This is a genomic window from Actinotignum inguinis, from assembly GCF_051265835.1.
In the GTDB taxonomy this organism is placed as follows: domain Bacteria; phylum Actinomycetota; class Actinomycetes; order Actinomycetales; family Actinomycetaceae; genus Actinotignum; species Actinotignum timonense.
In genome coordinates this window covers 1-57,671 of sequence record NZ_JBOZDP010000001.1, presented here as the reverse complement: position 1 = coordinate 57,671, position 57,671 = coordinate 1, and the positions used below count along the sequence as shown (strand labels likewise).

The following is a 57,671-nucleotide window of genomic DNA, read 5'->3' as shown; positions in this document are numbered from 1 at the left end:
GGGCAAGCTTATCGGCAACCGTCGCGATTTTCCAGGTGGAGGAGGCCAGCTGCCGGGCCTCATCCGGATCCAGTAGCGGTGAGGTGCCATCGAGTGCCTTGCGTACGTCCGCAAGCGGAACGCTCCCCAGGGTATCGACCAGCTCCGGGTATTTCTCGCATTGCGCGGCCATAGCCGCGAGCCCGTCGAAAGCATGGATGAGTTCGGGGAGCGGTGCGTGATACGGGCCCACCAGCTGCCAGGCGGACATGGCGGCCAGATCGGTACTGCGTGCACGCACCGCGATATTGGGCAGCGCTTCATCGATAGTGGCGATAGTTGCCCGCGCATTCGGATCGGTGACGAAGCGTTGCGGAACTACCGCGACCGCTCCCTCGCCAAGATCGAGGGAAGCAGTGACGGCCGACCAGAGCGAATGCCCGGCCGCATTCATTCCGTGCACAAGCGCCGGGTAGGCCGCGAGGGGTTCCAGGCGGGAACGCAGCAGTGCCCGGGCATTATCCCAGCGGTGCATATCGTAATGAACACTCGCGTCAATCGCGCCGCGCAATTGATCCCGAATCGCCTGGGGGCGTTGCTCCCCGCCGTGTAGATCGAGAATAAAAGGTGCCAGGCCAATGCGTTCCATGCGTGTTTTGACGACGTCGAGCGCGGCCTGCTTCTCCGCTACGAACAGTACTCGTTTCCCCTGTTCCAGAAGGTGGGCCAGGATATTCGTGATGGTTTGGGATTTTCCGGTTCCCGGAGGTCCTTCCACCACGAAGCTGTATCCCTGACCGGCCGCGGATACCACTCGCATCTGCGCGCCATCGGCGGGAATAGGAAGATTAAGTTCCGCCTCATTCGGGGTAATCTGCTCAATCGGCGGGAGGTCACTCGGCTCCACAAAGCTTTCCCCGGGGCGTAGCGTCAGGTGTTCGAATACCGGAGATTCCATGAAAATATCCCAGTGATCGCGCAGATCACGCCACATTCCGAACGTGGAGAACTTGGCGATACCCAGGTAGACATCCCGAGTCACCGTAAAGGGAAGATTCTCGCGCACCAGCGCGGCGGAAATCTCACGAAGCGCGTAGTCAATATCGAGACCGGAAGCATCAAGTTTCGGTTCGGAAAGCGCGGTGATATGCACGCCGTGTTCCTGGTGGAGCCATTCCACCAGAGAGTGGTTGGGGGTGGCCTCAGCGCTGTTATCGGCTTGGATTGTGAAACGGGAACGGCCCGAACCGCCCCCTAGCCGTACCGGGAGGAGGAAAAGCGGTGCGCTGGCATCTTTCCCGTTTTTGCTGGTGTAGCGCATCGTTCCGAGCATGAGATAAAGATTGGCTGATCCGGTTTCCTCCGCCAGCGTTTTCGTGGTGCGAGCCAAGTTTTTGAAGAACTCGGCGTAGCGGTACTCCGTTACATGCCCGAAGAGGATGCCGCGCTCGCTCAGTTCATCGCTCACCTCAGCATCGGATAAATCACTCACGTCCGTGGTTCCGCGCAGGAAACGATTATCGGAAAGATCATCCTGGGCGCGCATCGTAATGCGATCGCCGCGGGAAATACGATCATCAATATCCGCCAGCATTCCGGCTCGAACTTCGAATTCCAGGACTTCCTTGGCCGGTTTGATATTGAGGAGGCGGTTGCGCAAGGTGAGGTCGAGGAGCTCACGCTTCCAGCGCTGCACCCGGGCCGGGGCCGCATCGCTGGTATCCAAAGTGAGATAGTCCGCGGAATCCTCCCCGGCCAACTGCTGCGCCAGTTTCCCGGCCGCTCGAATAGCCGCCGCGGGGGAGTGCGCATGAGGCGCGGACCCGGCCGCCTCGGCTGTGGCTGAGGCCGAGGCATCCGGTAGGGCGGCAGCCGGAGGGGCTTGAGTGGGAAGCGGGCGCAATCCATCTCTATGCGATTCCGCCAATCCAATAAGGGCAAGAACAGTACCGTCTGTCAGCTTCGCCTTGGTGCGATTGAGGTTATCTGGGAAGCTGAGCGCGGCGTCGTAAAAAGCAGCATCCAAAGCAAGAACTGCACCGGAACGTAAATAATTATTGATGGAGGCCGGTTCGGTAATAACCGGTTCGCGCAGGCCGTCCTCCGTGCTTGCAATGCCGACGAGGGCGTGCCCCGGCACCAAAATAATCACCGGGAGCAGCCCGCAGGACTGCGCCAGGGCCGCGTAGGTAAGGACCAGGTCGATGCAGGTGCCGGCTTTTGCGGCGAGAACTTCCTCCGTGGTGCGGATGCGCTGGCCGGTATTTTCGAAAGAAGCAGGTGGGGTGACGTAACGGATATCCTCCGCGGCTAAAACCGCGTAGGCAGCCGACATGATTTGAAGCACCCGTTCGATACCGGCCTGGTAGCCCTGCACCGAGGCATCGCCGGTGGCTTCCTTGAGCAAATCGGAAACCTTGCGCACCAGCGCGGGAATCTGCGGGGCGTTGGGCTGCGCAAAAGCCGCCAGCGACTCAAAATATGCCGGAGCGTGGAACCACTCATTCGGAGCGAGGATACGTATATCGGCTCGGGCATACCCGGCCGCGGAACTCCCCTCGGTGCGCAGATGTGCTTCCAGGGTTCCGGGTTGGGATTCGGTTGCCTGTAATAGGGGATTATTCGGGTCGAGGCGGGTGTGCGCGAGGAAACGCGGTGCTACCGGGGCGGCTTTTCCGGGCCGGAGTTCAGGAAGGGGAACCGTGAGGTCGAAAAGTGAAGCCGCGCCAATGCGAGCGCTCAGGTCCAGATGCGCCTGTTCACTCGCCTCGCTATCCGACGTATTGGTAGCGAGGATATTTTTGATAACTGGAACCTGGTTATGGGCAAGTGCCCAGCCGGTTTTCCCTGCATAGGAGATCTCAACGCGGAGGATTCCGGATTCCACAACAAGAACGTCGATTCCCTCAGATCCCACTCCGCTCATTCCCGCTAGTGCCCTTCCGTAGGTGTGTGCCCTGCCGTGTCCTCATTGGCAATCGGCGATATTTTCGACAATCCACCCGATATGTTACTCCGTATCCTTCCCGGGCAGGCGGGTATTTTAGTCCGCGGAACGATGCGCGCGCGTCCAATATGTGAACATTTCGTCTCAGAATCTGGAATTTACATTAGTCTCCAGAGTGCGCGGTTTCCCGGCGCGGCACGCGCCGGGCGGCGTCGTACTAGAAACGACCACCGCGCGTACGTTTCTCGAGGAAACGGAACCACCCACGGTAGAAGAGAAGGAGGCCCGCGTGGCTGAAGGATATGTGCACTGGAATGGCGAACTGAATACGGAAGCCACCCAGCTGCTTCGCGCGGGCGGCGCCATGTGCGTGGTCCCCACCAAGGTCGGCTATATTATCGCCACCACCGATTCGGCCGGGCTGGAACGCAAATTTGCCGTGAAGAACCGCAAACGCAATAAGCCCGCCGTGGTGCTGTGCGGCTCCATGGAAGAACTGGAAACCCTGGCGCAACTCACCCCGGAAATTCGCGATTTTTACCAGAAGAACTGGGACGAAGACATCCTCATGGGCTGCATCCTGCCCTGGCGTGCCGAGGCTGCCGAACACTACATTCCGGAAGAAGGCGAAGCGCGCAACCTGGTGCGCGACGGGCGCGGAACTTCCTGCTTCGTGATCCGCTACGGCAAGGCCGCCGAGCAGATCGCCGCGGACCTGTGGGAGAAGGATAGGAAGCTGGTCTTCGCTTCCTCGGCGAACCCCTCCGGGCGCGGAAACCGCGGCAAGGTGGAAGGAATCGGCACCGATATTGCCACCGAAGCGGACCTGGTGATCGAAGCCGATGATTACGTGACGTCCATCCAGCCCGATGCGTCCGAAGCCACCCGCTGGGAGCAGGGCGTGATGGTGTCCTTCGTGGATGAATCCGGGAAACTGGTGCCCGAACAGAACGGGCAGCGCATGGTCACCCCCGCGCCGGTGCTCATCCGCAAGGGCGTGTACCTGGATCGGATTCTCCAGCTGCTTTCCGAATCCTTCCTCAGCTGGGATTTCCGGCAGGGGGCGTACTACTAAGTCGCTAAAAAGTTTTGCTTGCGAGTAGTGAGCTGCGCGGCGGTCGATCTGGTGGTCGGCCGCCGCGTTGTAGTGCCGGGGCTATGTAGTTGGTTGCTAGTTGGCCGCCGCGCGAATCCCGAGCCACTGGTTCCACCCGTGGTGGAGCACCAGCCAGGCCATAAGCCCGTAACCGGCCTGGCGCGGCGCATACCCCCCGCTCAGGTCCATATCGGTATTCCACTGTTCGTGATCAACCAGCGGGCTAAAGGTATCCACGAAGGGAAAACGCCGCCGCTCGGTCACATCCCGGTAGGCATTGGATAAATTGAGCTGCACATCGCGGGGTAGATCCGGGCGCGGGGGCGGGCCCACCACGAAGGGGCGCATGCGCATCCGGTCCGCGGAATCCAGTAGATTCGCCAGGTGCAGGCGCGCCCGCGCCATGGTGCCGCCGCGTTCCAGATCGTGACTTCCCAGGCCGATAACCAGGCGCGACTCAATATCCGGGCCGGTACGCAGGGCAACTTCCCGCTCCCAGCGCTCCGCCATCTCCGAAATTGTTTCCCCGGGAACAGCCAAAGTGAGGGGGAGGAGCGGAGGGTCGGTGAGGGTGCGGGCCATCACGCGGCCCGTCCACCCGAGTGCCCGCGCATCGCCGTACCCGGCCACCAGCTCATCGCCAATAAAGATGACACGTAAAGAATCCACGGCTGCCTCCCTTGCTACTAGGTAAATCCTAGCGTGCTCAGCGCGCGCCACCCCCGCGAATCGCTAGACTGCAAGAAGCACCTACCCTGGAGTTTATGTGACCAACGCTCTTCTTTTACTTCTTGGCATTCTCCTCACGCTGGGAACCGCGCTTTTCGTGGCCGCGGAATTCTCCCTGGTGGCCCTGGACCCGGCCGCGGTGGAATCGCGCGCCGCTGAGGACCCGGCCGCTGCCAGCGTGGCCGGCCGCCTCCACCACCTCTCCCTCTTCCTATCCGCCTGCCAGGTGGGCATTACCATCACCACGATCCTGCTCGGATACGTGGCCCAACAACCCCTCACGGAAATATTGACGGGCTGGCTGGGTGCGGCCGGGGTGGCGCATGCCGCCGCGGTTGCTATTGCCGCCGCCGCGGCCTTCCTCCTCGTCAACCTCTTCTCCATGCTCTTCGGGGAACTGGTCCCCAAGAATATGGCACTGGCCGAACCCCTGCGCACCGCCGCCCGGGTGGGCGGTCCGCTGCACGCCTTCAGCGTGGTGTTCAAACCCGTGATCGTCTCCTTCAACGCCACCGCGAACTGGCTGCTGCGCCGCATGGGCGTAGAACCGGCCGATGAAATCTCCGGGGCGCGCTCGGGCCCGGAACTGGGTGCCCTGGTGCGCCAATCCGCGGCGGCCGGCACCCTGGAGCCCTCCACCGCGCGCCTGCTCACCGCCTCCATCGGCGCGGGCGGACTCACGGCCATCGATATTATGACCGACCGCGGCCGGGTGGAATACCTGGAAGAAACCGCCTCCGCCGCGGACGTGATCACCGCGGCCCGCACCACCGGCTTCTCGCGTTTCCCCGTGGTGGGTGAGGGTGGCCTCGACGATATCCGCGGATTCGCGCACCTGCGCCCCGCCGTGGCCATTCCCGCCGAGCGGCGCGCGGACGTGCCCGTCACCTCCTCCTCGGTGATGCGCGAAGCATTCGCGGTACCCGAAACGATGGAATTGCCCGAGCTCCTCGTGGTGCTGCGAGACATCGGTGGCCAAACGGCCGTCGTCGTCGATGAATACGGCGGAACCTCCGGAATCGTGACGCTCGAGGACGCCGTGGAAGAAATCGTCGGCAATATCGCGGACGAACACGACCGCCGCGGCACCGGCGCGCGCCGCACCGCCCCGGGAACCTGGGTGGTGCCCGGCTTGCTGCGCCCGGACGAAGCCTTCCGCATTTGCGGGGTGCGCCTGCCCGAAGACGGCCCCTATGAAACCCTCGGCGGGCTGATTATGGCCGAACTTGGCCGCATTCCCGTGGTGGGGGATACGGTGGAGGTCGACGACGCCCAGCTGACAGTGCGTGCTATGGACGAGCGGCGCGTGGAAACGGTAGAGGTGAAAATCCATGAGTAATACCCTCGCCCTCATCCTCACCGTGCTGTTGCTCGCCGGAAACGCCTATTTCGTGGCCTGCGAATTCGCGCTCACCGCCTCGCGGCCCTCCCGCCTGGAACCCCTGGCGGAAAGCAACCCGCGCGCCGCGAAAACCCTGGCGGCTTCCCGCAACCTCAACGAAATGCTGGCTGCCTGCCAGCTCGGCGTAACCCTGTGCTCGGTGGCCCTCGGGGCGCTCGCGGAACCGGCGCTCGCGGCGCTGCTGCTGGTGCCGCTGGCCGCGGTGGGTGCCGGGGCAGTCCTCGCCCACACCATCGCTTTTGTGCTGGCTTTGCTCCTGGTGACCGCCCTGCACGTGATCCTGGGGGAAATGGTGCCGAAGAACCTGGCGGTCACCCACCCGGAACGCCTCGGCATGCTTTTCGTGCCTTCGCTGCTGGTTTTTGACCGGGTCTTCCGCCCGATCACCGGATCGCTTAACTGGCTCGCGGTGCATATCGTTTCCTGGATGGGGATGAAACCGAAAGACGAGGTTATCTCCGCGTTTACCGCTTCCGAAGTCGCGGCGATTGTGCATGCCTCCCAGGCGGCTGGGGTGCTCCAAGATACCCAGGGGCTTATCACCGGGGCGCTGGAATTTTCCGAACACCAGGTGGGGGACACCATGCTGCCCCTCGATAAGGTGGTGACCTGCCCGCGCACCGCCACGCCCGCGCAGGTGGAGCGGCTGGTGGCCGACCACGGGTATTCGCGGTTCCCACTCGTGAGCGACGGGAATATCGTCGGGTACATTCACGTGAAGGATATTCTCGACGCCGCCCAGCGCGAACTGCCCATTTCCGCCCGCTTGGTGCGGCCGGTCCGCAGCCTTGATGCCGGAACCAGCGTGGAGGACGCGCTGCGAACTATGCAAACCTCGGGGACGCATATGGCCATCGTGGAAGATAACGGAAAGGTAACGGGTGTGATCTTCCTCGAAGACGTTATTGAAGACCTCGTCGGGGACGTGCGCGATTCCATGCAGCGCCGTTCCTAAAACCGCGAGATAGCGCGGATTGCGCGAGGTGTGATTGCTGCGGGGAGGGAGCGGGACGATTCGGGGTGGGGCCGGTAGGGCGCGATGCGATACGGCTCATGTGGTGAAAACTCTTTGCCTTTCCGGCGCTGACCGTTATCATTTTGTAATAGTGACGGGCCGGTGGATGCGCCGGCCATCTGGCAGGGAAAATGAGGAGAGCAGTGAGCGCGGTACACCACACCTCTCGCGGCGGGCGCAGAGCCGCCCGGGCGCATGAGGCTCCGCAGGAGCGCGTTGGGAAACGCGCCGCGCGCGCCGCTGCTGTGAGCGTGGAGGGCTCGCGCCCGGTGGCATCTCGGCCTGCGGGTTCCCGGGCGGCGGCTTCGCATGCTGTGTCCGATTCGCACTCCGTGCCTGTTTCGCACTCGGTGCCTGTTTCGCATTCTGCACGCGCGGCGCACGTTGCGCGCGCTTCGCATGCGCGTCCCGCTGCTCCCACCGCTCAGGTAACGTCTGCAACTCCGGCGGCTCCTGTAACTCAGGCGACTCCTGCGCCTCCCGCCGGGCGTGCCCGCCGCGCTGCCGCGCCGGCATTCCCTTCACCTTCCCGCACGGTGGCTGCTGTTGAAAGTGCTAGCCAGGTGCGTACCTCCGGCAAACGAGCCGAAGTTGCGCAACCCGAGCGGCGCGGGCGCCGCGCCGCCGCCGTCGCCCCGGCCGCAACCGTAGAAACGGCCGCAACTGCGGCATCGCTAGACTCGGTTGCAGCGGCAGAAACGCCCGCAACGGTTGCTGCGCCCGCCACGGCCGCACCGCTCGCAACGGTGAGTGAACTTCCCACGCGCGGCAAACGGGCCCGCGCAGTGGCGCCCGCGAGTACCGAAGCGGTTACCGCTGCGCTTCCCACCCCGGAACTGAAACCGCAGGTGAACGTGGGGCGCGGGGCCGCTTTCGGCGTCGTTCTTCCTTCTTCTTTGACCATCGCAGCCTGCGAAGTCGCGCCCACCGGTGGAATCGGCACCGCGGGAATCACCACCGATACCGAGGGCACCGAAGTCCTCTCCGAATCGGATATTGACGCGGCGGTGCGCGCGGGTGAAGCCTGTGGGCGCGCGCAGAACCGGGAGCGCTCGGACCGCATTCTGGCCGGGGCGGCCGCGCACTGGGCGGTAGCGCGTTCCGTTTCTCCCTACCGCAATATTCTTATTGGCGCGGTGGCTTGCTTGGGCATGGTGCTTCCCGTTATGTCCACCTTGCAGGGCAATGCGGCGCAGGCCGCGAACCCGGCTTTCGTGGCGCCCATGGCTGAAGAATTCACCACCCCGGCCCAGCTCACCGGGGAAGTCGGTGCGATTCAGCGCGCCCAGGCCCGCACCGCGGCGGAGAATCCGCGCCGCGCCTGCCCCACCTCTGCAGGGGCTTCCGGCACCCGCGCCGCTTTTGATATCCCCACGGATCGCCTCATCGTCAAGCCGCTGCCCGAGGGAAGCTACCGCCTCACCTCGCCTTTCGGCACCCGCGTGGACCCGATCTCCGGGGAAGTTTCCTCCCACGCCGGGCAGGATTTCGGCGCCCCGGCCGGCACCCCGATCCACGCCATCGCCGACGGCGTGGTCAAGCACGCCGGTGAAGGCATCCAGGGCCGCTCAAATAATCTCATTATTATCGAGCACACTATTAACGGGGAAAAGTTCAGCTCCTGGTACATCCACATGTACGACGACGGGGTTTTCGTCAAGGCAGGTGACAAAGTCAAGGCCGGTGATGTGATCGGAGCGGTGGGCTCGAATGGCTACTCCACCGGCCCGCATCTCCATCTGGAGATCCACGCCGCCAACGACGAACTCCTCGACCCGCTCGCCTTCCTGGAAGAACGCCAAGCCCAGCCCCTCGAGGCGGATTGCAAGTAATGGGGCGACTCTACGATATTGATGGGCCCGCGCTCATCATCGCCCACCGCGGCGGCGGTAACGAATACCCGGAAAACTCCCTGCGCGCTTTTGAGGCTCTCTACCGCGCGGGATTTCGGCATATCGAATCGGACGTGCATGCCACTGCCGATGGCGTGGCGGTCATCCTCCACGATCCGCTCCTGGATCGCACCACGGACGGCGTTGGCCCGATCAGCGCACACACCTGGGCGGAAGTAGCTCAGGTTCGTAACGAGGCCGGAGAACGCCCGCCGCGCCTGGATGAAGTCCTCGATGCCTTCCCGGACGCTGTTTTTAACCTGGACGCGAAATCCGATGCGGCCGTAGAACCGCTGGTGGCTGCGGTGCGACGTACCGGAGCCGCGGGGCGGGTGTGCCTGGCCAGTTTCTCCCAGGCACGCGTGGAGCGTATGCGCAGTCGGCTGCCGGGAGCCACATTTTCGCTGGGCCGCTCAGCGGTGGCCTGGCTCATGGCGCTCTCCCACCTGCCCGGTGTGCAGGGAGTACGCATCGCCAAATTCCCCGGTTCGCAGCGCGGCTTCCAGGCCGTTCAGGTGCCGGTAGATATCGCGCTGCCGCGCCCGCGCTCGCTACCCGGCCTTCGCTCGTTACCCGGCCTTCGCTCGCTGCCCCGCCCGTGGCCGCTTTCGCGCTCAAGCCGCTCGCTCCAGAGCGGGGATGCGGCTGGCGGCGGCACGCTCGGCCACCCGGTTCCCGTTCTCACCGCGCGGTTTGTGCAGCTCGCCCACGCGCAAGGGCTGGCGGTGCACGCCTGGACGATTAATTCCGCCGCGGAAGCGGAAGGACTGCTCGACCTGGGCGTTGATGGCATTATTACCGACGAACCCAGCGCGATGCGCAGCTATTTCGATAACTCGCAGTACTCGGTGCGGATCTAAACACCGGTAGCGGGAGGGGAGCGCGGCCGGGAGCGGCGTCGTCGTACCACATTCTGGACCACGCCGGCGCGCCACGCTCTCAGCGCAACTTCCGCGCAAATCGTGATGAAACAAACAAAAAATGCTAGGCTTAAAGTCCCTTGCAGCGCATAGATGCGCCGCACCGCCACACAGAAGGAGTTGTGATGAAGGCCTGGCAATTTACGAATACCAATGAACCGCTTGTTCTCAACGAGGTTCCGGATCCCACGGCCGGCCCGGGCGAGGTTGTTCTGGAGATGAAGGCGGCTGGTATTTGCCATTCGGATGTTGGTCTACTCACGGATGAGGGCTGGCTGTCCATGCTCGCCAAGCGCCCCATCACCATTGGGCACGAAAATTCGGGCGTGGTGGCCGAAGTGGGCGAAGGCGTCACGGAGTACAAGGTCGGGGATCGTGTGGGCGTGTGCCCCACCACCGCGGCCGGTGCGCCCGGTTACAGTTTCGACGGCGGTTTCGCGCCGAAGATGGCGGTTCCGGCCGAAGCGCTCGTTCCGCTTCCGGACGGCGTTGATTTTATTTTGGGCGCGGCGGCAACCGATGCCGGGATGACCTCCCACGCGGCGGTCGTGACCCAGGGCGGCCTGCAGAAGGGCCAAACCGTGGGGATTATTGGCCTGGGCGGTCTCGGGCAGATCGGTGCGCGAGTGGCGGTGCTCGCCGGCGCGGATGTATACGTGGCTGAAATTAATGAAAAGGTGTGGCCGCTTGCCGAAAAGATTGGCGCCAAGGGCGTGAAGAAGGATATTAAGGACTTCTCCGATATTACTTTCGACCTCATCGTGGACTTCGCCGGTTTCGGCACCACCACCGCGGACGCCGTGGATATTATTCGCCGCGATGGCACCGTGGTGGTTGTGGGCATGGGCAAACTGGAATCGCTTATTTCCACGAAGAGCCTCATCCTCAACCAGTGCCGCCTCGTCGGCTCCAACGGCGGCACCAAGGAAGATATTGCCGGGATTTACGAGTTTATGGCCACCGGGAAACTCACCCCGCAGGTCACCACCATCCCCTTCGAGGAGATTCCCGAAGGCATCGAGAAGCTCAAGAATCACGAGGTCGTGGGGCGCCTGGTGGTTGAGTACTAAGCGCCGGTAGCGTTCCCGCGGCGCGCGTTTTAGTACGACGGCGCAGCTGGGGCCACCAGTGCAGCGATGGGCCCGCATATCTTTCGATACGCGGGCCCATCTTTGTGCGATTTGTGCCCCGAACAGGATTCGAACCTGCGGCCTTTCGCTCCGGAGGCGAACGCTCTATCCCCTGAGCTATCGGGGCGCACTGCGCTACTTTACCACGTTGGCGGGTGGCGGTGTAATTCTGTCGTAGATAGCACGTACACTTAGATGCGTGACTCCGGAAGAACTCAGTGCATGTATCGCGGCGGAAATCAGCGCCGCACGTAATGAAGGTCAGCTCCACCTCGATGGTGATATTCCCACGGTGAAAATCGAGCGCCCGCGTTCGCGCGAGCACGGGGATTGGGCCACGAATGTGGCTATGCAACTCGCCAAGCGCGCGGGGATGCCCCCGCGTGACCTGGCCACCCTGCTGGCCGGGCGCCTCGAAGGTGTGTCCGGTATCGCTCAGGTGGAGGTTGCCGGCCCCGGTTTTATTAATATTCGCCTCTCCGCGGGCGCGGCCGGGGAACTGGCTCGCAGCATCGTGGAACAGGGGGAGCGCTACGGTTCCTCCCAGGCGGGTGCCGGAACCACCGTCAATTTGGAATATGTTTCCGCGAATCCCACCGGCCCCATCCATATCGGGGGAGCGCGCTGGGCCGCGGTGGGGGATACCCTCGCCCGGATTCTCAGCTTCACCGGCGCGAACGTGGTGCGCGAATACTATTTCAATGATCACGGCAACCAGATCAACCATTTCTCGGAAAGCCTGCTGGCCGCCGCGCTGGGCCGCGAAACTCCGGAAGATGGCTACGGCGGAACATATATTTCCGATATTGCCGATCAGGTTATCGCCCAGGAGCTAGCCGCCGGGCGCCCCGATCCGCGCACCCTCCCGGAAACCGAAGCGCAGGAAGTATTCCGCGCCGGCGGTGTTGAGCTCATGTTCGCGGAGATCAAGAGTTCCTTGGCTGATTTCCGGGCCGAATTTGATGTGTTCTTCCACGAACAATCCCTCCACGATTCCGGAGCGGTTGCCGCCGCTATTGAAAAGCTGCGCGAACGCGGTGTTATTTACGAAGAAGATAACGCGGTATGGCTGCGCTCCACCGATTTCGGTGATGATAAAGACCGCGTCATCGTGAAATCGGACGGGGAAACCGCCTACTTCGCCGGTGACATCGCCTACTACCTCGATAAGCGCCACCGCGGTGCCGATCACGCCGTCTATATGCTCGGCGCGGATCACCACGGCTATATCGGGCGCATGTACGCCATGGCTCGCGCTTTCGGGGATACCGCCGGCAAGGGCGGCAATATGGAAATCCTCATCGGCCAGCTGGTCAATCTCAAGCGCGATGGTGTTCCGGTGCGCATGTCCAAGCGCGCGGGCACCGTGGTCACCCTGGAGGATCTGGTGGAAGCCGTGGGCGTGGATGCGGCACGCTACTCGCTGGTGCGCGCCTCGGTGGATACCACCCTGGAGCTGGACCTCAATGTGCTGGCTTCGCACACCAATGACAACCCGGTTTACTACGTGCAATACGCGCACGCCCGCACTGCGAATGTGGCCCGCAATGCCGCTGAACACGGGGTGCAGCGCGCGGATGCCTTCACCCCGGAACTCCTGGAGCAAGCCGATTCCGATCTGATCGGGCAGCTCGCCCGCTTCCCCGAAGTGATCTCCCTGGCCGCGGCCAATCGCGAACCGCACCGGGTGGCCCGCTACCTGGAAGAACTGGCCGGCGCCTACCACACCTGGTACGGCAAGGCCCGGGTCACCCCGCGCGCGGATGAAGAAGTCAGCGATCTGCACCGCACCCGCCTCTGGGTGAACGACGCCACCCGCCAGGTCCTCGCCAATGGCTTGCACCTGCTCGGGGTGAGCGCCCCGGAGAAAATGTGAGCGACTCGGTGAACACCCCGGTAAGTAATCTCGAGCAGCTGCCCGCGCCCCTTCCCGAGGGTTCGCCTACCGGGGTGTGGTCCACCACGGTACGCCGCCTTCCCGGTGACCTGGAGGTGGGCGGCTGTTCAGTGCGCGCCCTGGCGGAACGCTTCGGCACCCCGCTCTACATCCTGGATGAAGCCGATGCCCGCTCCCGGGCCGCCGCCTGGGTGAGCGCGATGCGGGAGGCTTTTGCCGAGTTGGCGGGAGCGGATGTCTACTACGCCTGCAAGGCTTTTGCCAGCGTGGGCGTGGCCCGGTGGATGCTGGAGGAAGGCCTCCACCTGGATACCTGTTCCGAAGGGGAGCTGCGCATCGCCCTGGCGGCCGGAGCGCGCGGGCACCAGCTCGGCTTGCACGGCAATAATAAATCCGCGGCGGAAATTGAGCTGGCCCTGGAACATGCGGTTGCCCACCTGGTGGTTGATTCCTTAACGGAAGTGGAGCTGGTGGCCGCCGCGGCCGCGCGGCGCGGGCAGGTTGCCGCGGTTGTGGTACGGGTGACGTCCGGTATTCACGCGGGCGGCCACGATTTCATTGCCACGGCCCACGAGGATCAAAAATTCGGTCTTTCGCTCGCCAGCGGCGCGGCCTGGGAGGCGGTTGAGCGCATCGAGGCCAATCCGTGGCTACGCCTGGTGGGATTACATTCGCATATCGGCTCCCAAATTGTGGCGACGGAAGCTTTCGTGGCCGCGGCACGCGCCATCCTGGATCTGCGGGCCCGGGTGGCCCGCGAGCTGGGAACCGTGATCCCCGAAATTGACCTGGGCGGTGGCTACGGGGTGCGTTACACCGGCGCGGACCCGATTCCGCCTACCCCGCGTGACTTCGCCGCGGTGCTCGCCGCGGAAGTGGCCCGGCACAGCGCCCACAGCGGCATCCCCGCCCCGCGCATCTCCGTGGAACCGGGCCGCTCCATTATTGCCCCGGCCGGCATGACGCTCTACACCGTGGGAACCGTCAAGAACGTCCACGTGGATGCCACCCGCACCCGCACCTACGTTTCGGTGGACGGAGGCATGTCCGATAACATCCGCCCCGCCCTCTACGGCGCCGATTACACCGCGGCCCTCGTGGACCGCGTGCCGGCCAGCACCTGCACGGGCACCATTGTTGAGGCCGACGACGCCGCCGCGGCAAGCGCGGCGGATCCCGCTGCCGGTGCGGCGGCCACCCAGGGGAATCCCGGAGGCACGCGCGTCTGCCGAGTTGTCGGTAAGCATTGCGAATCGGGCGATATTGTGGTGCGCGCCGTCGCCCTCCCGGAGGATATTCACGCCGGTGACCTGCTTGTCACGCCGGCCACCGGCGCCTACGGGCGAGTCATGGCCTCGCATTACAATATGCTGCCCAGCCCGGGAGTTATTGCGGTGCGCGGCGGCCGGGCCCGCTGGCTTATTCGCGGGGAAACCGTGGCGGACCTCCTCGCGCTAGACGCGGATTACCCGGCTGCCGAGTAATCGCCCGGCCACCGCAGCCAAAAACTAGGGCTGCCCGCGCGCCGGCGCACTAACAGCTAAGCGCCGGCGCGTGCGGCACCTAATCCTCCGGCAGCACGGCCTCGCTCACCCGAGCGGGTTTTTCCCAGGTATCCGGGGCGCTGCTCCACGCCGAGATCGCGTCCACCACCGGGCGCAGCTCGGCCAGCGCGATCTGCCCGGCCGCGGTGGCCTGCCCGGCCTGACCCCAGGTGCCAGCGGAGCCGAAAATAGCGGAAGTAATGCGGCTCATGGTGCCCAGCGCGCCCATGGCGATGGTGATGAGCGGAACGTGCAGCTCCTGGCTGGCCCGATAGGTCGCGTTGAGCACCGTCACCACATCACCCGGATGTGCGGGCGTCACCGCAATTTTCGCGATAGACGCCCCGTGCACCTGCAAGAGCCGCAGGCGATTCACGATTTCATCTTCGGGCGGGGTAGAACGGAAATCATGGTAGGAGCCGATCACCGGAATCTGAGCCCGGGCCGCTTCCTGAATAATGCGTTCGGTCCAGGCTCCGGTGCGGAACAGCTCCGCATCCACCGCATCCACCAGCCCGGATTGGATGAGCCGGATCACCAGCGGCCCGTAATCATCGGGCATAATCGCTTTCTGGCCGCCCTCCGCCGCGGAACGGAACGTGCCCAGAATCGGTAGGTTCGTGGACTTACGCAAAAGGGTTCCCACCGCGGTGAGGGTGGCAAGATCCTCGAGGAAATCCACTCGCCATTCCAGAACGTCAATGTCCTGTTCGGGAAGCTTCGCTACCTGCGTCCGCAGCTCGTCACCATTGGCGGGCGTAATGGACACGAGGATTTTCGTCGGCCCGGAGCCGAAGGTGACGTCCTTGATTTTCACAGTGGGCATCGCGCACCTCGCTTTCTCTTCGTGCATCGGTCGATGCATTTTCCATGGGGATATTGTACCCATCCGCGTGGCGGGCGCCACACCCAGTTTTCGCCGCATACCAAGCCCATACGCTCGTGGCGGGCGGGCCGGTGGCGCGCCCCGGCCCTACCTTCGCTAGGCTAGGACACGCGAGGACAGAGAGGCCGGCGCAACGCCCGGACCGAGCCGGCATCCGCGCGGCGCGTTCGTCAAGATAAGGAGTAGGCGTGAAGGAAGTCAAGGTTGCCCTGCTGGGGGCGGGGACGGTGGGAAGCGCCGTCGTCCGCCTGCTGCAAGCCAATGCGGAAGAATTTAACCTGCGAGCCGGGGCGCGCCTGCGTGTTATCGGCATCGCGGTGCGCAACCTGGAGGCCCCGCGCGATCCCGCGATTGACCGCGCGCTGCTCACCACCGACGCCCACGCCATTATCGCCCAGGCGGATATTGTTATTGAACTTATGGGCGGCATTGAACCGGCGCGCGAATATATTTTGGCCGCTTTTGCCGCCGGCGCCTCGGTGGTCACCGGAAATAAGGCGCTGCTGGCCGAACGCGGTCCAGAATTGTACGACGCCGCGGCGCGTGCCGGCGTGGACCTCTATTACGAGGCCGCGGTGGGCGGGGCCGTCCCGGTGGTGTACGGGCTACGGGAATCCCTCGCCGGGGACCGCGTCACCCATATCCTCGGGATCGTCAATGGCACCACCAATTACATTCTCGACGAAATGACCACCAACGGGGAAAGTTTCGATGCCGCGGTAAAGAAGGCGCAGGAGCTCGGCTATGCCGAAGCCGATCCGAGTGCCGATGTGGACGGGTACGACGCCGCAGCAAAATGCGCTATCCTGGCTTCCCTCGCTTTCCACACCCGCGTCCAACTTTCGGATGTCCACACCCACGGAATCCGCGAGATCACCCCGGAGATGATCGCTTCGGCCGGGCGGGGCGGCTACGTGGTCAAGCTGGTGGCCTCCGCCAAGCGGCGCGCGGACGGCATCGAATTGTACGTGGGCCCCACCCTCATTCCCGCCCAGCATCCGCTCGCCACCGTGCACGGGGCCTATAACGCCATCGTGGTAGAGGGTGAAGCCGCGGATCGCCTCATGTTCTACGGGCCGGGGGCCGGCGGGGATCCCACCGCCACCGCGGTTCTTTCCGACCTGGTGGCCGCAGCCCACCACCGCGTGCACGGCGGGCTGGCCCCGCGCGAACTGGCCTACGGGGAGCTGCCAATTCTGCCGCCCACCCAGGCGCGCTCGCGCTTCCAGCTGAGCATGGACGTGGCCGATCACGTTGGTGTTCTCAGCGAGGTCACCGGCACCTTCGCCCGTCACAATGTCTCCATTAGCGGAGTCAGCCAAGAATCGCCCACCGCGGACCACCTGTGCCGCCTCACGGTCACCACCCACGAAGCCCTCCAGGCCGATGTGGAAGCAACTATTGCGGATCTTTCCGCGGCCGAAGGCCTGGCAACGGTGCGCACCGCGAGCTTCGTGCGGGTGGAGGTGGCCTAATGCGTATCGCCACCTCCGAAGCGCGGGTGCGGGTCCCGGCCACTTCCGGCAACCTCGGCCCCGGTTTTGATTGCATGGGCATGGCTCACAATCTTTGGGACGAAGTCAGCGTGCGCCTGACCACCGGGGCCACCCGGGTCCATATTGAGGGGGAGGGCGCGGATGTCCTCCCCACCGGGGATGATCACCTCATCGTGCGGGCCCTGCGCCGCGGTTTCGAGGCCGCGGCGCTGCCCGGAGTCGGTTTCGAGCTGCGCTGCACCAACGCGATTCCGCAGGGTCGCGGCCTGGGTTCCTCCGCGGCGGCCGTGGTGGCCGGCTTACTTTTAGTGCGCGGCCTCGTAGATCGCCCCGATATGTTCGACGACGGCGTTCTCCTCTCCCTCGCCACCGAATTTGAAGGACATCCCGATAATGCCGCACCGGCAATTTTCGGGGGCGCCGTCGTAACGTGGATGGAAGGAACGCAAGCCCGAGCGGCGCGTATCCCCACCTCTGTGGACACCACTCTTCTTATTCCCGGCGAACAGCTCCTCACCGAAAAGGCGCGGGCCGCGCTCCCGGATACCGTTCCCCATGCCGACGCCGCTTTTAATGCGTCGCGGGCCGCTATGCTCGCCCTCGCCCTCGAGCACTACCCGGATTTGCTCTGGCAGGCCACCGAAGATCGCCTCCACCAGGACTATCGCGCCGGGGCCATGCCGGCCTCCGCGGACGCGGTGCGGGCGCTGCGCGCGGCGGGATTCCCGGCCGTTATTTCCGGTGCCGGCCCATCCGTGCTAGTATTTTCACGCCTTGACGCTGACACAGTTTCTATGATGCAACGGCGTGGATTTACGGTGAATACCGCTGGAATGTCCACACGGGGCGCTTATCTGGTGTAGACTAAGGTCTAACCGACGTTCTTATACCGGTTATTTCCCACGTACTTGAAATTGTCATAAGTGCGTTAACAACCCCTGAATTCCGAGGAAGGAACCTCGTGACGGAAACCCCAACATCAGGCGCAATCTCAACGATGCGGGTGCCGCAGCTGCGCGCGCTCGCCGAAGAACTCGGCCTGGACATTGACCCGAAAGCTAAGAAGGCGGACCTGCTCGCGGCCATTCGCGAAGTTCGCCCCGCGCGGCGCGGGCGGCCCCGCAAGGAAGATAGCCTCGCCAATATTACGAAGGCACCCGAAAAGTCCGCTGCTGCCACCACGGCAAAGACCGCAGCGAAGAAGGAAAGCGCGAAAGCCGCAGAAGCGGCCCCGACCGCCGCGGAAGCTCCGGCTGAGGCACCGGCTCCGGCCCGGAAAACGCGCACGGCCCGCTCTGCAGCGGCCTCGGCACCCAGCGCGGAAAGCGCTCCGGTAGCAGCCCCCGCCACCTCGGCCACCTCCACCGCGTCCCGGGAAGAACGGGAAGATCGCGAGGAACGCAAGGTGCGGCGCCGGGTGCGCCGGGATCACCGCGAACCGGTCCATATCGATCTGCCCGAACCGAAGCAGGAAGCCGGCCAGGCCGCGCGCCGCTCCGATTCCCTCAGCGATGAAAATACCCTCGCGGCTCTGGATGCCATCGGTGATGCCGCGGAACGCCGCGCCGGTGACCATCATGACACCGCCTCGGAGCGCCGCCGCCGCAAGCGCAACCGCCGCGGTGAGGAACACGAAGAAGCCCGCCGCTCCCGGCGCACCTCGGATCGTACCGAGCGCACGGATCGGGGCGAAGGCGCGGAGCGCGCCGATCACGAGGCGGAAACCGCCGCCCCGGCCGTGAAGGTTGAGCGTGAAGAACGCCAGGATATCCCGGCCGGCAAGCGCCAGGCGGAAGATACCCTCGTTCCCGTTGCCGGCATTGTGGATACCCAGGGTAACCAGATGGTGCTGCGCACCGGCGGCTACCTGCCCGGCCCCAATGACGCCCAGATTTCCACCGCGCTGGTCCGCCAGTACGGCCTGCGCCGCGGGGATGCCGTGGTGGGTGCGATCCGCCAGCACGATGAGGATAATTCCTCGCATAATAATCGCAATAACAAGCGCAATCCGCGCCGTCGTTACAATAACCAGAACAATAACCGTTCCGGTAACCAGCTCGTCCAGGTGGATACTATTAACTCCCTGCCCGCAGCTGAAGCGGCGCGCCGCCCGGACTTCAATAAGCTCACCCCGGTCTACCCGGATGAGATTTTGCGTTTGGAAACCGAGCGTAAGGGCCTGTCCACCCGTGCCATTGACCTGGTTGCTCCCATCGGGAAGGGCCAGCGCGGCCTCATCGTTTCCCCGCCCAAGGCCGGGAAAACTATGATTATGCAGCAGATCGCCAAGGCGATTGCCGCGAATGATCCCGAGGTTCATATCATGGTGGTCCTCGTGGATGAACGCCCCGAAGAAGTCACGGATATGCGCCGTATCGTCAAGGGTGAAGTGATTGCTTCCACCTTTGACCGCCCGGCCTCGGATCACACCATCGTTTCCGAACTGGCTATTGAGCGCGCCAAGCGCCTGGTGGAGCTCGGCCAGGATGTGGTGGTGCTTCTCGATTCCCTCACCCGCCTCTCGCGTGCCTACAACCTCGCGGCTCCGGCCTCGGGGCGCATCCTCTCCGGTGGTGTGGATGCCGCGGCGCTCTACCCGCCCAAGAAGTTCTTCGGTGCGGCCCGCAATATCGAAAACGGCGGCTCGCTCACGATTATCGCCTCCGCGCTGGTGGAAACCGGCTCGAAGATGGACGAAGTTATTTTCGAGGAATTCAAGGGCACCGGCAATATGGAGCTGCGCCTCTCGCGCCAGCTCGCGGACCGGCGTATCTTCCCGGCTATCGATATCAACGCCTCGGGTACCCGCCGCGAAGAACTGCTCTACAAGCCCGAAGAGCTCAAGGTTATCTGGCAGCTGCGCCGGGCCCTGGGCACCCTCGGGGTGGACGAAGCGGCGGACTTCGTGCTCAAGCGCATGCGCAATACCGAAAATAACGCGGAATTCCTCGTGTCGATTATGCGTTCCATGCAAGGATCGCGCGGCGAATAACACGGGGAATAACGCAGCTGATAACTCGCGAATAACTCGGTACCTAAGGCCGCCACGCGGCCGCTGGGGGAGCCGGCCGGGCTCCGGGAACCGGGCGCGTAGCATCCGCAGTGATGTGATACGCGCACGGTGCCTTGTCTCGGCCGGGCCGCCCGTGCCATAATTTTCTGTCGGCTCCCGGTTCACCGTGATACGGAGAACCGCGCTCGGACCCGGGGGCAGCTACGAACCAAGGAGAGATAATGAAGCAGGGAATCCATCCCGATTACCACGAGGTCTCCGTGACCTGCACCTGCGGTAATGAGTTCACCACCCGTTCCACCTACAACGGTGATCATATGCGCGTGGAAGTGTGCAATAACTGCCACCCGTTCTACACCGGCAAGCAGAAGATCCTGGATACCGGTGGGCGCGTGGCTCGCTTCGAGGCACGCTACGGCAAGCGCAAGAAGTAAGCGCCACGGAAAGGAGCGTCACCGCAAGGGCGCTCCTTTTCTTTTTGCACGATTTCTTTTTGCAGAATTTGCACGATTGTCGGTAGGTCCGCCACGCACCCGTGGCGGCAGGGCACGCGCCGGGCGCGCGTGAAGAAAGGTCCTCGTTATGGCTGATACACGTCGTGAGGTAGCCGAGCACCATCTCGCTGAATTTGAAAAAATCGAAGCGGATATGGCCAGCCCGGAAGTTCTCTCCTCCCCGGATAAATTGCGTTCCCTCGGGCGGCGCTACGCCGAACTCGGGCGGGTGGTGCGCGTGTACCGGCGTTTCCTGCAAGCCGAACAGGACCTGACCGAAGCCCAGGAGATCATCTCCCTGGGCGGGGAAGATGCCGAACTTTTCCGCCCCGAACTTCCCGGAATGGAAGAACGCTACGAAGCCGCCTCCCAGGAACTCACGGAAGTCCTTATCCCGCGCGATGAGGACGACGCCCGCGATGCCATTATGGAAATCAAAGGCGGGGCCGGCGGGGAAGAATCCGCACTCTTCGCCGGGGACCTGGCCCGCATGTACGAACGCTACGCCACCTCCAAGGGCTGGAGTTGGGAAGTGCTAGGCGCCAACCAAACCGAATTGGGTGGCTACAAGGATCTCGAAGTCGCCATCCGCTCCCGCGGGCAACTCGAGGATCCCTCCGAAGGCGTGTGGGCCCACCTCAAATACGAAGGCGGGGTGCACCGGGTGCAGCGCGTGCCCGTAACCGAATCCCAGGGTCGTATCCAGACCTCCACCGCGGGCGTACTTGTTTTCGCGGAAGTGGATGACCCGGGCGAAGTGGAAATCGCCGCTAATGATCTGCGCATCGACGTGTACCGTTCCTCCGGGCCGGGCGGGCAGTCGGTGAACACCACCGATTCGGCGGTGCGTATCACCCACCTTCCCACCGGGATCGTGGTCTCCATGCAGGACGAAAAATCGCAGATCCAGAATCGCGAATCGGCCATGCGGGTGCTGCGCGCCCGGCTGCGCCAGCTCCAGCTCGATCAGCAGGCCGCCGAAAACGCGGAACTGCGCCATTCCCAGGTGCGTACCCTGGATCGCTCCGAGCGCATCCGCACCTACAACTTCCCGGAAAATCGTATTTCCGATCACCGCACCGGCTACAAGGCCCACAACCTCGACGCGGTCCTGGACGGCGATCTGGATGCGGTCATCGATTCGGCCCGGATTATGGACGAAGCGGCCCGCATGGAAGCCGCGGAAGAAAAGTAGAAAAGTAGAAAGTAGCCGAGCGCTATGACCACCTGGGCGGACTTGCTGACCGGTGCCACCGCGCAGCTCACCGCGGCCGGGGTGGATTCACCCGCCGCGGATGCCCGGTGGCTGGCTGAAGCGGTGGCGGGCAAGCGCCCCTATCCGCGTGATACCCCGCCGCCCGCGCAGCGCGAACTTTTCGCGGCCTACCTGGCCCGCCGCGCCGCGCGCGAACCGCTCCAGCACATCACCGGGCGGATGTACTTCCGCTACCTCGAGCTTGTTTCCACGCCGGACGCGCTGATTGTGCGCCCGGAAACCGAAATCGTGGCCGAATGCGCTATTGAGCACGTGCGTGCCTGCGTGGCCGCGCAAAGCCGCGGGAACGCCGCGTCTCTCAAGAACGACGACGCAGCGGCGGCGCGCTCCCGCGCCGCCGATACAGCCGCAGGCCCCCTCGTTGTCGATCTGGGTACCGGCAGCGGGGCCATTGCCCTGAGTATCGCTACCGAAGTTCCCGCCGCCCGGGTGATCGGCGTCGACGCAGATCCCCAGGCCCTGAAATTAGCTGCCACCAATAATGCCCGCTACGGTTCGCCCGTCACTTTTCTCCACCACGATGTAGCCGAGCCGCTCCCGGAACTGGACCACGCGGCGAGCGTCGTCGTCGCTAATCCTCCCTATATTCCACCCGATACGCCGGTGAGCGCGGAAGTGCGTGCCGATCCGGCGCGGGCCCTGTGGGGCGGGGGAGCGGAGGGCCTGGACCTGCCCAAGCTTTTCGTGGCGCGCGCGGCGCAGCTGCTGCGGGGCGGGGGTATCCTCGTTCTCGAACACGCGGAGACGCAAAGCGCGGCCCTGCGCGAATATGCCCGCAGCCTCGGTTTCACCCGGGCCGAAACCGGCCGGGACCTGGCCGGGCGGGAACGTTTTTTGGAGGCAGAATATGGACACATGTGATGCCGCGGTAGCCGCCCTCGCGCGCGGCGAGCTCGTGGTGCTCCCCACCGATACCGTATACGGCCTGGGCGCGGATGCCTTTTCGCGCGCGGCCGTGACCCGGCTCCTCACCGCAAAGGGACGCGGGCGCGATAAACCGTCCCCGGTTCTTGTTGCCTCGATGGACGACGCCGCCCGCCTGACCTCCAGTATCCCGGCCGGCGCTCGCGCGCTCGCCGCGGCGTACTGGCCCGGGGCACTCACCCTCATCCTCCCCGCGAACGAAAGTATCGGCTGGGACCTGGGCGAAACCCACGGTACCGTGGCCCTGCGCATGCCCGACCATCCGCTCGCCCTGGAGCTGCTACGCCGCACCGGGCCGCTGGCGGTTTCCTCCGCGAACCTCACCGAGCACGCCCCGGCGCGCACGGCCGCGCAGGCCCGCGAGCAGCTCGGCGAGAAAGTCGCGGTGTACCTGGACGGCGGCACCGCACCGGGCGGGGTACCCTCCACAATTGTGAGTTTTGCGGGCGAGCGCGCCCAGATCCTGCGCCACGGCGCGATTTCGGACGAGGATATTGCCGCGGTGGTGCCGCTGGGCTGAAGCGGATCGGCAGCGCCGTGCTGAAGCGCGGGCCGACACGGGACCAAGCACCACGACGGTACTGGACTGAAGCGCGGACCGGGCCGGCTAGACTGAACGGCAGCGGCCAACCGCAACTCGCGGCGGCCAACCGCAACTCGCAGCGGCAAGGTAAGGAGAGGGCATGCGCGTCTACCTGCTCATGATGGTGCTCAGCTGCGCCATCACCTACTTCCTGGTCCCCGCGATTCTGCGGCTGGCACTGCGGGTAGGGGCGATGACGCAGGTACGCGAACGCGATATCCACACCGTCCCCATCCCGCGCCTGGGCGGCGTGGCCATGTTCCTCGGCTTTTCGGCCTCCTTCGCCATCGCATCTCAGATCCCCTACCTGCACCGGGTGCTCGGCCCCGCCTCCCAAGCCTGGGCAATCTGGCTGGGCGCCGGGCTTATGTGCCTGGTGGGCGCCATCGACGACATCTGGGAACTGGATTGGATGACGAAACTGGCCGGCGAAGTGCTGGCCGCCGGGGTGATGGCCTGGCAGGGCGTCCAATTCGTGACGCTGCCCTTCATGGGCCTGACCGTGGGCTCCACCCGCCTCTCCATTTTCTTCACCATCCTCATGGTGGTCATCACGGTCAATGCCGTGAATTTTATGGACGGACTGGACGGGCTCGCCGCCGGGATCGTCGGGATCGCCTCCCTGGCCTTCTTTATTTATTCCTATATTCTTACCCGCAATGCCACCCCGGGGGATTACACCTCGGTGGCCTGCGCGGCCGCGGCCGCCACGGTGGGGATGTGCGCGGGCATTTTGCCGCATAATTTCCATCCCGCTCGTATCTTTATGGGTGATTCGGGGGCACTCATGCTCGGCATGGTGCTGGCTGCCTCCGCCATCCAGGTCACCGGGCAGATCGACCCGCAATCCACCTCCCTCGGCTACGCACTCCCCGCGTATTTGCCGCTGTTACTGGCCCTCGCCGTGGTGGTGCTACCGCTCTCCGATTTCATCTGGGCTGTTACCCGCCGCCTCGCCCGCGGGCAATCCCCCTTCCACGCCGACGCCGGCCACCTCCACCACCGCCTGCTGCGCCTGGGCCATTCCCATACCGGTACCGTGCTCATCCTGTACCTATGGACGGCCATTTTCTCCTTCACCTGCATTCTGCTGATTGTGCTTCCGGCCCGGCACGTCGCCCTCATTGGCGCGGCCGGGGTGGTGCTCGGTTGCGTGGTTACCTTCGGAATGTTCGGGCGACGGCGCAGCTCGGCCGCGCGCGGGGAGCGCATTCCGGATGAGAACGCCGGCGATGCGCCCATGTCCGAAGTTGAGCTGGAACGGGAAGCGGTGCAGGTTCCGGAAATTGGGCTGCCGGCATTGGAAACGCTGCCGGCATCGGAAACAGAGCCCGCGCGGAAAGCTGAGGAGACACCATGAGGGCCCAATCCAGCCGGCCGGCCGCCCCGGGCGGAGGCGCCGCGCGCTTGCTCTACCGCGCCCAACTGAGCGCCACGCTCGGATGCGTCGTCGTCGGAATAATAGGGGCGGCAGGATGCCTGCTTGCCGGTCAAGCCGAGCACGCTCGTGCCGTGGGCTGGGCCACCCTCATCGCGCTGGTACTCCAGGCGATCAGCTGGGCCAGTGCGCGCTATCTGCCCGGCGGGGCCGGATGGGCCCTGGGCGGCTACGCGGTCAAACTCGCGGTGGTGCTCGGCGGACTCGGAGCCTGGCGCGCCCTCACCGGCGCCTCGGTGGGAACCGCGGCGCTGGCACTGGCCGGGCTGATTATCTGCGCGCTCGCGGTGCAATCCTGGGTGGTGCTGCGCGCTGATCTTCGCGTTGATAGTCGCGTTGATAGTCGCACTGATCTGCGCACCGGGCGCTAAGTCCTAGCCAGGAACGAGCCATAAGAGTAACGTAGGACACTGCTCACGGCGGGAAAGTTCAAGGCCGCGCGGTGATGACAATTGTGATTTCCACGCTAAGATAGGTTAGCAGTGCCGTTCAGGCGGGGTTCCCGCCGCGGAAAGATTCGATGGAGAGGGTGAGCGCATGGCAGTCGGTTCGTTCGCGAATCTGAGCATGCTCGGCCTGCCGATGGAGAACGACGGGTTCCACGCCCCGGGAGTTGAGGAATTCTTCCCCGCCCCCATCTTCTTCGCCGGCACGCCATTTGAGATGAATCGCGTGATGGTGATTCGTCTTCTTGCGGCTTTAGTTCTTCTGGTTTTCTGCGTTATCTATGCCAAGCGCGCCAAGCTCATTCCGGGTCGTGCGCAGGCTGCGATGGAATCCCTGCTGGACTTCTCGCGGGTGCAGATCGGTGAAGAAATTCTTGAAGGGCAGGCACGGAAGTACCAGCCCCTGCTCGCCACCGTTTTCCTCGGTACTCTCTTTATGAACCTGACCGGCGTTATCCCGGGCTTGCAGCTCGCGGGTACGTCGGTTATTGGTATGCCGCTCATTTACGCCGTGGTGGCGTACGTGGCTTTCATTATTGCGGGTATGAAAGAACGCGGGGCGGGTACCTTCTTCAAGGAACAACTCTTCCCGCCCGGGGTGCCCTGGCCGATTTACATCATCATGACGCCCATTGAGTTGCTTTCTACCTTCATTATTCGGCCCGTCACCCTGACGGTTCGTCTCTTGGCCAATATGCTTTCCGGGCATATGCTGCTCGTGCTCTGCTTCCTGGGCACCCACGCGCTCTACTTCTCCATGGGCGGGGGCCTCGGTATCGGCCTGGGTACGGTCACCCTGGTGGCAGGTATCCTCTTCACCGTCTTTGAACTTTTCGTGGCGTGCCTGCAGGCGTATATCTTCGCCCTGCTCACCGCCGCGTATATCCAACTTTCTATTTCCGCCCACTAAAACAACAAGAAAAGGACAATCCCATGACTGGATCTGCAGCAGTTCTCGCGACCATCGGTTACGGTCTCGCGGCTATCGGCCCCGGCATCGGCGTCGGCCTCATCGGTGCGAAGAACCAGGAAGCTACCGCACGCCAGCCCGAGATCCGCGGCTACCTGCGTGTCAATATGTTCCTGTCCATCGCCTTTACCGAAGCACTCGGCCTGATCGGCTTCGCCGCGGGCTTCGTGTTCGGAGCTTAAGCAATGTATCTCGCTGAAGAACACAGTGTTATCATTCCGGCCATTCCGGATCTGCTGTGGGGCACGGTATCTTTCCTCATCGTCGCCATCGCGGTGTATAAATTCGCCTGGCCGACGCTGACGAAGATGCTTGATGAGCGGCGGGAGAAAATCGAAGAAGGTTTGCTCGCTGCCGAGCGCGCCCGCGAGGAAGTGGCTCAAGAACGTGCCACCATCCAGTCCGAAAAGGACGCCGCGGTGCGCGAAGCCGCGGATATCCGCGCCCAGGCACAGTCCAATGCCTCCGATATTATCGAGCGTGCACGCCGGGAAGCCGGCGAAGAAGCGCGGCGCATTTCCGCCGCGGCTCAGGTTCAGATTAAGGCTGATACCGACGCCGCCGCGCGGATTCTCCGCGCGGATCTGGGCACTATGGCTTCGCAGCTGGCCGGTCGTATCGTGGGTGAGCAGATTCGCCTCGATCCGAGTGTGAATCAGGGCGTCGTCGATTCGTTCCTCGATAATCTCGAGGAGCAGGCGCGAACGGGGGCGTAATGCGGTCCACGAGTAAGCAATCCGCCGCCGCGGTCACCGCCGAGTGGGACGCCCTGCTTCAGGAATATCCCGGCCAGGAAATTGACTTGGCGCGCGAACTTTTCGCCGCTGCAGACGCCATCAATGCCTCCCCTTCCCTGCGTGGAACCCTCGCGGATACCACCCGGGCTGGTGTGGCACGGGAAAGCCTGGCAGGTGCCATTTTCGCCGCCCACGTGAGCGCACCGGTTCTTACGGTGCTGCGCGCGGTAGCGGGGCGGACGTGGACGGAGGACGCTGATCTCGTCACGACCGTGGATACCCTCGGCGCACACGCTGTATTGGTCCGGGCGCGTGGCGCCGGGGTGCTCTCCGGCGTCGAAGATGAGCTCTACCAGCTTATGCGTACCCTTAAAGAAACTCCCGATCTGCGCATCACGCTCTCCCGCGAGGAATACTCCGCGGAGGAACGCGGGGCGCTCTTTGATCGCGTGGTTCCGAATATCCGGGAGGAAACCCGGGTGCTGGCACATCGCGCCCTGGCGCGGGTGCGGGAAGCAACCCTGGCGGCCTCGCTCATGGAATACGCGGCTCAGGCAGCTGAGCTGGGTGAAGTTTCCGGAGTATCGGTGCTGGTAGCCCAACCGCTCACGGCAACGCAAGAAGAACGCCTCCAGCGCGCCCTGACCGCGATGTACGGAACCGAAGTTTCCATTCACGTCTCGGTGGATCCGGCTGTGGTGGGCGGTATGCGCATCCAGCACGGTTCGGATGTTATTGACGCGACGCTGCAGTCCAGAATTAAAGATGTACGCGATAAAGTCGCGGTCATGCCGGCGGCACCGGCGAGCAACAGGTAAGGAAAAAGAATGGCTGATCTGACAATCCAGCCCGAAGAGATTCGGGCAGCGCTCGATAACTTCGTGCGTAGCTACACGCCGGAGCAGTCCGAGAGTGAGCAAGTTGGTCACGTCACCATGACGGCGGACGGCATCGCCCGCGTGGCCGGCCTGCCCGGTGCGATGGCTAACGAACTTCTCGTTTTCGAGGATGGCACCCGCGGACTGGCGATGAACCTGGAAGAGCGCGAAATCGGCGTCGTCGTTCTCGGTGACTTCTCCAATATTGAAGAAGGCCAGGAAGTACGCCGCAGCGGTGAGGTGCTCTCCGTCCCGGTGGGCGACGGATACCTCGGCCGCACGGTGGACCCGCTCGGCAAGCCGATTGACGGCCTGGGCGAAATCGAAAATCTCAGCGGCCGGCGCGCCCTGGAGTTGCAGGCTCCCGGCGTAATGATGCGCAAGTCGGTGCACGAACCGCTGGAAACCGGTATCAAGGCTATTGACTCGATGACCCCGATCGGGCGCGGCCAGCGCCAGCTCATCATCGGGGACCGCCAGACCGGTAAAACCGCCCTCGCGATTGACACCATCCTCAACCAGCGCAAGAACTGGGAAACCGGGGATCCGTCCAAGCAGGTGCGCTGCATTTACGTGGCCATCGGCCAGAAGGGTTCCACCATCGCTTCGGTGCGCGGCACCCTGGCCCGCTACGGGGCGCTGGAATACACCACCATCGTGGCCTCTCCGGCATCCGATCCGGCTGGCTTCAAGTACCTGGCGCCCTACACCGGTTCGGCCATCGGCCAGCACTGGATGTACGAAGGCAAGCACGTGCTCATCGTCTTCGATGACCTCTCCAAGCAGGCCGAAGCTTACCGAGCGGTGTCCTTGCTGCTGCGCCGCCCGCCGGGGCGTGAAGCCTACCCGGGCGACGTGTTCTACCTGCATTCGCGCCTGCTGGAACGCTGCGCGAAGCTCTCCGATGAGCTGGGCGGGGGCTCCATGACCGGCCTTCCCATCGTGGAAACCAAGGCGAATGACGTCTCGGCCTACATTCCGACCAACGTTATTTCCATTACCGACGGTCAGATCTTCTTGCAGTCCGACCTCTTCAACTCCAACCAGCGCCCGGCCGTGGACGTGGGTATTTCGGTATCCCGCGTGGGCGGCGACGCGCAGATCAAGGCCATGAAGAAGGTTGCCGGTACCCTGAAGATCACCCTGGCGCAGTACCGCTCCCAGGCGGCCTTCGCGATGTTCGCTTCCGATCTTGACCCGGCCACCCGCCAGCAGCTCACCCGCGGTGAGCGCCTCATGGAGCTGCTCAAGCAGCCGCAGTACACCCCGTACCCCATTGAGGAACAGGTTGTTTCGGTGTGGGCCGGCTCGAAGGGATATCTTGATGATGTCCCGGTGGAGAAGGTGCACGATTGGGAAGCCCGCATGCTTGACTACGTGCGGCACAACTCCTCGGTGCTGGAAACCATTGCCTCCACCGGTGAGATGGATAAGGACCTCGAAGCCGAACTGGAAGCCACGGTCAGCGCCTTCACGGAGTCCTACCGCACCGCCGAAAACCTGCCCGCGGGCGGGGAAGAGGATATCCCGGCCGAGCAGGCCCGTGAAACTCTCGCGCGGCCGACGAAGGGTTAATCGATGGCCGGCGAACAGAGGATTTACAAGAGCAAAATTCGGGCGACGAGCACCTTGCAGAAGGTGTTCCGCGCGATGGAGCTCATTGCGGCCTCGCGTATCGGCTCGGCGCGCCGGGAGGCGCAGGAACTGGACCCCTACGCGCGGGCGGTAACCCGCGCGCTCGGGCTGGTGGGGCGCCATGATTTTGATGCCCAGCACCCGCTGATGCGCGAGCGCACCGATACCAATCGGGTGGCGGTACTCGTGGTGACCTCCGACCGCGGCATGGCGGGAGCCTATTCCGCCAATGTGCTGCGCGAAGCGGAACGCACCGTGGAGAATCTGCGCGCCGAAGGTAAGGATCCGGTGCTGTACGTGACCGGCCGGCGCGGCCTGCAGTACTTCAAATTCCGCGGGGTGAATATCGCCGGGGAGTGGAGCGGCACCTCGGATAAGCCCGATCCGGAGCAATCCGATGAAATCGCGCGCACCCTCCTCGATGCTTTCACCGCCCCGCCGGAAGAAGGCGGCGTCGCCGAAGTACATGTGGTCTACACCCGCTTCGAATCGATGGTGAGCCAGGTGGTGCAGGTGCGCCATATGCTTCCGCTCGCCATCGTGGACTACGGTGAAGGCGATCTGGAGGATACCGGATCGGAATTCTCGGGCGGCGGGACGGAAGAAACCGAACCGCTCTACGATTTCGAACCTTCGGCACACGACGTTTTCGAAGCGCTCGTGCCCATGTATGTTCGCAAACGTATCTCCTCGATTCTTCTCATGGCAGCGGCCTCCGAACTCGCCTCGCGCCAGCAGGCGATGCACGCGGCCACCGATAACGCCGCCGAACTCATCGAGAAGTACACCCGGCTCGCCAATAACGCGCGCCAGGCTGAGATCACCACCGAGATCACTGAAATCGTCTCCGGTGCCGATGCACTAAGTAACGGATAACGCGCTTCGTAACGGATAAGGAACACACTATGACTGCACAACTAGAGGAGCAGACCGCGGACCTGGCCACAACCGGCCGGATTACGCAGGTCATTGGCGCCGTCGTCGACGTCGAATTTCCGTCCGACGCGCTTCCCGATATCAATAATGCCCTGAAAACCACGGCCACCCTCCCCGCCGGTGACGGAAGCGTCATCCAGCAGGAGATGGTCCTGGAAGTGGCCCAGCACCTGGGCGATAACGTGGTGCGCACCATCGCGATGAAACCGACGGATGGCCTGGTGCGCGGCGCCGTCGTTATCGATACCGGTGCCCCCATCACCGTTCCGGTCGGGGACGTTACCCGCGGGCACGTCTTCAACGTCGTGGGCGAACCGCTCAACGTTTCCCCCGATGAGATCGACGTGAAGGAACGCTGGTCGATTCACCGCCAGGCTCCCGCCTTCGATGAACTCGAGCCGGAAACCCAGATGTTCCAGACCGGCCTCAAGGTTATCGACCTGCTCACCCCGTACGTGCAGGGTGGCAAGATCGGCCTCTTCGGCGGCGCGGGCGTGGGTAAAACGGTGCTCATTCAGGAAATGATCCAGCGCGTGGCCCTCGACCACGATGGCGTTTCCGTATTCGCCGGGGTGGGCGAACGTACCCGTGAAGGTAACGACCTCATCCACGAAATGGACGAAGCCGGGGTGCTTGATAAGACGGCCCTCGTCTTCGGCCAGATGGACGAGCCGCCGGGGGTGCGCCTGCGCATCGCCCTGTCCGGCCTGACGATGGCGGAGTACTTCCGCGATGTCGCCAACCAGGACGTGCTGCTCTTCATCGATAACATCTTCCGCTTCACCCAGGCCGGTTCGGAAGTATCCACCCTGCTCGGGCGCATGCCTTCCGCGGTGGGCTACCAGCCCACCCTGGCTGATGAAATGGGTGCGCTCCAGGAACGTATTACCTCCACGCGCGGGCATTCCATTACCTCGCTACAGGCTATTTACGTTCCCGCGGACGATTACACCGACCCGGCACCGGCAACCACCTTCGCCCATCTGGATGCAACCACCGAACTCTCGCGTGATATTGCCTCCATGGGCATTTACCCGGCCGTGGATCCCCTCGCCTCAACCTCGCGTATTCTGGACCCGCAGATCGTGGGCCAGCAGCATTACGAGGTCGCGACCCGCGTCAAGGCGATCCTCCAGAAGAACCGCGAACTTCAGGACATCATCTCCATCCTCGGTGTGGATGAACTCTCCGAAGAAGACCGCCTGACCGTCGCCCGCGCGCGCCGGATCCAGCAGTTCCTCTCGCAGAATATGTACACCGCGGTGAAGTTCACCGGCGTGGAAGGCTCCACCGTTCCGGTTGCGGAAACCGTTGAAGCGTTCCGCCGTATTTGCGACGGCGAATACGACCACGTCCCCGAGCAGGCCTTCTTCAATATTGGCGGCATCGAGGATCTGGAACGCAAGTACCACGAACTGCGGAGCGAATAATGCTGGACGTTGAGATCGTTTCCCAGCGGGAGCTGGCGTGGCGCGGGAATGCCGAATCGGTGACCGCGCCCGGCACCGAAGGCTCGGTGGGTATCCTCACGGACCACACCCCGCTCGTTGCCCTCCTCACGGAAGGTAACGTCGAGGTGCGCGGCTGCGAGGACGGACGTGATCGCAGCTTCACGATGTCCGGCTCCGGCTTCCTCACGGTGACCGCCAACCAGGTCATCGTGGTGGCCGATTCGGTCAGCGAGCAGTCGGTCAACGGGCAGTAGGCGGAGAGCGCGAATGAGCTGGCAAAGCGTAGCACTGATCGTCGTGCTGGTTCTCCTCGCGCTCCTCATCTACTTCCTGGCGCGGGTCCGCTACCTCTTCAACCAGTGGGGCTCCTCCCAGGCCGCGGTGCGCCGCCAGCATCGCTGGCATACCGGGGTGGTGTTTTTCCGCACCGATGCGCTGGAGTGGTTCCGGGTGGCATCCTTATCCTGGCGCCCGGCGTTGCGCCTGGACCGGCGTTCCCTGAGCATCAACCTGGTTAAAGTGCGTGATGATATCGCCACCGCCCGGGTGGGGGATGCTCATACAGAAATTGATATGGCCATGAGCTGCCAGGCGCATACCGCGCTGGTGGCGTGGGCGGATTCGGCCCCGCCCCGGGGAGATTGGGTGTTGTTCTAGATGCGCGTTGTTTTTGCTACCTGTTCGGTGGATTACTCCGGACGCCTGGACGCGCATCTCGAACCGGCCACCCGGCTCCTCATGGTCAAAGCCGATGGCTCCGTGCTAGTCCACGCGGATACCGGCTCCTATAAGCCCCTCAACTGGATGATGGGCCCCACGCTCTTCACCGAAGAAGAACCGAGCGCGGCGGAGCGCGAGGCGGGCGTGCGCACTATCTGGAATGTGGAGCACAAGAAAACCGACGACCGCCTGGTCATCCGCATTTACGAGGTCTTTTCTGATTACGAACAGGATCTCGGGGAAGATCCCGGGCTCGTCAAAGACGGCGTGGAAGCGCATCTGCAAAAACTGCTGGCCGAACAGGTGGAACGTATCGCCCCGCATGCCAGCTTGGTGCGCCGCGAGTACCCCACCGCCATCGGCCCGGTGGACCTCATGGTGCGCGACGGCGAGGGCGGCTATATCGCCGTCGAAATTAAACGCCGCGGGGAAATTGACGGGGTCGAACAGCTCACCCGCTACCTCGATTTGCTGCGCCGCGACCCCCTCCTCAATCCGCTCCGCGGCATTTTCGCGGCCCAGGAAATCAAACCGCAGGCCCGTGTGCTGGCCGAAGACCGCGGCATTGACTGTATGATCTTGAACTACGACGATATGCGTGGCATAGACCACCCGGAGGATCGACTGTTTTAGGACGGGATAATGGGGTTCTTATACGGCCGGGCAGCGTTGCCCGGCGGCGTGCGCGAATGCGATATCGCGTGGGACAACGGAGTTTTCACGCGGATAACGCCCAGCGAAACGCGAACACATACAACTACTAAGAACGACGACGCAGCTCCTGGCGGTGAGCTCCCGGACGGGTGGTTGATCCTGCCCGGGCTTGTCGATGAGCACTGCCACGGCGGGGGAGGAGCCTCCTTCCCGGATGCGGAGGATAGCGCGGAGGTAGCGCAGGCGGCCGGCGAGCACCTGGCCCACGGCACCACCTCCGTAGCCGCGGCCCTGACCACCCTGAGCGTGGAGCGTATGGAAGCCGGGGCGAGCCTCATGGCCGACGCGGTCGAGGATGGCACCCTGGCCGCGATCCTTATCGAGGGCCCTTTCCTTTCCAGCGAGCGGGCCGGGGCTCAGAACCCGGCCTACCTGGAAGCTCCGAGCGTAGAGATCGCCACCCGGCTCCTCGATGCGGCCCGCGGGCACGCCTGGGGGATGACGCTCGCCCCCGAACTTTCGGGGGCGAGCGAGGTGGTGGACCTCCTGCTCGAGCGCGGTGTGGTGCCTACCTGGGGGCATACCCACGCGGAGGCCGGCCCGGCGCGTGAGCTTCAGGAACGGGCGGTGGCGGGCGGGGCCATCCCGGTGGCCACCCACCTGTTTAATGCCATGCGCGAATTGCGTCACCGCGCGCCCGGCCCGGTGGCCGAGTATTTAGCTGCCGCGCGCCGCGGCAGCTGCGTCGTCGAACTTATCGGAGACGGCGTTCATATTAGCTCTGAGCTGGTGCGCAACGTGGTCGAAATCGTGGGCCCGGAAAATATCGCGCTCATTACCGACGCGATGGCGGCGGCCGGCATGGCGGATGGCACCTATGAGCTGGGCGGGCTGCGCGTGCACGTGACCGACGGGCAGGCGCGGCTACGCGGGGGCAATCTCGCGGGCGGTACCTCGCATCTTCTTGATATTGTGCGCACCGTGGTCGGTGCGGGGGTTGAGTTGAACGACGCCGTCACCATGGCGAGCGCCACTCCGGCCCGCGTGATGGGCTTGGATGATCGCGGGGCGCTCGAAGTGGGCAAACGCGCGGATCTGCTGGTGGTGGATGAGGAGCTGCGCCCGCGGCGGGTCTACCGCGCTGGGAAGCTGGTCGCGCAGGACGGCAAGCTGGTGGCATAGCGGGCGTGCGCATCTGTAGTGCAGTGTGCGCATGCATAGTCCGGCGCGTGCATAGGTAGCTTGGCGGCCGCGGCGTCGCACGGCGTGCTAGTGGACTCCGCGCGCCAAGCGGCTACCATGGAAGAATGCGCCGGTCGAAAAAGTACTCCCGTCCCGTTCGCCCGCTGAATATCAGCGCGGCGATGGGTGGGCTGCGCTATGAGAACGGCCGCGATGGCGCCACCTACAAGGTGCGGCGCATCGCCAGCGCCGCGAAGGACTACGTGTGCCCGGGCTGCGGCGGGATTATCCGGATTGGTGAACCCAATATTGTGGCGTGGACGGAGGACACCATTTGGGGCGCCCAAGCTGGGGTGGATGCGCGCCGCCACTGGCATCCGGGCTGCTGGCAGCACCGCGGCCGCGCCTAACCGGATTCCCATTGTGTGACCGGCGCAAGTAGTTTTATATTTGCTTTATGGCCATGACCGAGACTCAGGTGAGCACCCGGGAATTACGCGAAAATCTTTCTCAGATTCTTGAAGAAACTACCCGAGATGGAAAGCGCTTCATCATCGCGCACGAAGGTAAAGCTGTTGCCGCTCTCGTCACCATGGACGATCTTCACGCCTTGGAGGAATTCGAGATGGCTCAGGATATCGCTGCCTACGAGCATGCCAAGCGTACTGATGACGGTGTGCGCATGACCCTGGAAGATTTCAAGATCGGTCTCGAGGAAGAGCACTAAAGAAGCCCACCGAGGAACGCCAGGGCCGCCGTACCCGGGTTAAGTTCCGGGAACGGCGTTACAATCGCAGTATGAAACTTGCCACACATATTCACGAAGGTGCGGGTACCCCGCTTGTTCTGCTCCACGCTATGCCGATGACGTCCCGGATGTGGGAGGGCGTGCGCGCTGAGCTTTTGGATCTGCACACGATTGCTATTGATGCCCCCGGTTTCGGGGACTCACCTTCCGGTTCTGAGGTCGACGACGCCGCGGGCGCCACCACGCCACATATCAATTCCTACCTGACCGCCCTCGAAGAAACTTTGGCGGAATACGACTCCATCGTGCTCGCCGGAATTTCCATGGGTGCTACCGTCACGGCTGCTTATGCGCTGCGCAATCCCCAGCAGATCGCTGGGCTGGCGCTGCTGGACGGCTCGATTCTGGGGCCGGAACCCTCGCCCTCCCCGCGAGAAAAGGCCATCGAGAAGCTCGCCTCGGGCCAGAGCTGGGACGTGCTGGCTGGCTGGGTGGATACCATGCTGAGCTCGGCGGCCAGCCCGGAACTCAAGGAGAAGGTTGCCGCCTATTTCAAGACGGTAGATGCCGGGGCTTTCTCCTGGTTGCAGCAGATGATGCTGACCCGCCCGGATACTCGCGGGGTTATGGAGCTGGATGTTCCCATCCTGCTGCTGCGCGGGGTGGATGATCCGAATGCCAAGCACGAAGAATTCGCCCAGCTGCACGAGGTACGCCCGGACCAACCGTTCGTGGAACTTGAGGGTGCCAGCCACTTCTCCGCGGTGGAAAAGCCGCACGAGGTCGCTACCGCGCTGCGCCAGCTCTACGAGGCGGCTACCCGCTAGCCGCTGAAGCGCTCGCGCTAACTGTACTTGAGGGCGTGGCTGGGAGACACGAAAAGTGCTCCGGCCACGCCCTCAAACTATGTCGGCAGGTGCTATGTGGCACGGCTGCACTTCGCGTGAGCTGTGTTTTAGCCCTGAGAGGCCACCATCGTGAGATTAGGGAATCACACGACTCTCAAGAGTCATATGAGTCTCGGCGGGGGCACGAGGTGTTTTCAGAGCTGTAGTGCATATGTCGTACATGCGAAGTACACCTCGGAAAAAACACCCCTGCCCCGGCTCGTGAGAAGACACTACCGGTTGTCAGTGGAATCTCCGTTTTCTTCCCCGGCATCAGATTCCACGGCCGCGGGGGAGTGATCTCCTGCCTGTTCTCCGGCCTGTGCCTCGCCCGCGGAAGGTGCGTCCGTTACGGAAGATTCGCCAGCCCGGGCATCCTGATCGCCAGCCTGACCGGCTTCAGCCGCCTCCGCGGCGGTGCGTTCCTCGGCGCTGCCCACGATTTCATCCAGGGCCAGCGGGATATTCGAGGTGGCCAGCATGGTGCGCATATCCTCCAGGTAGGAGGTGAGGGTGCGCCGCTGCTCCTCCAGGCCCGCCACGTGGGCATCGGCCTGGCGCTGCGATTCCTCGGCGGCCTCGCGCGCTTCCCGCCGCATCCGCTCGGCATCTTCACGCGCCGCGCTCACCAATTCCCGGGCCTCGGTCTGGGCGGCGCTCAGCGCCGCACTCGCCTCAGCTTCCGAGGATGAAGTCAGGGCATTAGCCCGCTTTGTGGCTTCCGCCAGGCGGCGTTCCGCACTGGCGGCCCGAGCCTCGGCGTCGTCGACAAACTTCGCCATGGCCGTACGCGATTCTTCATCGGAACGCGCGCGGGCCGCGGCCGAATCCGCACGCAACTGCGCAACCTCGCGTTCGGCCTCCGCGCGGATCTTCGCGACCTCGGCCTCCGCCTCGCTACGCAAACGCGCCACCTCAGTTTCCGCCTCGGTGCGCAAGTGCGTGACCTCTTCTTCGGCCCGGGTGCGCGCCTGCGCCAATTCCTGGGCGAGGGCCGCGCGCCGCTCCTCTTCCTCATGGGTGAGCCGGGTATTCAGCTCGGCCTCATCGTGGCGCATTTTCGCCTCCAAACGCTCAGCTTCGCGCTGGGCTGAGGTCACCAACTCCTCGGCGGTGCGCCGCGAAGTAGTAGTCAATTCGGTAGCTTCCGCCTCGGCACGCTGGCGCACCTGCGCCGCCTCGGTACGTGAAGAATCCAAAGTTTCCTGGGCTTCTTTTTCCGCAGCGGAGGTGAGATTTTCCGCCTGGGAGCGCGCCCGGGAAACCAGCAACTCCGCATCGGAATTCGCCCGGCTCATCACATCCATCGCCTGCTGTTCCGCCCCGCGCAACAACCGCTCCACCCGGGTGCCCAGCCCCGAATAGGACGGGCGCTCATCCTCGCGCAAACGGCTGTGCAGCTCGGTGAGCTCCCCGGACATGCGCAGCACCTGCGCATCCAAACCCGCTACTCGCGACCGAGCTTCGGCGAGCGCATCCGCCAGCTGGTGAATGCGTTCATCGACCTGAGCTTTGTCGTAACCCCTGCGTACTGTTGGAAACAGTTCAAAATCCGCCATAACACCCTCTCCGCGCGCTGCTGGATAGAAATTGCTGCCCTAAGCCTACCGGTCAGCGCACCCGGTGGGGGTAGTGCTGGGCGGGTGGTGAACGTTGTGGAGCTCGCCACCATCACCCGCACCAGAGTTTTATAACGGTTAGATAACGGTTAGGCTTTTCTCTAAGCCTAAAAGCGCGGCCGTGCGCCGAAAAATTCCGCCACCGAGCAGGTCACGCGGTAGTTTTAATGTAGGCATGTGTTGTCGATGGTCTTTCGCCGGTGCGGTCGTACCGGGCCGCGAACCGCAGTGAGAAGGGGAATGATGAAGAAGAACGGAGGAGTCGGTCTCGCGCTCGCGGGCCTGGCGATCCTGGTGGTGGGCATTTTGCTCGGCACCGTGTGGAAGCCGGTCTCGAGCGTCTCCGCCACCGTGGCGCCGGAGGGGAAAGGCGTGCTCGTCACGGCCCCCGGCGTCCTGGATATGGGCGGGACCGACGTGGACGTATCTGTCTCCGGCCCGGCGCAGGACACCATTTCCGTGGGCGCCGGCTTTTCCGGTGACGTGCTCGCGTACGCGGAAGGCGTGCCCGGCGCCACCATTACCGGTATGAACGACGACGCCGCACTGACGCTGACCACCTCCCAAGGGGAAGCGGACCCGGGCAAGGTCCTCGCCTCGGATATGTGGTTCTCCAAGGAAGAAGCCAAGGGGAAGGTGGAATTCACCTACACCGTGACCTCCCCGGGAGCCGAATCCCTCATTATGCAGACGTCTTCCGGGGCACTCCCGCAGGTGGAACTCACCTGGGCGCTGCCCGGCGGGCGGAACTGGTCCCTCCCGGTGAGCTTGCTCGGGCTTATCGTGGGGATTATCGGGGTGGTGCTGCTCATGACCGCCACCAAGGATCAGCGCACCTTTGCCGCAAAGGTGCGGGCCGGCAAGGACGAACGTGTCTCGCGTGCCAAGCGGGCCGCGGATGAAACAACCATTATGCCGGCGGTGAGCGCGGGAATTGGCGGTGCGGCTGGTCAGTCTGCCGCGGGTGACCGGGTTACGGCAACAGGCGGGGCTCTGGGCGCGGGTATCCTCATGGAAAGCCCGCGCGCTCAGGAATTGCGCGAACGCCCCCTCGATCCGGCTGACCGCATTGAGCTTGCTGTTCCGGAGGAAGAAGTTCCGGAAGAAGCTGCTCCGGAAGAAGCGCCCGCTGAAGAACCGGCGCAGCAGCCCAGCGAAGCGGAAACTGAAGAACCTGCGGCCGAAGAAGCATCCGCCGAAGAACCAGCGGCCGAAGAAGCAGCGGCCACGCTCCCCGGCCCGGATGAGGAACCCGGCTACCGTGGCTCGCGTGCCGAATGGCAGGCCGCGGCTGATTCTGGCATTCTCCCCGCCATCCGGATGAAGGACGGCGTGCCCGTCAAGCCCGCGGAGCTCAGCGATACGGACCGCTCGGAAACTTCCGGTGCCACCGGCAGCGATGGCGATACCGCCGCGGAATCCGATCCGCAAAGCTGGTGGAGCATCTGGGGTCAAAACCAGCCCCGCACGGCCGCCGGCGCGCCTAGCTCCGCGCAGGCCGCGCAGCCCGGCGAACCCGCAGCGCTCGGCGCATCCGAGTCCGAACAGCCCGGCGAACCCAAGCAGCCCGCACAGAACGACGACGAGGAAGGAACGACCCATGCGTAAGGCCCTGGCCACCCTCGCGGCACTGGCATTACTGGGCGGTTGCTCAGCGAGCGCCGTCGTCCTGGAACCCACCCCGGCTCCGGCAAGCCCGCGTGCCGCGCTCTCCGATAAACACTTCACCGAGCGGGTTGCCCCCGCGATTTTCGAGCAGCTGACCAAGGCGGATGCCGCCGCCAGCCCCGAAGAATTCAGCGGGCGCGGCTCCGGCCCCTTCAGCGTGGAACGCAGCGCCCACTACGCCCTCAAGCGCATTCTGGCCGATAGCTACGATATGCCCGCGCTGTCCACCACCATCGATTCGGTGGCGATTTCCGGGGCGGAAGGCTTCCCGCGCAGCGCGCTCGCGGTGGTCAATTGGCCGGCGAATACCACCTCGCAGGGCCTCAATGTTTTCACCCAGGGCGCGGCCCGGGAAAACTGGGCGCTGTGGGCGGCCATGGATATTCTGCCCGGCAGCGTGATCCCGGAGATCCCCGCCGGCCCGGCCGGTGCCCAGCGGGTGGCCGCGGATAACGGCGAAGGTGCGGTGGCGTCCCCGCAGGCTGCCCACGATGGCTATATCGGCACCCTCAATGCCAGCGGAAGCGCCCTCAGCTACGGCTCGGATGCGGACCCGGCCGCCCCGGACGCGGTGCGCACTCAGCTTTCCCAAACTTACGATTCCCTGGCCGGCGCGGTGCAGGGCGTGGGCGCGGTCAGCCAGGCCTTCGGCCCGGCCCAGACCACCCCGGAAAGCTTCCGCGCCAGCGATGGCGGCATTCTCACCGTCTTCCAGGTCAATCAGGCCCTCGAAATCCGCCACACCGCCCAGGGCGGTTCCATCAAGGTCACGGACGCGAAAATCGCGGGGCTGGCCACCGGCCAGGCCAATACCGAGGTCACGGTCCAGGGGAGCATGCGCCTCAACTATTCCTTCACGGTGGCTCTGAAAATCCCGGCGGCGGGCGCCACAAACACAACGATCACCACGGTAGCGGCATCGAAACCGGTGCTCACCTCGGTGCAGAACGGAGGCTAATATGGCAGATATGTCCATGCGCGGCCCGGTCGATTTAGCGGCCCTGGCAGCGGCAAAAAAGCAGGAAAACGCGGCACCCGTGCCCGGCGCTTACCTCACCACACTCACCGCGGCCGGTCTCAACGCCGAAGTGCAGCTTTCCGCGCAGGTTCCGGTTATCGTGCTTTTTGTGGCCGACGGCGCTGCCGGCGAGCTGGGCACCACCCTGGAAGCCGAAGCGCGCCGGCGCGACGGCCAGATCCGTATCGCGGTGGTGAACGCCAGCACCGAAGCGGAACTCGTCCAGGCCTTCGGCGTGCGGACCATCCCCATGGGTATCGCGCTCGTGGGTGGCCAACCCGTTCCGCTTTTCCAGGGCGCACCCACTACCGCGCAGCTCACCGAGCTCGTGAACCAGCTGCTCGCCGCAGCCAACCGTGCCGGCGTGGCAGGCCGCGTGAGCGGGAAAGCCGATGAGGCGGGCGAAGCACCCGTCAATCCCCATCACCTGGCCGCCCTCGAAGCCCTCGACCGGGGCGACCTCGACGCTGCGGAAGCCGAATTTGAGGCGCTCGCGGCAGAAGATCCGGATAGTGAAGTGGCGCAGGTGGGCCGCGCCCAGGTGCGCCTGCTGCGCTCCACCCGCGGGCAGGACCCACAGGCCGTCATGGCCGCGGCGGATGCCGGCGGGCCCGGGGATGCGGCGGCGCAGATCGCCGCCGCCGATATTGAGGTGGCCGCTGGCCGCCCCGATCTGGGATTCACTCGGCTGATCAACGCCATTAAGGTCACCAGTGGGGATGTGCGCGAAGAACTGCGCACCCACCTGCTCGAGCTCTTCACCGCGGTGGGAGCCGATACGGAGGTAGTGCGCAGCGCTCGCCGCGACCTCGCCTCCGCGCTCTTCTAAAGCGGGCGCGGGTTATTCGACCGGCACCAGCCAGACGGTGGTATCCGCCGGGATCATCTCCCCTTCGCCCAAGGAGCTGGCGGCCGGATCCGAGGCCAGCAGGACCCGCCAACCGGAGGGCAGCGGGGCGGCGTCGTCGAATACCGTGAGCATGAGTACGGGTGGCCGCTGCGCATGCGCGGCCCGGTTGGTATTCGCGGCGCGATTGACATAAGCGAGCACGCCGGCGCCGTACTCATCGCACACATCCTCGAGAGATCCCACCCCGAGCTCCAGCTCGTCGCGTAGGCGCAGCATGGTGCGGAAGAAATGCAGCGGGGAATGCGGATCCGCCTCCTGCACGTCCACCGTGTAACGCGCCCAATCCGCGCCCTGGGGGAGCCAGGTAGCGCCGTCGGGGGAGAAACCAAAACCGGGGCGATCCGACTCCCAGGGGAGGGGGACCCGGCAGCCATCCCGGCCCAGCTCCTTGCCGTGGGTGCGGGCGAAGGTGGGATCTTCGCGCACCTCGTCCGGCAGCGAGGTATGTTCGGGAAGATTACGTTCCTCACCCTGGTAGATGTAGTAAACCCCCGGCAGGCCGGCGGTGAGCTGGTGCCAGGCCAGGGCACGGCGCGCCCCGAGCTCTTGGTCCGGTTGCGAATCATTCGCCCCGATACCGTTCGCCCCGCGGGAGGTATCCCGGTAGCCGAGGCGCGAGCACACCCGCACCCCGTCGTGATTCGAGAGCACCCAGGTGGTGGGCGCACCCACCCGATCCGATTGGCGCAGCGACTGCACGATAATCTTGCGCAGCGCCTCGCGCTCGAAAGGCGCGGCCAAATAAATGAAGTTGAAAGCCTGATTCATTTCATCGGGGCGGATATAGCGGGCCAGCCGCTCCTCGGTATCCGCCCAGGCCTCCGCCACCAGGATGCGCTCGGGGGAGTACTCATCCAGCACCGCGCGCCACTCGCGGTAAATCTCATGGACCTCATCGCGGTCAAAGAAGGGCGCCGGTTCGGGTTTCTCCGTCACCCCGGCCATTTCCACCGCCCCGGACCAATCGGGAAGCGCCGGATCTTTCATGAGCCCGTGGGCCACATCCACCCGGAAGCCATCCGCGCCCCGATCCAGCCAGAAACGCAGCGTCTCCAAGAATTCCTTTCGTACCGCCGGGTTCTGCCAATTGAGATCGGGCTGCGAGCGGTCAAAAAGATGCAGGTAGTAGAGGTCTTCCTCCGCGGCCGGGGTGCCGGCGGCGAAGGGGAGGTCGCGCACCCGCGACCAGGCCGGCCCGCCGAACACCGAGCGCCAATTGGTGGGAGGCTCGCTGCCCCCGTTCTTCCCCTCGCGGAACCAGAACAGCTCGCGTTCGGGGGAGCCGGGGCCGGCCGCCACCGCGCGCCGGAAAAGCTCGTGATCCCAGGAAGTGTGGTTAGGGACGATATCAACGATGATGCGCAGCCCGGCCTCGTGCGCGGCCTCAATAAGATGCTCGGCATCTTTCAGGGTGCCGAAGCGCGGATCGACATCGCGGTAATCGGACACATCGTAACCGGCATCGAATTGCGGGGAGCGGTAGAAAGGCGAAAGCCACACCGCATCAATTCCCAGATCAGCCAGGTAGCCCAGCCGGCTCTCGATGCCGCGCAGGTCCCCGAGCGGCCCGCCCGAGGACGCGAAGGAACGCGGGTAAATCTGGTAAATCACGGCGTCACGCCACCAGTTTTCGCGCTCGGAAGCAGGGTGGAGGAGCATAGCGGTGTCCTTTCAGTTGGAGGTGGAGGAGGGCGCGGGTGTGCCCGGTTGCGCGGGCGCGCTAACTTTCGCGGGCGCCGCGCCCATTGTGCCGGCCGCGCCGGCAGTTTCCGCACCGGGTGCCGCAAGGGGCGCACCCGCGGTGGTGGAACGCACCAGCAATTCGGCCGGGAAGCTCATCGAGGCCCCCGCCTTCGTGCGCTGTGCCGGCGCGAAATCTTCCATGGCGGCCCGCAGGGTGGCGCAGGCCGCGTGGGCGATGGCCGCCACCGGCTGGCGCAGGGTCGTGAGTGCCGGGCGCATAAACCGAATGAGCGGCGAATCGTCAAAACCAACAATCGACACGTCCTCGGGCACCCGCACCCCGCGCCGCTCCAGGGCATCAATCGCGCCGAGCGCCATGATGTCCGAGCCGAACACCATGGCCGTGCAGCCGCGCGCCAGTAGCGCTTCGGCCGCCCGCGCCCCGCCGTGAGCCGTGAAAAAAGTTTCTGCAACAATCACATCGGCGCCGGGCAGCATCTGGGAGATCGCCTCGCCAAAGCCCTGTTCTTTACGCTGGCCGGGAATATAGCGGCGCTGCCCGATACCCAAACCGATGCGGCTGTGCCCGAGCCCGGCCAGGAGCCGCACCGCCTGCCGCATGGATTCGGCGTCGTCGGTAGAAAAATCAGGGGCCGGAACCCGCGGATTCGCGCCGTTAATCGTGACGAAGGGGAGGCGTTCGGCCAGCCGCACGTACCGCTCCGGCGAGGCCTTGGAATCCGCGTGCATCCCCGATACAAAAACCAGCCCGCACACCTCGCGGGCGGTGAGCGAAGCGACCGCTTCGTCCTCGGTGAGGGCGCCGGGCGCCTGGGTGGCCAGGGTGGTGGTGTACCCGGCGGCGGTGAATTCGCGTTCGAGCTCCTGGTAGAACACCGGGAAAATCGGGTTGGTCAGTTCGGGGAGCAGCAGACCCACGGTCCCGCTCGCCTCGCTCAGGCGCGGCGGGCGCTCGTAGCCGAGCATATCGAGGGCCGCCAGCACCGCGGTGCGCGTATCCTCGCTGACATTGCCCTTCTGGTTAATCACGCGCGACACGGTCGCCACGGACACCCCCGCGTGGGTGGCAACATCTTGCATGCGAATTTTACTCATGGGTACCGAGACGTCCTTGTGCTGGTCGGCGCGGTGCGCGCCGTCGTGCAACATCGTACTGAGGCTTTTCTGAAAACTCCAGCGGTGCGGTGCGCGGAGGAGGTGCGCGGTGTGCGAGGTGCGCGTGGCGCCGCGGGCGAAACGGTGCACGGCGCAGCGCGCGCCAGTAGCCGGAGCGGTGGGAACGTCCCGCCGTACTTCTGTTTCTGCCCCGTCACGGTACAGCACGACGACGCAGCTCCCCGCCCACCGCCACCCCAACCGTGAAAGCATTTCTGAAAACAGCGCGGCCTACAAAGCCCGCAAAACCGCGGAAAACCCCGCACCAACCACCCTCCGATGTGCAAAGGCGTAAAAAAGACTGCAAAAAGGGGTGAAAATTACCGAATGATGCGCTACCCTCAGAGATAACGGGGAGCGTGATGGTGCGATCCCGCGTAGCGAAGAATCAACGCAAGGAGTAAAGATGCGACGGAGCATAAGCGCGATGGCCGCGGTATCCGCGCTGGCGTTTGTTTTAGGCGCCTGCGGTGGCAACGGCGGTTCGGCCGATAAGAGCGAAGCACCTGCCGGAGCCAGCTCGGCAGCACCGGCAGCCGGTGGCGGGGCCACCATTACGGTGTGGACGGATTCCAACCGCCAGCCGGCCCTGGAAAGCGCCGCGAAGAAATTCGAATCGGAAACCGGCAACCACGTGGAGCTCGTGGTCAAGGAATTCGGGGATGTGCGCGCGGAGTTCCTCACCCAGGTCTCCAACGGCCAGGGCCCGGATATCACCGTGGGTGCCAATGATTGGCTCGGTGAGTTCGTGGCGAACGGCGTCGTCGCCCCTATTGAATTAGGCGATAAGGCCAAGGACTTCAATGACGTGGCCACCACGGCCTTCTCCACCGGCGGGAACCTGTACGGCCTGCCCTACGCGCTGGAGAACCTCGCGCTCATCCGCAATACCGCGCTGGCGGATTCCACCCCGGCCACTTTCGATGAGATGATCGCCAAGGGCAAGGAAGCCGGCGTGAAGTACCCCTTCCTCGTCCAGACCACCGATAAGGGCGATCCCTACACCTACTACCCCTTCCAGCAGTCCTTCGGGGCGCCCGTTTTTGAGACGAATGCGGACGGTTCCACCTCGAAGAACCTCGGCATGGGCGGGGCGAACGGCGAAGCTTTCGCCACCTGGCTGAGTGAGCAGGGCAAGGCCGGCGTTTTCGAAACCGCGATGACCTACGATATTGCGGTCGATGCGTTCAAGAAGGGCGAATCGCCCTATATCCTGGGCGGCCCGTGGATGATTGAGGACTTCCGCAGTGCCGGCCTCAAGGTCGCGGTGGAGCCGATTCCGGCGCCCGGCCCCAAGGCGGCCACCCCGCTCGTGGGCGTGCAGGGCTTCTATGTTTCCGCGCAGTCCAAGAACCAGATCGTGGCCAACCAGTTCCTCGTTGATTACATGGCCACCCCGGAGGTGCAGCTGGATATTTACAAGGCCGGCAACCGCCTCCCGGCGCTGACCGCCGCGGCTCAGGAAGCCCAGAAGGATGAAGTCACCGCAGGCTTCGCCAAGGCTGCCGAAGGCGCCCAGCCGATGCCCACCATCCCCGAAATGGGTGCGGTGTGGGTGCCCTGGGGCGTCACCGAAGCTCAGATCATTGACGGCGCCGAACCGGTGGCCGCATGGCAGAGCCTCATCCAGAATCTGCAGGCAGAACTAGCCAAGTAAGCTGCGAACGCGAGGGTGGCTCGGAGGTTTCCGGGTCACCCTCGCGTCAGCGAAGAGGTAAGTCATGAGTACGGAAACGGAGAACCGGGCCGGGTGCCGCGCCGAGAAGAAAATCCCGGTGGTGGGAAGCTCGCACGCGCGCACCTGGTCGGTTGGTTTTATTATCAAGCTGGTCCTCATGGCGCTGGTCAATGCGCTGGGGATCTACATTATCGCGGCGGCGTTCAACGAAGGATCGTGGATCCTGGTGGCCGTTTTCACGGTGCTGCTCGTCATCGTGGATTACGTGTATTTCTCGCGGAAGCACCTGGCCCCCAAGTACCTCACGCCGGGGCTGGTTTTCCTCGCGATTTTCCAGGTGTTCGTTATTCTCTACACCGGCTACATCGCGTTCACTAACTACGGCGACCGCCATATGCTCACCAAAGAGCGCGCCACCGAGGCACTGCTGCTCACCTCCACCCAGCGGGTCGAAGGCAGCGCGCAGTACCCCCTCGCGGTCGTGGACGCCGGTGGGGAACTCGGCTTCGCTATTGTGAACGACGACGGCGCAGTGCTCGTGGGCACCGAGGAAGCTCCCTTCGTACCCGCGAAAAATGCCCAGGTCAATGGCAAGCGCATCACCGAGGTGCCCGGCTATGAGATCCTCACGCCCGCCCAGATCGGGGCGCGCCAGGCGGAGATCACCGCGCTGCGCGTTCCCATGAGCGAGGACCCGGGGGACGGATTTATTGGAACCCAAACAGCCACAACCGGCTTTGTTTTCCAATCAACCCTCAAGCACGACGCGGCGGCCGATACCCTCACGGATATCACCACCGGCAAGGTCTATCACGCTGATTCCAGCGATGGCTTCTACCGGGCGGACGACGGTGAAACTCTCAATACCGGTTGGCGGGTGACGGTTGGCTTCAAGAACTTCGCCGATGCCTTCGGGGATGCGCGCTACGCCAGTCCCTTCCTCAAGGTGCTGGTGTGGACGTTCGCTTTTGCCTTCCTTTCGGTGGCGACCACCTTCCTGCTGGGCATGTTCTTCGCGCTGGTCATGAATGATGAGCGGATGCGCGGGCGTAAAATCTACCGCACGATTATGCTGCTGCCCTACGCGTTCCCCTCCTTTATGACAGCTTTCCTCTTCGCGGGCATGCTCAACCCGAAGTACGGGTTCTTCAACCAGGTGCTCTTCGGGGGTGCGGAGATCGGGTGGCTCACCGATCCGTGGCTGGCCAAGTTATCCGTGATCCTGGTGAATTTGTGGATGGGCTTCCCCTACATGTTCCTCATCTGCACCGGGGCGCTGCAATCTATCCCGTCCGAACTCAACGAGGCGGCGGAGATTGACGGCGCGGGCGGATTCAAGCGGTGGCGGTACATCACCTTGCCGCAGCTCATGATCCAGGTAACCCCGCTGCTCATCTCCTCCTTCGCCTTCAACTTCAATAACTTCAACCTCATCTACATGCTTACCCGCGGCGGCCCGCAATTCGCGGACGCCTCGGTGCCGGTGGGGTCCACGGACATCCTCATCTCGATGGTGTACCAGATTTCCGGGCTGTCGGGCGCGGCAACGAAGAACTACGGGCTGGCTTCGGCCATGTCCATCCTCATCTTCGTTATCGTCGGCACGATTTCCCTCATCAGCTTCCGGCGCTCGCGTTCAATTGAGGGGGCACAGTAATGGCAAGCGAATCTACAGTCATGGCGGTTCCCGGCGGCGCTGGCGCGTCCGGGCGCGGCGCGGCATCCGGCGGTTCGGTATCTTCCAGCGGCGTGGGCGTAACCGCGCGCGGCGCTGTTCCCGTGATCGAGGAAAAGATCAGCCATAGGGAACGCCATCACAATAAGGTGAGTTTCGGGCGCTGGTTTTCCCAAGTGGGCTTCCGGCACCTGGTCGGGCTTTTCGCCGTTGTCTATTCGGCTTTCCCGATTATCTACGTGCTCTCCGCGGCCCTCAACCCGAATACCAAAACAACGCTGACCTCGGCGAACTCCCTCTTCTCGGAGATCTCCACCCAGAACTTCGCGCAGCTAGGAACCTCGACGATGTTCTGGCGCTGGTTCGCTAATACCCTGGAGATCGGCATTTTCTCCGCGCTGGGGGCGGTACTCATGGGCGCGGCTGCGGCCTACGCATTTTCGCGCTTCCGCTTCCGGGGGCGCAAGGGCGGGCTGCTGGCCCTCATGGTCATCCAGATGTTCCCGCAGCTGCTGGCCTTCGTGGCGATTTTCTTGCTGCTCAGCCAGCTGGGTGAGATCGTGCCGGTGCTTGGCCTGGACTCCAAGCTCTCCCTCATCTGCGTGTACCTGGGTGGGGCTTTGGGTGCTAATACCTTCCTCATGTACGGCACCTTCAACTCCATCCCGATGGAGCTGGACGAAGCCGCGAAGATCGACGGCGCTAGCCATTCGCAGGTCTACTGGACCATCGTGCTCCCGCTGGTGACCCCGATCCTCGCGGTGGTGGGGCTGCTGGCCTTCATCGGAGCCTTCAACGATTTCATCCTGGCCTCCACGATTCTCTCCAAAGAAGAGAATTGGACCCTGGCCATCGGCATGAATATTTGGGTGGGCGGCAATGAGAAACAGTGGGGCTGGTTCACAGCCGGTGCGGTGATCTCCGCACTCCCGATTCTGCTCCTCTTCCTCTTCTTGCAGCGCTACATCGTTTCGGGACTGACCGGTGGGTCGGTGAAGGGGTAGCCTGGTGCGGCGGTGGCCGGTGCTGATTCGGGCGTCCGGTCACCTGGTGACGCTTTGCCGGAGCTAACTGGCCGCACCCGAAATAGTTGCTCATAACCCGGATTTTCGCTCGGTGATATGCCGAGGAAAGTCCGGGTTATTGGTTCTTCAGCGGGGAGGGGCTATGTGTTTTCCGAGATGTACTTCATTTGTCGTACATGCGAAGTACACCTCGGAAAAACACCCCTGCCTGCTGCCGTCCAGGGCGAGCTGGCTGGCCCGGCCGGCCGCAAAATGTACATTTCGAACCGAGAACTGCATGAAGTGTACGTCCCTGACATAAATCCGGGCTAAATATGTCACTGGCGTACATTTTGCGGGCGGGACTGCTCCCGGTGACGCTCAACAAGCGTGGGCCCGGTGGTCGAGTAGTTGATCACCGGGCCCACTGTTGCGCCGCTGCCAGGCGCCGCCGCGAAGGAGCTAAGACGCGGCACGCGCTGAGGCGGCTGCTTGAGGCGGTGGCTCTATAAGGCGACCGCTTTAGGCGGCTGCGGCTGCCTCGGATTCCTCCGCTTCGGCCTCGCGATTCGCGGATGTTTCGGTTTCGGCGTGCTCGCCGGCGGCGGGAACAGATTCCTCCGTGCCCGCTTCAGCGCCCGCGTCCGCACCGCCCGCGTCCGCACCGCCCGCGTCCGCGCCGGCGGCATCAGCGCCAGCAACTTCCTCCGGCGCGTGGTGCAGGTAGACCACCCCGAGCGGGGGCAGCTGCACGGGGGCCGAATAGGGCCGGCCGTTCCAGCCGACCTCCTCCGCGTGGACCTCCCCGAGATTGCCCACCCCGGAACCGCCGTATTCCACCGCGTCCGTATTGAGGACTTCCTTCCAGGTGCCCCCGGCCGGCAAACCGATGCGGTAATCGTGGTGGGGGATACCCGCGAAATTGCAGGCAACCACAACTACATCTTTGCCATCGGCAGAGCGGCGCAGGAAGGTAATGACGTTATTATCGGCGTCCGATCCGTCAATCCATTCGAATCCGTGCGGCGTGAAATCATCACTCCACAGGGCCGGGTGCTCCACGTAGATCTCGTTGAGCCGTTTCACAAGGGACAAGATGCCATCGTGTTCGGGCTGGTCGGTAAGCCACCAGTCGAGAGATGCGTCGTCGTTCCATTCACGGATCTGAGCGAATTCCTGGCCCATGAACAGGAGCTGCTTACCCGGGTGCGCCCACTGGTAGGCGAGCAATTCACGCACGCCGGCGCGTTTTTGCCAGTCGTCGCCGGGCATCTTTTGGTAGAGCGAGCCCTTGCCGTGCACCACTTCATCGTGGCTGAGCGGCAGCAGATAGTTTTCCGAATAGGCGTACACCATGGAGAAGGTGATTTCCCCGTGGTGCCAGCGCCGATTGACCGGCTCCTCCTCGAAGTAGCGGATGGTGTCATTCATCCAGCCCATATTCCACTTGAGGCCAAAGCCGAGCCCGCCGCTATCCGTCATCGCGGTGACGCCCGGCCAGGAGGTGGATTCTTCCGCGATCATCATGACGCCGGGGTTGCGCCGGTAGGCGGTGGCGGTGACTTCCTGGAGGAAGGAAATAGCCTCGAGGTTTTCCCTCCCGCCGTAAATATTGGGTTGCCACTGCCCGGCTTCCCGCGAGTAATCCAGGTAGAGCAGCGAAGCCACGGCATCCGCGCGGATTCCATCGAAATGGAATTCTTCCAGCCAGTACAGCGCATTGGCCACCAAGAAATTCCGCACTTCCCGGCGTCCGAAATCGAAGACCAGGGTGCCCCAATCCGGATGCGAGCCGCGTTGCGGATTCGGATCTTCGTACAGGGCCTGGCCGTCGAAACGCGCGAGCGCCCACTCGTCGGTGGCGAAATGCGCGGGGACCCAGTCGGTGATGACCCCGATCCCAGCCTGGTGCAGCCGGTCAATGAGGTAGCGCAGGTCATCGGGGGTGCCGTAGCGCGAAGTGGGGGCGTAATACCCGGTCACCTGGTAGCCCCACGACGGCGTGAAAGGATGCTCGGCCACCGGCATGAATTCCACGTGGGTGAAGCCGCAGTACTTGACGTGCCCGATGAGCTGGTCAGCGAGCTCCCGGTAGGAAAGCCCCTTGCGCCACGAACCCAGGTGGACTTCGTAAATGGAGACCGGCCCCGAAGCCGGATCGGTACGCTGGGCCATCCAGGCGTCGTCGTTCCATTCGTAGTTGGATTCGGTGACGATAGAGGCGGTGGACGGCGCGGTTTCGCTGTAGCGGGCCATGGGATCGGCCTTCTGGTGCCAGCTCAGGTCCTTGTACTGGATCTCAAACTTGTAGCGCGCCCCCGCGCCGGCGCCCGGCACGAAGATTTCCCACAGCCCGGAGCTGCCCAGGGAGCGCATGGCGTGCAGGGAACCATCCCAGCCGTTGAAATCACCGACCACCCGTACGGCGAGCGCATTGGGCGCCCACACCGAGAAGGCCACGCCCGTGACATCCCCGAGAACGGAGGGGAAGTGGCGCACATGCGCGCCCAGTGCGTTCCACAGTTCTTCGTGGCGCCCCTCCGAAATGAGGTAAATATCGGTTTCGCCCAGGGTGGGCAGGAAACGGTAGGGGTCATCCCCGCGGCTTTCCACGCCCCCGTACGAGGCCACCACCCGGTAATCGGGCACGTTGGGGGTGTCGAGCACCGCGCGCCAAATTCCGTTGTATTCGTGTACGGCAGGCACCCGCCCGTCCAGCGTTTCAATAAATACCGCATCCGCGAGCCGCCGAATGGTGCGAATGGTGACGGTGCTGCCGTTGGAATGGGGCCCGAGGACATCGTGGGGTGCGTAGTACCAACCCTTGGAAACAGCCTCGAGCGTGCCTTCATCAACTTCTACGTAATCAGACATGTGTGCCTCTCTGCACGATGGAGCGTAGGCGGTCAGAGCGGGAAACCACCCGCGCGCGCCGGTGATGTGCTGTGTCCTGCCAAGCGGCATCGCGGAATTTCCGGGAAGTACCGCGCGACTATCTACATATCCCAGGATACCTGAAAGATGCGCGATCCCGGGCCGCGGCTGCCTGCCGTGGACAGTGCGCGGGCCGGGTGCGGAGGAGGTGGCGGGCGTGGGTGGTGGTGTGCGAAGGGCGACGACGCCGCAGCCCGCCGCGGGGCGGCGGGCTGACCTGCGGATCTGCTAGTTCTCGAGCAGGCGGTGGACTCCGCCCAGGGGGAGATCGATCCAGTCCGGGCGCTGATTGACCTCGTACACAACTTCGTAAAGTGCCTTGTCCAGGAGGAGGGCGCGCAGCAGGGGCCGGTGCGCGGCGGGAATCGCGCCGTAGCCGGATAGGAAAGCAACTTCCGCGGCGCGGGTCCACGCGCGCATGCGGGAGGCGGGCTGGCCATCGCGTTCGCCCTGGCCACCGGCGTAATCGAAGGAACGCAGCATGCCGGCCACATCGCGCAGGGCGAGGTCGGGGGCCACGCGCTCGGGGAGCGGGCGCAGGGGCTCACCTTCAAAATCGAGGGCCACCCAGCCACGCCCCGGCACATCCACAACCTGCCCGAGGTGGTAGTCCCCGTGGATGCGCTGGAGCGCCGGCCAGGCAGTGGCCGCGGCGGCGGCAAAAACCTCGTTGATGCGCGCACGGCTGGCCGCTAGCTCGGGGGCCGCAGCAAGGGCGGCGCGAGCTCGTGCATGCCAGCTGGCCAGCTGCGCTTCGCGCAGCTGCGGCGTCGCCGCGGTGGTACCCAGGCGGGTGGCGAGTGCGGTGTGGAAAGCGCGGGTGAGGGAGCCGAGTTCGCGGATGCGTTCGGAAAAATCGCCCAGCAGCGCGCGGGGAGTATTCAGAACGGGGCTGTTCGGGGCGGGGAAAGAGCTCGTGACGACGCGCCAGGCGTCGTGGGCGCCGGTGAGGAACTCCTGCGCCACCAGCACATCGCTGCCCGCTGCGGCCGGACCGCCCACGAGCGCTGCCGAGCCCCACTGCGCGGGGACTGTGCCGGTATCCGAAAGCGCGGCCTGCAGCTCCACGTCCGGGTTCGCGCCCGGGCTCAGCACCCGAAAGAGCTTGATAATGAGGGGCACGGTGCTGGTCTGGTAGATGATTGAGCTATTGGATTGTTCGCCGCTCAGCGGCCGGGCAGCGCGGTAGCTCCCCGGGAAGTCGGCCGGGCGCGTGACCAGGTCAAGGGTGCTGTTGGTGGGCTGGCTCGGTGCCTTGCTGAGCGCCGGGGAATGTAGGAGGGGTTCGCTGCCCGGCTGGCCGGTGGCGGCCTCGAAGAGGAAACGCTGGCCGGCAGGATGCGTGGTCGCGTCGAAAATAAGGTGGCCGCGGGCGCGGGCAACCGGGGCGGGTGGCTCAGCCGGCGCGGTTGGCGCGGCCGGCGCGGTTGGCGCGCTCGGCGCGGCGTCGTCGTGCAGCGCGGACCCGGTAGCGGGGGCGAGGAGCAGCGGGACGTTGTAGAGCGTAGAGCCGGCGTCAATAATGAGCCAGGTGAGGGTGAAAGGCTCTGCGCCGCACGTGAAGTCAGCGCGGGCCCGCAGGTAGAGCGGATGGGCTTCGCCCCGGTACCAGCGCCGGGCGTGCATCCACGCCTCGAGTTCCGGAATCCGCTCACCGATGTCCCAACTCACGCTGCGTTCCCTTCTTCATGATCTGCGGTGTTCGCCGCGGTGGGCTTTTGCGCGGGTGCCGCGGCCGCCGGCGGCGCCGGGCGGGAGAGCGCAGCGAAGTCCACCTGTTCTCCGCTTTCTGCGGCGCGGGCACCTTCCACCGGGCCCGGTTCCGCTTGCCCGGGCGCATCTAGTTTGAGCCAGAAGAAATTGCGGCTGCCCAGCGTGACGTCATAACCGCCAGCGGCACCGACGGCCGGGAAACCTGCCCCGCCAAACACATCCGTGGCCAGCCACCCGGCATAGTCGGGCAGCTCGATGCGCCCGGCGCGCGGGGTATTGGCCAGGTTCATGATGCAGAGGAGGGTCTCCTCCGGGCAGGAGCGAGTGAAAGCGAGGATCGCGTCGTTATTCGATTCGCGCAGCACAAAATCACCCGAGCCCATGGCCGGGTGCCCGCGCCGCACCTCCAGAATCCCGTGAATCCAGTGGAGCAGCGACGCCGGCTGCGCGAGCTGCGATTCCACGTTGACCGCCTGGTAGTTATAGGACAGCGAGGTAATAGCCGGCAGGTAGAGCTGACCCGGATCCGCGGTGGAAAAACCGGCATTGCGATCTGGACTCCACTGCATCGGGGTGCGCACGCCGTCGCGATCCGGCAACCAAATATTGTCGCCCATCCCGATTTCGTCGCCGTAGTAGAGGTAGGGCGAACCGGGCAGGGAAAGCAGCAGCGCGTGCGCCAGCTCGATCTCCGCCCGGGAATTCCCCAGTAGCGGGGCGAGGCGGCGGCGGATCCCCACATTAGCTCGCATGCGCGGATCGTCGGCATACCAGCCGTACATGAGGGCGCGTTCTTCCGTGCTCACCATTTCCAGGGTGAGTTCATCGTGATTGCGCAGGAAGGTACCCCACTGGGCCCCGGCCGGAATCGCGGGGGTGCGCTCCAGAATCTCCCGGATCGCGGTGGCACGCTGGTCGCGCAAAGCGTAATAAATACGCGGCATCACGGGGAAGTGGAAGCACATATGGCATTCGGGCGCCTGCGCTGTTCCGAAATATTCGACGACGTCCTCCGGCCACTGATTCGCTTCGGCCAGCAAAAGCGTGCCGGGAAATTCCTCATCGAGGACCCGGCGCACCTTCGCGATAAACGCGTGTGTTTCCGGGAGGTTTTCGCAATTCGTGCCTTCCCGCTCATAGAGGTAGGGGATGGCATCTAGGCGCAGTCCGTCCACCCCTAGCCCGCACCAGAAGCGGAAAATATTGAGGACCGCTTCGTGCACCTTGGGATTATCGAAATTCAAATCCGGCTGGTGGGAGAAGAAACGATGCCAGAAATACTGTTTGCGCACCGGATCGAAAGTCCAATTGGAGACCTCGGTGTCCACGAAAATAATGCGGGCATCTTCGTATTTTTTATCGGTGTCCGACCACACGTAGAAATCCCCGTAGGGCCCTTCCGGATTCGCGCGGGAGGATTGGAACCACGGGTGATCCGCGGAGGTGTGGTTGATAACGATATCGATGATGACGCGGATACCGCGCCGGTGGGCCTGATCAACTAGCTCCCGAAAATCATCCATCGTGCCGTAGCGAGGATCCACGGCGGTGTAATCGGCGACGTCGTACCCGCCGTCCCGCCCCGGGGAAGGGTAGAACGGCGGGATCCAGATGCAGTCGATCCCCAGCCACTGGATGTAATCGAGATGCGCGATCAGGCCGCGGAGATCACCAACGCCGTCGGCATCGGTATCTCCAAAAGCCTTGAGCAGCACCTCGTAGAACACCGCGTGGCGATACCACTCCGGATCATCGATTAGCCCGGGGTGTTCGGACTGGGTGATGCGGGGCCCGGAAGTGGCAGCGTTGAGGGAAGGAAGGGACATAGGATCAGAGGGCCTTCACGGAGAGAATATGCGCTGGGGTGGTGAAGGGGTTGAGCCGCACGAAGGGCCGGTTATTCCACTGGAAATGCCCGCCGCCCAGCTCATCCACCACCTCGATATGCTCGGGTGCCTCGCCGCGCGGCAGACCGCTGGCATCGAAAGCACCGAAAGCGGACATATCCAGAGAGATCTCCGCCTCCTGGGTGGTATGCGGATCGAGGTTGAGCACCACAATCACGCGGTCCGCGGTTCCCGACGGAGTTTCCTCCGGGCGCGCCACCTTCGTGAAGCACAGAATATTCGGATTCGACGTGGGGTTAATGGTGATCCCGCGCAGGCGCTGGAGAGCCACGTGCTCCTTGCGGATCTCGTTGAGGCGGGTGAGAAGCCCTTGGATACCGTAGGGATCGCGGGTGTAATCCCGCGGGCGGTATTCGTATTTCTCGTTGTTATTCATTTCTTCGAAGCTGCCGCGCGGCTCCGATTCCACGAATTCATAACCGGAGTAAATCCCGTAGGAGGGCGCTCCCATCGCCGCCAAAATCGCGCGGATCTTCCAGCCGTTCGGGCCGGATTGTTGGAGATAGGGGGTGAGGATATCGTGCGTCGTCGGCCAGAAAGTGGGGCGCAACATCGCATCCGATTCCCGGCCGACCTCCCACAGGTAGTCCTCAATTTCCTTCTTTTCGTTACGCCACGCGAAGTAGCAGTAGGACTGGTGGAAGCCCACCGCGCCCAGACCCCGCATCATCGGCGGGGCGGTGAACGCCTCGGCCAGGAAAATAACCTCCGGGTGGGTGCGGCGGAATTCGGCCAGCAGCCGCTGCCAGAAACTCACCGGCTTGGTATGCGGGTTATCCACGCGGAAAAGCGTGACCCCGTGCGAAACCCAGGTTTCCAGCACGCCCTTGACCGCCTGGTAGATACCTTCCGGATCGTCATCGAAATTGAGCGGGTAGATATCCTGGTACTTCTTCGGGGGATTTTCCGCGAAAGCGATGGTGCCGTCCGGGCGGTGCAGGAACCATTCGGGGTGTTCGTGCAGCCACGGGTGATCTGGGGAGCATTGCAGTGCAATATCGAGGGCGACCTCCATGCCCAGATCCCGGGCGGTGGCTACGAAGGCATCGAAATCCTCGAACGTGCCCAGATCCGGGTGGATGGCATCATGCCCGCCCGCTTCGCTGCCAATCGCGTAGGGCGAGCCGGGTTCACCGGGCTGGGCAATCAGCGAATTATTCTTCCCCTTGCGATCAGTCAGGCCAATCGGGCTAATCGGAGTCAGGTACACCACGTCGAAGCCCATGGAGGCGATGCGGGGCAGATCTTCCGCCGCGGTGCGCAGGGTCCCGGAATGCCAGGTGCCTTCGTCGTCGCGCCAGGCTCCCACCGAGCGCGGGAACATTTCGTACCAGGCGCCGTGCAAGGCCAGTTCGCGGTCCACGGCGAGGGGGAAACGCGCCGATTCGCTCACGAAATCGCGCACCGGATACCTGTGGATAATATCTTCGACGACGTCGGACGTCACGGCCGCGAAACGTACCGAAGCCGGGATGGACTTTTTTCGAACGACGTCGATAGCGTCATTAATCGCCGGCCGGTCCTTTGAACCGCGCGGCAGCAATTTCGCCACCCTCTTGAGCAGCTGCTCGGCTTCGAGGAACACCAGGTCAATATCCTGGCCGACCGGGAGCTTCGCTTCGGCGGTATGCCGCCAGGTGGCCAGCGGATCCGACCACGAGCGCACAAAGAAGGCCCAATCGCCCGGCTCGGTGGGGGTGAGCCAGCCTTCGTAACGGCCCAGGCCCGGGCGTACCAGGACCATGGGAGCGCTCTGAACTTCGCGACCCTGCGGATCAACGAGGACGGCTTCACAGCCGAAAAGATCGTGCCCTTCGCGCCAGACGGTGGCCTGCACCGGGAAAGCTTCATTCACGGTTCCCTTAGCGGCCAGCGAGCCGTTTTGCACGCAGGGTGTCACATCCATAATCGGGATGCGGGCGATATTGGCCCGCGGGGCGGGGGCCGGGGCCACAGGTGCCTGCGGGAACGCGGGAGGGTAGCCTTCCGCGTTCGGGCGGCCGTGGGTGGTGGGGGAGGGTGCGGTTTTCGCGGTTGTTTTCGCGGGTTTTGCCGCGCTCGCGGACTTCGCGGTGCTCGTGGCCTTTGCCGCGGGGGCCTTGGCGGGGGCTTTTGCCGTTGTGGTGCCCTTTGCCGTGCCGGTGCTCTTCGCTGAACTGGTGCTCTTCGTCGAGCGCCGAGTGGTCGCGGGTTTCTTCGACGCTGCTGCCTTCGTGGCTGCCGGTTTCTTCGCGGCGGCTGACTTCGTGGCCGCGGGCGTAGTTGCGGGCGTGGCTGCCGGCTTCTTTTCGGGCGTGGGTGCCGAATTCTTCGCGGGCGTCGTCGGTTCAATGGACATGGCTTATCTCCTCGTATCCTCGGGCGACATATGGCGGGCGTGCGCGCAAGCGGCAGCAATCCCACGGCTCGCGCGGCGGCGCACGAGCCGATGATGCGTCTGTGTAAGGATGCTCACAAGCCCAATCCTATTAGGTTTCCGTGCTTCTGGCACACCGGCCCGCGGGGGTGGACGCGCGGCCGGTTGGCTGCGTCGTCGTATATAGAAGCCTGGGCGCGGCGCGCGGGAGGGACTATGTGTTTTCCGAGCTGTACTGCATTTGTTGTACATGCGAAGTACATCTCGGAAAAACACCCCTGCCCCGCCAGCGGATCGACCAAAGTGCAAATTGGGGACCGTTGGGGTCGCGTAGTGCAAGCCCAGGACGGGGGTGCGGACGGTTTCCTAGAGATTTTTAAGGAGATCGTTCAATGAATAAGAAACCGGGAGTTGCGAACGGGATC

The 57,671-nt window shown here is 64.0% G+C and carries 47 protein-coding genes and 1 tRNA gene (1 of these 48 running past the window's edge); 37 read left to right on the top strand and 11 right to left on the bottom strand.

The features are described from left to right. Positions 1-2,896, bottom strand: the beginning of a protein-coding gene (locus tag ACRQFC_RS00240; RefSeq protein ID WP_284904635.1) for a DUF4011 domain-containing protein. The gene continues 3,398 nt to the left of window position 1, outside the view; the window shows 2,896 of its 6,294 coding nt (coding positions 1-2,896); its start codon is at positions 2,894-2,896; its stop codon lies beyond the left edge, outside the window. A gap of 319 nt (positions 2,897-3,215) precedes the next feature. Here ACRQFC_RS00240 and ACRQFC_RS00235 point away from each other — a divergent pair, with 319 nt between their 5' ends. Further along, on the top strand, positions 3,216-4,001 hold the full coding sequence (locus ACRQFC_RS00235) for an L-threonylcarbamoyladenylate synthase (RefSeq protein ID WP_284904636.1): 786 nt from the start codon (positions 3,216-3,218) through the stop codon (positions 3,999-4,001). 96 nt (positions 4,002-4,097) lie between these two features. On the opposite strand, the gene ACRQFC_RS00230 is transcribed toward ACRQFC_RS00235, so the two are convergent. Beyond that, positions 4,098-4,691: a GDSL-type esterase/lipase family protein gene (locus ACRQFC_RS00230; RefSeq protein WP_087069889.1), complete on the bottom strand. Its 594-nt coding sequence runs from the start codon at positions 4,689-4,691 to the stop codon at positions 4,098-4,100. Between the two features lie 97 nt (positions 4,692-4,788). Between ACRQFC_RS00230 and ACRQFC_RS00225 the strand changes: the two genes are divergently transcribed. The 5 genes from ACRQFC_RS00225 to ACRQFC_RS00205 all read left to right on the top strand — a co-directional run bounded on the left by ACRQFC_RS00225 (position 4,789) and on the right by ACRQFC_RS00205 (position 11,050). After that, on the top strand, positions 4,789-6,090 hold the full coding sequence (locus ACRQFC_RS00225; protein ID WP_435734624.1) for a hemolysin family protein: 1,302 nt from the start codon (positions 4,789-4,791) through the stop codon (positions 6,088-6,090). Then, complete coding sequence (locus ACRQFC_RS00220) at positions 6,083-7,108, top strand: hemolysin family protein (RefSeq protein WP_284904637.1); 1,026 nt, start codon at positions 6,083-6,085, stop codon at positions 7,106-7,108. Before ACRQFC_RS00225 ends, ACRQFC_RS00220 begins: the two co-directional genes overlap by 8 nt. Positions 7,109-7,704: 596 nt before the next feature. Continuing rightward, entirely contained in the window at positions 7,705-9,000 is a 1,296-nt protein-coding gene (locus ACRQFC_RS00215) for a M23 family metallopeptidase (RefSeq protein WP_284904638.1), read from the top strand. Beyond that, positions 9,000-9,920: a glycerophosphodiester phosphodiesterase family protein gene (locus ACRQFC_RS00210; protein WP_284904639.1), complete on the top strand. Its 921-nt coding sequence runs from the start codon at positions 9,000-9,002 to the stop codon at positions 9,918-9,920. The genes ACRQFC_RS00215 and ACRQFC_RS00210 overlap by 1 nt, the downstream gene beginning before the upstream one ends. Before the next feature lie 185 nt (positions 9,921-10,105). Beyond that, the gene (locus ACRQFC_RS00205; RefSeq protein ID WP_284904640.1) at positions 10,106-11,050 is read left to right on the top strand and encodes a zinc-binding dehydrogenase; all 945 of its coding nucleotides are present in this window, start codon (positions 10,106-10,108) and stop codon (positions 11,048-11,050) included. 114 nt (positions 11,051-11,164) lie between these two features. Here ACRQFC_RS00205 and ACRQFC_RS00200 read toward each other — a convergent pair. Continuing rightward, positions 11,165-11,237 (bottom strand) — tRNA-Arg (locus ACRQFC_RS00200). 72 nt (positions 11,238-11,309) lie between these two features. Here ACRQFC_RS00200 and argS point away from each other — a divergent pair. Together argS and lysA are read left to right on the top strand one after the other, a co-directional pair. Continuing rightward, complete coding sequence (gene argS / locus ACRQFC_RS00195; RefSeq protein WP_284904641.1) at positions 11,310-12,986, top strand: arginine--tRNA ligase; 1,677 nt, start codon at positions 11,310-11,312, stop codon at positions 12,984-12,986. After that, complete coding sequence (gene lysA / locus ACRQFC_RS00190) at positions 12,983-14,491, top strand: diaminopimelate decarboxylase (RefSeq protein WP_435734623.1); 1,509 nt, start codon at positions 12,983-12,985, stop codon at positions 14,489-14,491. The genes argS and lysA overlap by 4 nt, the downstream gene beginning before the upstream one ends. Positions 14,492-14,570: 79 nt before the next feature. Here the strand turns inward: lysA and aroD are convergent, their stop codons facing one another. Further along, on the bottom strand, positions 14,571-15,377 hold the full coding sequence (gene aroD, locus ACRQFC_RS00185) for a type I 3-dehydroquinate dehydratase (protein WP_284904643.1): 807 nt from the start codon (positions 15,375-15,377) through the stop codon (positions 14,571-14,573). 248 nt (positions 15,378-15,625) lie between these two features. On the opposite strand from aroD, the gene ACRQFC_RS00180 reads away from it, so the two are divergent. The 23 genes from ACRQFC_RS00180 (at position 15,626) to ACRQFC_RS00070 (ending at position 35,845) form a co-directional block, all read left to right on the top strand. Then, positions 15,626-16,912: a homoserine dehydrogenase gene (locus ACRQFC_RS00180; RefSeq protein WP_435734622.1), complete on the top strand. Its 1,287-nt coding sequence runs from the start codon at positions 15,626-15,628 to the stop codon at positions 16,910-16,912. After that, the gene (thrB, locus tag ACRQFC_RS00175) at positions 16,912-17,796 is read left to right on the top strand and encodes a homoserine kinase (RefSeq protein WP_435713414.1); all 885 of its coding nucleotides are present in this window, start codon (positions 16,912-16,914) and stop codon (positions 17,794-17,796) included. Before ACRQFC_RS00180 ends, thrB begins: the two co-directional genes overlap by 1 nt. Before the next feature lie 98 nt (positions 17,797-17,894). Continuing rightward, complete coding sequence (gene rho, locus ACRQFC_RS00170; RefSeq protein ID WP_435731719.1) at positions 17,895-19,925, top strand: transcription termination factor Rho; 2,031 nt, start codon at positions 17,895-17,897, stop codon at positions 19,923-19,925. Positions 19,926-20,167: 242 nt separating this feature from the next. After that, positions 20,168-20,380, top strand: a complete 213-nt coding sequence (rpmE, locus tag ACRQFC_RS00165; protein ID WP_016441737.1) for a 50S ribosomal protein L31 — start codon at positions 20,168-20,170, stop codon at positions 20,378-20,380. Between the two features lie 148 nt (positions 20,381-20,528). Continuing rightward, on the top strand, positions 20,529-21,635 hold the full coding sequence (prfA, locus tag ACRQFC_RS00160; protein WP_435734621.1) for a peptide chain release factor 1: 1,107 nt from the start codon (positions 20,529-20,531) through the stop codon (positions 21,633-21,635). A gap of 24 nt (positions 21,636-21,659) precedes the next feature. Beyond that, complete coding sequence (gene prmC, locus ACRQFC_RS00155) at positions 21,660-22,577, top strand: peptide chain release factor N(5)-glutamine methyltransferase (RefSeq protein ID WP_435713411.1); 918 nt, start codon at positions 21,660-21,662, stop codon at positions 22,575-22,577. Next, positions 22,564-23,160 carry an L-threonylcarbamoyladenylate synthase gene (locus ACRQFC_RS00150; RefSeq protein ID WP_435706284.1) on the top strand — a complete coding sequence of 199 codons (597 nt, stop codon included), beginning with the start codon at positions 22,564-22,566 and terminating at the stop codon, positions 23,158-23,160. Before prmC ends, ACRQFC_RS00150 begins: the two co-directional genes overlap by 14 nt. Positions 23,161-23,323: 163 nt before the next feature. After that, complete coding sequence (locus ACRQFC_RS00145; RefSeq protein WP_435706285.1) at positions 23,324-24,583, top strand: glycosyltransferase family 4 protein; 1,260 nt, start codon at positions 23,324-23,326, stop codon at positions 24,581-24,583. After that, entirely contained in the window at positions 24,580-25,032 is a 453-nt protein-coding gene (locus ACRQFC_RS00140; protein WP_435706286.1) for a hypothetical protein, read from the top strand. The genes ACRQFC_RS00145 and ACRQFC_RS00140 overlap by 4 nt, the downstream gene beginning before the upstream one ends. A gap of 166 nt (positions 25,033-25,198) precedes the next feature. Then, complete coding sequence (gene atpB, locus ACRQFC_RS00135) at positions 25,199-26,017, top strand: F0F1 ATP synthase subunit A (RefSeq protein WP_435734620.1); 819 nt, start codon at positions 25,199-25,201, stop codon at positions 26,015-26,017. Between the two features lie 23 nt (positions 26,018-26,040). After that, a complete protein-coding gene (atpE, locus tag ACRQFC_RS00130; RefSeq protein WP_016441730.1) occupies positions 26,041-26,259 on the top strand; it encodes an ATP synthase F0 subunit C in 219 nt (72 codons plus the stop codon). Positions 26,260-26,262: 3 nt separating this feature from the next. Continuing rightward, a complete protein-coding gene (gene atpF / locus ACRQFC_RS00125; protein ID WP_016441729.1) occupies positions 26,263-26,793 on the top strand; it encodes a F0F1 ATP synthase subunit B in 531 nt (176 codons plus the stop codon). Next, positions 26,793-27,632: a F0F1 ATP synthase subunit delta gene (locus ACRQFC_RS00120; protein WP_435734619.1), complete on the top strand. Its 840-nt coding sequence runs from the start codon at positions 26,793-26,795 to the stop codon at positions 27,630-27,632. Before atpF ends, ACRQFC_RS00120 begins: the two co-directional genes overlap by 1 nt. A 9-nt stretch (positions 27,633-27,641) precedes the next feature. Then, a complete protein-coding gene (atpA, locus tag ACRQFC_RS00115) occupies positions 27,642-29,267 on the top strand; it encodes a F0F1 ATP synthase subunit alpha (protein ID WP_435706288.1) in 1,626 nt (541 codons plus the stop codon). Positions 29,268-29,270: 3 nt separating this feature from the next. Then, positions 29,271-30,203: a F0F1 ATP synthase subunit gamma gene (locus tag ACRQFC_RS00110; protein ID WP_026429106.1), complete on the top strand. Its 933-nt coding sequence runs from the start codon at positions 29,271-29,273 to the stop codon at positions 30,201-30,203. Positions 30,204-30,232: 29 nt separating this feature from the next. Continuing rightward, positions 30,233-31,693, top strand: coding sequence for a F0F1 ATP synthase subunit beta (gene atpD, locus ACRQFC_RS00105; RefSeq protein ID WP_026429107.1), 1,461 nt, complete (start codon positions 30,233-30,235; stop codon positions 31,691-31,693). Further along, complete coding sequence (locus ACRQFC_RS00100) at positions 31,693-31,968, top strand: F0F1 ATP synthase subunit delta/epsilon (protein ID WP_435706289.1); 276 nt, start codon at positions 31,693-31,695, stop codon at positions 31,966-31,968. Before atpD ends, ACRQFC_RS00100 begins: the two co-directional genes overlap by 1 nt. A 13-nt stretch (positions 31,969-31,981) precedes the next feature. Then, positions 31,982-32,371: a DUF2550 family protein gene (locus ACRQFC_RS00095; protein WP_026429109.1), complete on the top strand. Its 390-nt coding sequence runs from the start codon at positions 31,982-31,984 to the stop codon at positions 32,369-32,371. Then, positions 32,372-33,067 (top strand): endonuclease NucS, encoded by a 696-nt coding sequence (gene nucS / locus ACRQFC_RS00090; RefSeq protein WP_435706290.1) that lies wholly within the window; start codon positions 32,372-32,374, stop codon positions 33,065-33,067. Positions 33,068-33,076: 9 nt separating this feature from the next. After that, the gene (locus ACRQFC_RS00085; protein WP_435713409.1) at positions 33,077-34,270 is read left to right on the top strand and encodes an N-acetylglucosamine-6-phosphate deacetylase; all 1,194 of its coding nucleotides are present in this window, start codon (positions 33,077-33,079) and stop codon (positions 34,268-34,270) included. 125 nt (positions 34,271-34,395) lie between these two features. Next, entirely contained in the window at positions 34,396-34,680 is a 285-nt protein-coding gene (locus ACRQFC_RS00080; RefSeq protein WP_435713408.1) for an Rv1322 family protein, read from the top strand. A 47-nt stretch (positions 34,681-34,727) separates the two neighbouring features. Next, positions 34,728-34,997 carry a type II toxin-antitoxin system Phd/YefM family antitoxin gene (locus ACRQFC_RS00075; protein WP_435713407.1) on the top strand — a complete coding sequence of 90 codons (270 nt, stop codon included), beginning with the start codon at positions 34,728-34,730 and terminating at the stop codon, positions 34,995-34,997. Positions 34,998-35,068: 71 nt separating this feature from the next. Then, positions 35,069-35,845 carry an alpha/beta fold hydrolase gene (locus ACRQFC_RS00070; RefSeq protein ID WP_435713406.1) on the top strand — a complete coding sequence of 259 codons (777 nt, stop codon included), beginning with the start codon at positions 35,069-35,071 and terminating at the stop codon, positions 35,843-35,845. 293 nt (positions 35,846-36,138) lie between these two features. On the opposite strand, the gene ACRQFC_RS00065 is transcribed toward ACRQFC_RS00070, so the two are convergent. Beyond that, the gene (locus tag ACRQFC_RS00065) at positions 36,139-37,464 is read right to left on the bottom strand and encodes a DivIVA domain-containing protein (RefSeq protein WP_435713405.1); all 1,326 of its coding nucleotides are present in this window, start codon (positions 37,462-37,464) and stop codon (positions 36,139-36,141) included. A 300-nt stretch (positions 37,465-37,764) separates the two neighbouring features. Between ACRQFC_RS00065 and ACRQFC_RS00060 the strand changes: the two genes are divergently transcribed. From ACRQFC_RS00060 to ACRQFC_RS00050, 3 genes are read left to right on the top strand one after another with little or no spacing between them, the layout of a single operon-like run. Next, positions 37,765-39,132: a hypothetical protein gene (locus tag ACRQFC_RS00060; protein WP_435734618.1), complete on the top strand. Its 1,368-nt coding sequence runs from the start codon at positions 37,765-37,767 to the stop codon at positions 39,130-39,132. After that, complete coding sequence (locus ACRQFC_RS00055) at positions 39,125-40,150, top strand: DUF8094 domain-containing protein (RefSeq protein WP_284897421.1); 1,026 nt, start codon at positions 39,125-39,127, stop codon at positions 40,148-40,150. Before ACRQFC_RS00060 ends, ACRQFC_RS00055 begins: the two co-directional genes overlap by 8 nt. A 1-nt stretch (position 40,151) precedes the next feature. Then, entirely contained in the window at positions 40,152-41,039 is an 888-nt protein-coding gene (locus tag ACRQFC_RS00050) for a tetratricopeptide repeat protein (protein ID WP_284897420.1), read from the top strand. A 12-nt stretch (positions 41,040-41,051) separates the two neighbouring features. Here the strand turns inward: ACRQFC_RS00050 and ACRQFC_RS00045 are convergent, their stop codons facing one another. Both ACRQFC_RS00045 and ACRQFC_RS00040 read right to left on the bottom strand, forming a co-directional pair. After that, the gene (locus ACRQFC_RS00045) at positions 41,052-42,779 is read right to left on the bottom strand and encodes a glycoside hydrolase family 13 protein (protein ID WP_284897418.1); all 1,728 of its coding nucleotides are present in this window, start codon (positions 42,777-42,779) and stop codon (positions 41,052-41,054) included. 12 nt (positions 42,780-42,791) lie between these two features. Next, the gene (locus ACRQFC_RS00040) at positions 42,792-43,919 is read right to left on the bottom strand and encodes a LacI family DNA-binding transcriptional regulator (RefSeq protein WP_284897416.1); all 1,128 of its coding nucleotides are present in this window, start codon (positions 43,917-43,919) and stop codon (positions 42,792-42,794) included. Between the two features lie 466 nt (positions 43,920-44,385). Between ACRQFC_RS00040 and ACRQFC_RS00035 the strand changes: the two genes are divergently transcribed. The 3 genes from ACRQFC_RS00035 (at position 44,386) to ACRQFC_RS00025 (ending at position 48,336) form a co-directional block, all read left to right on the top strand. Then, positions 44,386-45,636 carry a sugar ABC transporter substrate-binding protein gene (locus ACRQFC_RS00035; RefSeq protein ID WP_284897415.1) on the top strand — a complete coding sequence of 417 codons (1,251 nt, stop codon included), beginning with the start codon at positions 44,386-44,388 and terminating at the stop codon, positions 45,634-45,636. Between the two features lie 64 nt (positions 45,637-45,700). After that, complete coding sequence (locus tag ACRQFC_RS00030) at positions 45,701-47,314, top strand: ABC transporter permease subunit (RefSeq protein WP_284897414.1); 1,614 nt, start codon at positions 45,701-45,703, stop codon at positions 47,312-47,314. Next, a complete protein-coding gene (locus ACRQFC_RS00025; RefSeq protein WP_284897412.1) occupies positions 47,314-48,336 on the top strand; it encodes a sugar ABC transporter permease in 1,023 nt (340 codons plus the stop codon). Before ACRQFC_RS00030 ends, ACRQFC_RS00025 begins: the two co-directional genes overlap by 1 nt. Positions 48,337-48,858: 522 nt before the next feature. Here ACRQFC_RS00025 and glgB read toward each other — a convergent pair. From glgB to ACRQFC_RS00005, 4 genes are all read right to left on the bottom strand, one after another. Then, complete coding sequence (gene glgB / locus ACRQFC_RS00020; RefSeq protein WP_435734617.1) at positions 48,859-51,210, bottom strand: 1,4-alpha-glucan branching protein GlgB; 2,352 nt, start codon at positions 51,208-51,210, stop codon at positions 48,859-48,861. Between the two features lie 288 nt (positions 51,211-51,498). Then, entirely contained in the window at positions 51,499-52,941 is a 1,443-nt protein-coding gene (locus tag ACRQFC_RS00015) for a hypothetical protein (RefSeq protein ID WP_279058335.1), read from the bottom strand. After that, a complete protein-coding gene (treS, locus tag ACRQFC_RS00010) occupies positions 52,938-54,809 on the bottom strand; it encodes a maltose alpha-D-glucosyltransferase (protein ID WP_274778654.1) in 1,872 nt (623 codons plus the stop codon). The genes ACRQFC_RS00015 and treS overlap by 4 nt, the downstream gene beginning before the upstream one ends. 4 nt (positions 54,810-54,813) lie before the next feature. Further along, on the bottom strand, positions 54,814-57,228 hold the full coding sequence (locus ACRQFC_RS00005) for an alpha-1,4-glucan--maltose-1-phosphate maltosyltransferase (protein WP_435734616.1): 2,415 nt from the start codon (positions 57,226-57,228) through the stop codon (positions 54,814-54,816). Positions 57,229-57,671 lie beyond the last annotated feature (443 nt).

What these genes read in the sequence shown, in the direction of transcription:
- aroD (WP_284904643.1), bottom strand. Translation starts at nt 15,377, where the DNA reads ATGCCCACTGTGAAAATCAAGGACGTCACCTTCGGCTCCGGGCCGACG.
- ACRQFC_RS00070 (WP_435713406.1), top strand. Translation starts at nt 35,069, where the DNA reads ATGAAACTTGCCACACATATTCACGAAGGTGCGGGTACCCCGCTTGTT.
- nucS (WP_435706290.1), top strand. Translation starts at nt 32,372, where the DNA reads ATGCGCGTTGTTTTTGCTACCTGTTCGGTGGATTACTCCGGACGCCTG.
- ACRQFC_RS00055 (WP_284897421.1), top strand. Translation starts at nt 39,125, where the DNA reads ATGCGTAAGGCCCTGGCCACCCTCGCGGCACTGGCATTACTGGGCGGT.
- ACRQFC_RS00030 (WP_284897414.1), top strand. Translation starts at nt 45,701, where the DNA reads ATGAGTACGGAAACGGAGAACCGGGCCGGGTGCCGCGCCGAGAAGAAA.
- ACRQFC_RS00045 (WP_284897418.1), bottom strand. Translation starts at nt 42,779, where the DNA reads ATGCTCCTCCACCCTGCTTCCGAGCGCGAAAACTGGTGGCGTGACGCC.
- ACRQFC_RS00220 (WP_284904637.1), top strand. Translation starts at nt 6,083, where the DNA reads ATGAGTAATACCCTCGCCCTCATCCTCACCGTGCTGTTGCTCGCCGGA.
- ACRQFC_RS00035 (WP_284897415.1), top strand. Translation starts at nt 44,386, where the DNA reads ATGCGACGGAGCATAAGCGCGATGGCCGCGGTATCCGCGCTGGCGTTT.
- atpE (WP_016441730.1), top strand. Translation starts at nt 26,041, where the DNA reads ATGACTGGATCTGCAGCAGTTCTCGCGACCATCGGTTACGGTCTCGCG.
- ACRQFC_RS00120 (WP_435734619.1), top strand. Translation starts at nt 26,793, where the DNA reads ATGCGGTCCACGAGTAAGCAATCCGCCGCCGCGGTCACCGCCGAGTGG.
- ACRQFC_RS00150 (WP_435706284.1), top strand. Translation starts at nt 22,564, where the DNA reads ATGGACACATGTGATGCCGCGGTAGCCGCCCTCGCGCGCGGCGAGCTC.
- ACRQFC_RS00205 (WP_284904640.1), top strand. Translation starts at nt 10,106, where the DNA reads ATGAAGGCCTGGCAATTTACGAATACCAATGAACCGCTTGTTCTCAAC.
- atpA (WP_435706288.1), top strand. Translation starts at nt 27,642, where the DNA reads ATGGCTGATCTGACAATCCAGCCCGAAGAGATTCGGGCAGCGCTCGAT.
- ACRQFC_RS00100 (WP_435706289.1), top strand. Translation starts at nt 31,693, where the DNA reads ATGCTGGACGTTGAGATCGTTTCCCAGCGGGAGCTGGCGTGGCGCGGG.
- ACRQFC_RS00050 (WP_284897420.1), top strand. Translation starts at nt 40,152, where the DNA reads ATGGCAGATATGTCCATGCGCGGCCCGGTCGATTTAGCGGCCCTGGCA.
- ACRQFC_RS00065 (WP_435713405.1), bottom strand. Translation starts at nt 37,464, where the DNA reads ATGGCGGATTTTGAACTGTTTCCAACAGTACGCAGGGGTTACGACAAA.
- prfA (WP_435734621.1), top strand. Translation starts at nt 20,529, where the DNA reads ATGGCTGATACACGTCGTGAGGTAGCCGAGCACCATCTCGCTGAATTT.
- atpD (WP_026429107.1), top strand. Translation starts at nt 30,233, where the DNA reads ATGACTGCACAACTAGAGGAGCAGACCGCGGACCTGGCCACAACCGGC.
- ACRQFC_RS00145 (WP_435706285.1), top strand. Translation starts at nt 23,324, where the DNA reads ATGCGCGTCTACCTGCTCATGATGGTGCTCAGCTGCGCCATCACCTAC.
- ACRQFC_RS00080 (WP_435713408.1), top strand. Translation starts at nt 34,396, where the DNA reads ATGCGCCGGTCGAAAAAGTACTCCCGTCCCGTTCGCCCGCTGAATATC.
- ACRQFC_RS00110 (WP_026429106.1), top strand. Translation starts at nt 29,271, where the DNA reads ATGGCCGGCGAACAGAGGATTTACAAGAGCAAAATTCGGGCGACGAGC.
- atpB (WP_435734620.1), top strand. Translation starts at nt 25,199, where the DNA reads ATGGCAGTCGGTTCGTTCGCGAATCTGAGCATGCTCGGCCTGCCGATG.
- glgB (WP_435734617.1), bottom strand. Translation starts at nt 51,210, where the DNA reads ATGTCTGATTACGTAGAAGTTGATGAAGGCACGCTCGAGGCTGTTTCC.
- rpmE (WP_016441737.1), top strand. Translation starts at nt 20,168, where the DNA reads ATGAAGCAGGGAATCCATCCCGATTACCACGAGGTCTCCGTGACCTGC.
- ACRQFC_RS00085 (WP_435713409.1), top strand. Translation starts at nt 33,077, where the DNA reads ATGGGGTTCTTATACGGCCGGGCAGCGTTGCCCGGCGGCGTGCGCGAA.
- ACRQFC_RS00005 (WP_435734616.1), bottom strand. Translation starts at nt 57,228, where the DNA reads ATGTCCATTGAACCGACGACGCCCGCGAAGAATTCGGCACCCACGCCC.
- ACRQFC_RS00025 (WP_284897412.1), top strand. Translation starts at nt 47,314, where the DNA reads ATGGCAAGCGAATCTACAGTCATGGCGGTTCCCGGCGGCGCTGGCGCG.
- ACRQFC_RS00040 (WP_284897416.1), bottom strand. Translation starts at nt 43,919, where the DNA reads ATGAGTAAAATTCGCATGCAAGATGTTGCCACCCACGCGGGGGTGTCC.
- prmC (WP_435713411.1), top strand. Translation starts at nt 21,660, where the DNA reads ATGACCACCTGGGCGGACTTGCTGACCGGTGCCACCGCGCAGCTCACC.
- treS (WP_274778654.1), bottom strand. Translation starts at nt 54,809, where the DNA reads ATGTCCCTTCCTTCCCTCAACGCTGCCACTTCCGGGCCCCGCATCACC.
- atpF (WP_016441729.1), top strand. Translation starts at nt 26,263, where the DNA reads ATGTATCTCGCTGAAGAACACAGTGTTATCATTCCGGCCATTCCGGAT.
- ACRQFC_RS00075 (WP_435713407.1), top strand. Translation starts at nt 34,728, where the DNA reads ATGGCCATGACCGAGACTCAGGTGAGCACCCGGGAATTACGCGAAAAT.
- ACRQFC_RS00140 (WP_435706286.1), top strand. Translation starts at nt 24,580, where the DNA reads ATGAGGGCCCAATCCAGCCGGCCGGCCGCCCCGGGCGGAGGCGCCGCG.
- ACRQFC_RS00095 (WP_026429109.1), top strand. Translation starts at nt 31,982, where the DNA reads ATGAGCTGGCAAAGCGTAGCACTGATCGTCGTGCTGGTTCTCCTCGCG.
- thrB (WP_435713414.1), top strand. Translation starts at nt 16,912, where the DNA reads ATGCGTATCGCCACCTCCGAAGCGCGGGTGCGGGTCCCGGCCACTTCC.
- ACRQFC_RS00060 (WP_435734618.1), top strand. Translation starts at nt 37,765, where the DNA reads ATGATGAAGAAGAACGGAGGAGTCGGTCTCGCGCTCGCGGGCCTGGCG.
- ACRQFC_RS00210 (WP_284904639.1), top strand. Translation starts at nt 9,000, where the DNA reads ATGGGGCGACTCTACGATATTGATGGGCCCGCGCTCATCATCGCCCAC.